Origin of the sequence: Dysgonomonas sp. UBA7710, from assembly GCF_002482385.1 — a bacterium.
Lineage (GTDB): Bacteria > Bacteroidota > Bacteroidia > Bacteroidales > Dysgonomonadaceae > Dysgonomonas.
Genome location: NZ_DLFW01000041.1, coordinates 1 through 57,671 on the forward strand (window position 1 = coordinate 1; position 57,671 = coordinate 57,671).

General features: G+C 37.8%; 44 protein-coding genes, 1 tRNA gene and 2 riboswitches (1 of these 47 running past the window's edge). Of the genes, 12 read left to right on the forward strand and 33 right to left on the reverse strand.

The annotated features are described in order from the left end of the window. A partial coding sequence (locus tag B3317_RS12580; RefSeq protein WP_291112083.1) for a hypothetical protein occupies nucleotides 1-515 on the reverse strand: 515 nt, incomplete at its 3' end. Nucleotides 516-742: 227 nt separating this feature from the next. Between B3317_RS12580 and B3317_RS12585 the strand changes: the two genes are divergently transcribed. From B3317_RS12585 to B3317_RS12595, 3 genes are read left to right on the forward strand one after another with little or no spacing between them, the layout of a single operon-like run. After that, nucleotides 743-1,288, forward strand: coding sequence for a hypothetical protein (locus B3317_RS12585; RefSeq protein ID WP_291112085.1), 546 nt, complete (start codon nucleotides 743-745; stop codon nucleotides 1,286-1,288). Further along, nucleotides 1,288-1,758 (forward strand): hypothetical protein, encoded by a 471-nt coding sequence (locus tag B3317_RS12590; protein WP_291112088.1) that lies wholly within the window; start codon nucleotides 1,288-1,290, stop codon nucleotides 1,756-1,758. Before B3317_RS12585 ends, B3317_RS12590 begins: the two co-directional genes overlap by 1 nt. A gap of 21 nt (nucleotides 1,759-1,779) precedes the next feature. Next, nucleotides 1,780-3,402, forward strand: a complete 1,623-nt coding sequence (locus B3317_RS12595) for a hypothetical protein (protein ID WP_291112091.1) — start codon at nucleotides 1,780-1,782, stop codon at nucleotides 3,400-3,402. Nucleotides 3,403-3,687: 285 nt separating this feature from the next. Here B3317_RS12595 and B3317_RS12600 read toward each other — a convergent pair whose 3' ends face one another. Next, the gene (locus B3317_RS12600) at nucleotides 3,688-5,277 is read right to left on the reverse strand and encodes an ABC-F family ATP-binding cassette domain-containing protein (protein WP_291112094.1); all 1,590 of its coding nucleotides are present in this window, start codon (nucleotides 5,275-5,277) and stop codon (nucleotides 3,688-3,690) included. A 420-nt stretch (nucleotides 5,278-5,697) separates the two neighbouring features. Here B3317_RS12600 and B3317_RS12605 point away from each other — a divergent pair. Beyond that, nucleotides 5,698-5,771, forward strand: a tRNA-Arg gene (locus tag B3317_RS12605). A 266-nt stretch (nucleotides 5,772-6,037) separates the two neighbouring features. Here B3317_RS12605 and B3317_RS12610 read toward each other — a convergent pair. The 3 genes from B3317_RS12610 to B3317_RS12620 are packed head-to-tail and all read right to left on the reverse strand — an operon-like array spanning nucleotide 6,038 to nucleotide 11,507. Next, nucleotides 6,038-7,324: a TolC family protein gene (locus B3317_RS12610; protein WP_291112096.1), complete on the reverse strand. Its 1,287-nt coding sequence runs from the start codon at nucleotides 7,322-7,324 to the stop codon at nucleotides 6,038-6,040. After that, nucleotides 7,321-10,440, reverse strand: coding sequence for an efflux RND transporter permease subunit (locus B3317_RS12615; protein ID WP_291112098.1), 3,120 nt, complete (start codon nucleotides 10,438-10,440; stop codon nucleotides 7,321-7,323). The genes B3317_RS12610 and B3317_RS12615 overlap by 4 nt, the downstream gene beginning before the upstream one ends. A gap of 14 nt (nucleotides 10,441-10,454) precedes the next feature. Further along, complete coding sequence (locus B3317_RS12620; RefSeq protein WP_291112101.1) at nucleotides 10,455-11,507, reverse strand: efflux RND transporter periplasmic adaptor subunit; 1,053 nt, start codon at nucleotides 11,505-11,507, stop codon at nucleotides 10,455-10,457. Between the two features lie 165 nt (nucleotides 11,508-11,672). Between B3317_RS12620 and B3317_RS12625 the strand changes: the two genes are divergently transcribed. After that, nucleotides 11,673-12,578 carry a helix-turn-helix domain-containing protein gene (locus tag B3317_RS12625; protein ID WP_291112103.1) on the forward strand — a complete coding sequence of 302 codons (906 nt, stop codon included), beginning with the start codon at nucleotides 11,673-11,675 and terminating at the stop codon, nucleotides 12,576-12,578. A gap of 658 nt (nucleotides 12,579-13,236) precedes the next feature. On the opposite strand, the gene B3317_RS12630 is transcribed toward B3317_RS12625, so the two are convergent. The 6 genes from B3317_RS12630 to B3317_RS12655 all read right to left on the reverse strand — a co-directional run bounded on the left by B3317_RS12630 (nucleotide 13,237) and on the right by B3317_RS12655 (nucleotide 18,086). After that, nucleotides 13,237-13,893 carry a succinate dehydrogenase cytochrome b subunit gene (locus B3317_RS12630; RefSeq protein WP_291112106.1) on the reverse strand — a complete coding sequence of 219 codons (657 nt, stop codon included), beginning with the start codon at nucleotides 13,891-13,893 and terminating at the stop codon, nucleotides 13,237-13,239. Between the two features lie 4 nt (nucleotides 13,894-13,897). Further along, nucleotides 13,898-14,314 (reverse strand): flavodoxin family protein, encoded by a 417-nt coding sequence (locus B3317_RS12635; RefSeq protein WP_291112109.1) that lies wholly within the window; start codon nucleotides 14,312-14,314, stop codon nucleotides 13,898-13,900. A 61-nt stretch (nucleotides 14,315-14,375) separates the two neighbouring features. Beyond that, nucleotides 14,376-14,858 carry a glutathione peroxidase gene (locus B3317_RS12640; RefSeq protein ID WP_291112111.1) on the reverse strand — a complete coding sequence of 161 codons (483 nt, stop codon included), beginning with the start codon at nucleotides 14,856-14,858 and terminating at the stop codon, nucleotides 14,376-14,378. Between the two features lie 277 nt (nucleotides 14,859-15,135). Next, nucleotides 15,136-16,215, reverse strand: coding sequence for a sensor histidine kinase (locus B3317_RS12645; RefSeq protein ID WP_291112114.1), 1,080 nt, complete (start codon nucleotides 16,213-16,215; stop codon nucleotides 15,136-15,138). 3 nt (nucleotides 16,216-16,218) lie between these two features. Next, on the reverse strand, nucleotides 16,219-16,881 hold the full coding sequence (locus tag B3317_RS12650) for a response regulator transcription factor (RefSeq protein ID WP_291112116.1): 663 nt from the start codon (nucleotides 16,879-16,881) through the stop codon (nucleotides 16,219-16,221). Between the two features lie 308 nt (nucleotides 16,882-17,189). Continuing rightward, on the reverse strand, nucleotides 17,190-18,086 hold the full coding sequence (locus tag B3317_RS12655; RefSeq protein ID WP_291112119.1) for an AraC family transcriptional regulator: 897 nt from the start codon (nucleotides 18,084-18,086) through the stop codon (nucleotides 17,190-17,192). Nucleotides 18,087-18,593: 507 nt separating this feature from the next. Here B3317_RS12655 and B3317_RS12660 point away from each other — a divergent pair. From B3317_RS12660 to B3317_RS12685, 6 genes are all read left to right on the forward strand, one after another. Further along, a complete protein-coding gene (locus B3317_RS12660) occupies nucleotides 18,594-20,990 on the forward strand; it encodes a TonB-dependent receptor (protein ID WP_291112122.1) in 2,397 nt (798 codons plus the stop codon). Nucleotides 20,991-21,015: 25 nt separating this feature from the next. Continuing rightward, complete coding sequence (locus B3317_RS12665) at nucleotides 21,016-22,227, forward strand: DUF4374 domain-containing protein (RefSeq protein ID WP_291112125.1); 1,212 nt, start codon at nucleotides 21,016-21,018, stop codon at nucleotides 22,225-22,227. An 81-nt stretch (nucleotides 22,228-22,308) separates the two neighbouring features. After that, a complete protein-coding gene (locus tag B3317_RS12670) occupies nucleotides 22,309-23,874 on the forward strand; it encodes an ankyrin repeat domain-containing protein (protein ID WP_291112127.1) in 1,566 nt (521 codons plus the stop codon). A 4-nt stretch (nucleotides 23,875-23,878) separates the two neighbouring features. After that, on the forward strand, nucleotides 23,879-24,364 hold the full coding sequence (locus B3317_RS12675; RefSeq protein ID WP_291112130.1) for a DUF2271 domain-containing protein: 486 nt from the start codon (nucleotides 23,879-23,881) through the stop codon (nucleotides 24,362-24,364). Nucleotides 24,365-24,371: 7 nt separating this feature from the next. Beyond that, nucleotides 24,372-25,826: a PepSY-associated TM helix domain-containing protein gene (locus B3317_RS12680; RefSeq protein ID WP_291112132.1), complete on the forward strand. Its 1,455-nt coding sequence runs from the start codon at nucleotides 24,372-24,374 to the stop codon at nucleotides 25,824-25,826. Continuing rightward, the gene (locus B3317_RS12685) at nucleotides 25,827-26,861 is read left to right on the forward strand and encodes an FAD:protein FMN transferase (RefSeq protein WP_291112135.1); all 1,035 of its coding nucleotides are present in this window, start codon (nucleotides 25,827-25,829) and stop codon (nucleotides 26,859-26,861) included. A gap of 431 nt (nucleotides 26,862-27,292) precedes the next feature. Here B3317_RS12685 and B3317_RS12690 read toward each other — a convergent pair whose 3' ends face one another. From B3317_RS12690 to B3317_RS12745, 12 genes are all read right to left on the reverse strand, one after another. Continuing rightward, on the reverse strand, nucleotides 27,293-28,570 hold the full coding sequence (locus tag B3317_RS12690) for a DUF5074 domain-containing protein (RefSeq protein ID WP_291112137.1): 1,278 nt from the start codon (nucleotides 28,568-28,570) through the stop codon (nucleotides 27,293-27,295). A gap of 102 nt (nucleotides 28,571-28,672) precedes the next feature. Then, nucleotides 28,673-29,965 (reverse strand): hypothetical protein, encoded by a 1,293-nt coding sequence (locus tag B3317_RS12695; protein ID WP_291112140.1) that lies wholly within the window; start codon nucleotides 29,963-29,965, stop codon nucleotides 28,673-28,675. 151 nt (nucleotides 29,966-30,116) lie between these two features. Next, on the reverse strand, nucleotides 30,117-31,661 hold the full coding sequence (locus B3317_RS12700) for a PKD-like domain-containing protein (RefSeq protein WP_291112143.1): 1,545 nt from the start codon (nucleotides 31,659-31,661) through the stop codon (nucleotides 30,117-30,119). A gap of 88 nt (nucleotides 31,662-31,749) precedes the next feature. Next, the gene (locus tag B3317_RS12705) at nucleotides 31,750-32,973 is read right to left on the reverse strand and encodes a cell surface protein (protein WP_291112146.1); all 1,224 of its coding nucleotides are present in this window, start codon (nucleotides 32,971-32,973) and stop codon (nucleotides 31,750-31,752) included. Next, the gene (locus B3317_RS12710) at nucleotides 32,973-34,142 is read right to left on the reverse strand and encodes a YncE family protein (protein ID WP_291112149.1); all 1,170 of its coding nucleotides are present in this window, start codon (nucleotides 34,140-34,142) and stop codon (nucleotides 32,973-32,975) included. Before B3317_RS12710 ends, B3317_RS12705 begins: the two co-directional genes overlap by 1 nt. A 4-nt stretch (nucleotides 34,143-34,146) precedes the next feature. After that, nucleotides 34,147-36,246 carry a TonB-dependent receptor plug domain-containing protein gene (locus tag B3317_RS12715; protein ID WP_291112152.1) on the reverse strand — a complete coding sequence of 700 codons (2,100 nt, stop codon included), beginning with the start codon at nucleotides 36,244-36,246 and terminating at the stop codon, nucleotides 34,147-34,149. Nucleotides 36,247-36,399: 153 nt separating this feature from the next. Then, nucleotides 36,400-36,604: riboswitch (cobalamin riboswitch) on the reverse strand. Between the two features lie 142 nt (nucleotides 36,605-36,746). Next, a complete protein-coding gene (gene nrdF / locus B3317_RS12720; RefSeq protein ID WP_291112153.1) occupies nucleotides 36,747-37,751 on the reverse strand; it encodes a class 1b ribonucleoside-diphosphate reductase subunit beta in 1,005 nt (334 codons plus the stop codon). 18 nt (nucleotides 37,752-37,769) lie between these two features. Beyond that, a complete protein-coding gene (gene nrdE / locus B3317_RS12725; protein WP_291112155.1) occupies nucleotides 37,770-39,860 on the reverse strand; it encodes a class 1b ribonucleoside-diphosphate reductase subunit alpha in 2,091 nt (696 codons plus the stop codon). Continuing rightward, complete coding sequence (nrdI, locus tag B3317_RS12730; protein ID WP_291112157.1) at nucleotides 39,826-40,218, reverse strand: class Ib ribonucleoside-diphosphate reductase assembly flavoprotein NrdI; 393 nt, start codon at nucleotides 40,216-40,218, stop codon at nucleotides 39,826-39,828. Before nrdI ends, nrdE begins: the two co-directional genes overlap by 35 nt. 2 nt (nucleotides 40,219-40,220) lie before the next feature. After that, entirely contained in the window at nucleotides 40,221-40,460 is a 240-nt protein-coding gene (locus B3317_RS12735; protein WP_291112159.1) for a thioredoxin family protein, read from the reverse strand. Between the two features lie 116 nt (nucleotides 40,461-40,576). Beyond that, nucleotides 40,577-40,777, reverse strand: a riboswitch (cobalamin riboswitch). 418 nt (nucleotides 40,778-41,195) lie between these two features. Next, entirely contained in the window at nucleotides 41,196-41,969 is a 774-nt protein-coding gene (locus B3317_RS12740; RefSeq protein WP_291112160.1) for a class I SAM-dependent methyltransferase, read from the reverse strand. 4 nt (nucleotides 41,970-41,973) lie between these two features. Beyond that, a complete protein-coding gene (locus B3317_RS12745; protein ID WP_291112390.1) occupies nucleotides 41,974-42,300 on the reverse strand; it encodes a cupin domain-containing protein in 327 nt (108 codons plus the stop codon). Between the two features lie 529 nt (nucleotides 42,301-42,829). Between B3317_RS12745 and B3317_RS12750 the strand changes: the two genes are divergently transcribed. Then, on the forward strand, nucleotides 42,830-45,151 hold the full coding sequence (locus tag B3317_RS12750) for a cation:proton antiporter (protein WP_291112162.1): 2,322 nt from the start codon (nucleotides 42,830-42,832) through the stop codon (nucleotides 45,149-45,151). Between the two features lie 307 nt (nucleotides 45,152-45,458). On the opposite strand, the gene B3317_RS12755 is transcribed toward B3317_RS12750, so the two are convergent. The 10 genes from B3317_RS12755 to B3317_RS12800 all read right to left on the reverse strand — a co-directional run. After that, nucleotides 45,459-46,457, reverse strand: coding sequence for a metallophosphoesterase family protein (locus B3317_RS12755; RefSeq protein WP_291112164.1), 999 nt, complete (start codon nucleotides 46,455-46,457; stop codon nucleotides 45,459-45,461). A gap of 11 nt (nucleotides 46,458-46,468) precedes the next feature. Next, a complete protein-coding gene (locus B3317_RS12760) occupies nucleotides 46,469-47,947 on the reverse strand; it encodes a SusD/RagB family nutrient-binding outer membrane lipoprotein (RefSeq protein WP_291112165.1) in 1,479 nt (492 codons plus the stop codon). Between the two features lie 34 nt (nucleotides 47,948-47,981). Further along, complete coding sequence (locus tag B3317_RS12765) at nucleotides 47,982-51,125, reverse strand: SusC/RagA family TonB-linked outer membrane protein (protein WP_291112167.1); 3,144 nt, start codon at nucleotides 51,123-51,125, stop codon at nucleotides 47,982-47,984. 31 nt (nucleotides 51,126-51,156) lie between these two features. After that, nucleotides 51,157-51,735, reverse strand: coding sequence for a hypothetical protein (locus B3317_RS12770; RefSeq protein ID WP_291112168.1), 579 nt, complete (start codon nucleotides 51,733-51,735; stop codon nucleotides 51,157-51,159). A gap of 405 nt (nucleotides 51,736-52,140) precedes the next feature. Next, complete coding sequence (locus B3317_RS12775; RefSeq protein WP_291112170.1) at nucleotides 52,141-52,920, reverse strand: glycosyltransferase family 2 protein; 780 nt, start codon at nucleotides 52,918-52,920, stop codon at nucleotides 52,141-52,143. 73 nt (nucleotides 52,921-52,993) lie between these two features. Further along, a complete protein-coding gene (locus B3317_RS12780; protein ID WP_291112172.1) occupies nucleotides 52,994-53,902 on the reverse strand; it encodes a glycosyltransferase family 2 protein in 909 nt (302 codons plus the stop codon). Next, nucleotides 53,895-54,455 (reverse strand): putative colanic acid biosynthesis acetyltransferase, encoded by a 561-nt coding sequence (locus B3317_RS12785; RefSeq protein ID WP_291112174.1) that lies wholly within the window; start codon nucleotides 54,453-54,455, stop codon nucleotides 53,895-53,897. Before B3317_RS12785 ends, B3317_RS12780 begins: the two co-directional genes overlap by 8 nt. Beyond that, a complete protein-coding gene (locus B3317_RS12790; RefSeq protein ID WP_291112176.1) occupies nucleotides 54,448-55,581 on the reverse strand; it encodes a glycosyltransferase in 1,134 nt (377 codons plus the stop codon). The genes B3317_RS12785 and B3317_RS12790 overlap by 8 nt, the downstream gene beginning before the upstream one ends. A gap of 12 nt (nucleotides 55,582-55,593) precedes the next feature. Continuing rightward, a complete protein-coding gene (locus tag B3317_RS12795) occupies nucleotides 55,594-56,682 on the reverse strand; it encodes a glycosyltransferase (protein WP_291112177.1) in 1,089 nt (362 codons plus the stop codon). Continuing rightward, nucleotides 56,679-57,671 carry the 3' portion of an O-antigen ligase family protein gene (locus B3317_RS12800; protein WP_291112178.1) on the reverse strand. It continues 207 nt past the right edge of the window, so only the last 993 of its 1,200 coding nucleotides appear in the window; the start codon falls outside the window, past its right edge; the stop codon is at nucleotides 56,679-56,681. The genes B3317_RS12795 and B3317_RS12800 overlap by 4 nt, the downstream gene beginning before the upstream one ends.

Genomic DNA, 57,671 nt, shown 5'->3' on the forward strand with positions numbered 1-57,671 from the left:
GTTGCATTTTTGAGATATGCATGGTAATTTCCATCCTCATAGCCGTATTCGAAATCTATTTTATAAATATTCATTGTTGTTTCTCCCTCTCCCCCTCTCACAAACACCCCATCCCTATTAAACACAATATCCCCGTCAGCTTTTTCTCCGGCACGGATATAATCGCCATCGATATTAAAGACCACATCGCCCGATTTTTTCTCGCCTGCACGTATCAGTTTGCCGTCGATATTAAATACAACGTCACCCGTAGCCTTTTCCCCCGCACGGATATAATTGCCGTCGATATTGAATACCGCATCGCCCGCAGTCGTCTTTCCTGCACGGATAAGGTTGCCGTCAAGGTTAAAGACGATATTTTCCTTTTCCGCAGGCGGGGTTACCGGTGGTTCGGGTTCGGGAATGTAAGGGTTGTTCTTGTCGCCGCAGCCCGCAAATAATAAACAACAGACCAAAAATAAGCCCCCCAGTCCCCGTAGGGGGAGTATAGAGGATATGTGGGCGGGTAGTTTCATATGATTAGCGTTTAGCTGATAGCCGTTAGCTATTAGCATTTTTGTAATACAACTGTTTTTTTAGCCAAAAGCTATTGGCTAAAGGCTAACAGCTTCCTCTTACAAATATAGACTGAATAATTTAACAAAAGTTTAAAACTCTCAAGGGAATTTTTCTTGTGAAGAGTTATTATCAATTTTCAAAAACTTTATCTATATCATAAAACATCTCTAACAACAAAGAAGATATGATAAACAGCATTCTACAAATCTTTCGCCAACAGGCGCAGCAACACAAGACCATCAGGGCCTTTTATTACAATCGCAACTACGAACTCGGCAGCGGTAAGGAAACCCATCCCCTGTTCTGGCTCGAAGACCCGCTGACGGGACGCAATCAGGACAATGTATTCACCAATTCCGTAAACTTCTCCATCCTGTTTCTCCCAACAACCGAGGAGTCGGTGCATCACCTGCAAAACCTGGCTTTCTCTATCGGGCTGAATATTATTGAACGGATAAAGAAAAATCCGGATTATGGTATCAGTATCCGTCCCGACTGGACATACACCACCCTGCGCGACTATTACGACAACAATGCCTGCGGCTGCCGTTTTTCGGTCAATTTCACCCAGATAAATATGCAGAATCTTTGCCTGATAGACGAACAGTTCGGTGCGGACAACCAGTTTGAGGACAAATCTCTTTTACCGGATCTCGATATGTTTCCGGCAAACAATTGTGAAGTATTTGTACAAAAGCTGCCCGATTTCGACATCAAAACCCGTAAATAATGGATACAGCGATTACAAAAGCCATGGAGGCCATCGCGGCCGATGTGTTAAAGCTGTCGCAAACAATACTGTCGGACAGGAATATAGGCACAAATACGAAAACAGGAAAGAACACTCTAAAAAACAGCGCATTGGAAGATAGTGTCAGAGTAGAAATCCGCAAGATGGGCGAATCGGTAGTGATAGAAACCCTGTTCGATAATTATATAAGCTACATCGAACAGGGACGGAAACCCCGTACAGGCAAACAACCTCCGATCGACGCTTTGCGCGACTGGGCTTTATCGCGGGGCATACCCACCGACAACAGTACATTGTTCCTTATCGGCAGGGCTATCTGGCGCGACGGTTACGAAGGACGTCCGGTGCTGGCAACGCTGGAGGAGGAAATAGAAAAGCAATGGGACGACAAATGGGCGGACATGCTTTTTGATACGATAATGGATGAGTTAAATAAATATTTTGAGTAAAACAGTAAAAAACGGTAGAAAATGGAATATACAATAAATGAAACAGCAAAGATAGAGGGGCCGGAAATAGTTTCTTTAGCCGGGAATCCCAATTTTGTAGTATTCGAAAGTGTGATAGGGAAAGATACATCATTAAACAATAAAATTGATTTCAACTTACAGGTTTTGAAAGTAAATGATATAAAGGAAAGTGAAACAGGCTTTGAGTTTATCGATACATTATCCGGGACCACCCACAAATTCACAGGTACAGACGATAAGAATAAAGTCAACAATACGACATTTCATATAAACAGGGAAAGCGCTGCCATTACAACGGAAAACATAAGGAAATGCCTGTTTTCCGATTCTTTCTTCAAAGGGAATTTCCATATATCGATACCACCTATCGTCAATGAAAACGGGATTATAAACGGGACAACGATCAATATAGCAGCGAAAGGTTCCGGTAGGGCGTACACTTTAAAATCGTTTAAACCTGAAAACAGTAAATTTATAAGCATCAATGGAAATTATACCCAATCATACTATACCGATTCCATCCTCAGAGACGATGAAAATTGCGAAATACAGCTCGACATCTACAAAGACATAGATATACTGCCGGGCATAAAGGATCATTCCAGAATGGGAACTTATGCCACTACCCTTTCCAAGTCTTACTTCGGGGAGCCTCTGTGGTTCGATATGAATACGGCGTGGGCTAATACAAATATATATTCAGACAAATTTCTGGAAGGAAATGGCTGGTACAATACAGGTACAATAACCGATTTCCGTTTTGTTGCCAAGCGTTTCAATGGTGTCGACACCGAAACATTCTATTATTCCAACGTACTGTTTGCCCTTACGGGATACGACCGCAATCTCGAAAAAAATAATTTATCGGAATATGTTTATGACCTCAGCCGAAATAATGAGATAGAGCCGTTGACCCGGCAACCCGTGCTTACTCATATCAGGGGGCAAAAACAATATTTCAACTTTATCCTCTCCGATTCCGCTCCCGAAAGCAACGACACACAGTGCAGACTGGGGATACTATACAAAGTCTACACACAAGCCGGCAGTTATCTGGGCTACGAAATTTCAGATGTACAAAACAAAGATAAGTACAACGCCATAAATACCGCATGCCTCGATATAGACAAAGTAGTATCGGACAAATACACAAAAGCAGGCATTGTAAAGGTGTATCTTTGCCGCGATGGGAAGACTGTGAGTAAGCCCATTACCTTTAGAATACTGCCCGGCTGCCTTTATAATGTAAATGATTTTGCATTTCTGAATTCGCTGGGTGGATGGTCTTCTTTCAATTTCGGCGGTACGGAACAGACGGATTTTAAATCGGAAACCACAACTATTCATCGTACCCAGACACCGGGCTATACAACCAGCAGCCGGATAGAATCGGTCTTCAATAAGGATGTAACCGAACAGTTCACTGTACAGACCTTGCCTGTAAGCAGGGAAGTGACCGAATGGCTGAAGGAAATCAGTTCGTCGATAGCTGTTTATGAACTGTCTACAAAGCGGTATGTAGTCGTAGATGAACTGAATGTGAAGCACAATAGTAAAGACGATTTATTTACCTTACAGATGAAATACCATTACTCGGACTCATATAATGCGAGGATAAAATAGGGAGATAAATAATGATGTAATGGGTAGTTGTAAGTTTATGTTCCATTGTTTTACAGATAGCTGCCATCCTTTTTTATTACTTAAAGTTACGGCTCATATCAGCCGCGCCCTCCCGGGCTTGTCCTCACTTTTGGCATTACCCAAAAGTAAGCAAAAGGGACGCAAGCAATCTGTGATTGTGTGTAGTAGAAAACAATTGAACAATTTTATACTACAATAATCGCTTCAACTACTGATTGGTATAAGACATAAACTTATAACTACCGGTTAACATTATTATTCAATTCATTGAAGCTCTATCTCATAATCGATATTCATCCGGTGGATAAAATACGTGTCATGCGAAACGAGTAATACAGTTCCTCCAAAGTCCCTGACTGTCGAGGTAAGTATCTCAACATTGCGAATATCGATATTGTTTGTCGGCTCATCCAGAATAAATACATCGGGCGTATTAGAGGATACCATCAGGCAACTGAGGGCAAGTTTCATTTTTTCACCGCCACTGAGTAAACCGCATTCTTTATCCCACGACCGGTAAGAAAAAAGAAAACGGTTGAGTATCGTCTTTATTTCATGTTCGTGTAACCCTGAACTAAATTGCAGTATTTGTTCATAAACCGTCAGTCCGTTATTAATGATAGAATATTCCTGGTCGAGGTACACATAAGTGAAATCAGCCAGATCCAACATACCCTGTTGAGGTAGCAATTGCCCTGTTATCAGCTTCAGCAAAGTGGTTTTACCCGATCCGTTACTACCTCGAAGCAATATCCGCTCGCCACTCTTTATCTGGAAATTCAAAGAATCCTTCCATAAAGGGTTAGCATCGTAGCTAAAATTTATATCTTTTGCCGAAACCAGTATTTTTCCGGCATGCAGGCCAGATTCACCGAAATCTGTCTTCATCGCTTTTGTATCGGGAAGGGATTTTCGTATTTTACCTATATTTTCTACCAGCGAATCCAGTTTCTGCTCATGCGTCTCTTTCAGTTTAGCAGAGCTGTTCTCTGCCTTGTTTTTAAGCAGATTTATCATAATACGGGGTATTCCTTTATCAGCAGTACCTTTATTATTACGCACATCGCGTTTCTGTTTGCGTTCGGCAGCTTCCCTTGCAGTTTTCCGGGCCAGACGCAACTCTTTTTCCTGTTGTTCCAGCCTCGCCTGTAATGAAACAATTTCCTGCTCTTTTTGGATTTTATAGAATTCGTAATTTCCTGCATAATAAGTAATTCCTTCTTTTTTCAACTCATAGGTTTCCGGTAATAAATTCAGGAGTGCCCTATCGTGGCTGATAATAACCATAGTTTTACGGGATGAGGATATGAAATCATACAATTTAGCCCTATAGTGATAGTCGAGATGGTTTGTTGGTTCATCGAACAGGATCAGTCCCGGTTCATGAACCTCGATACCTGCAAGGAACAGCTTCGTTTTTTCACCTCCGCTGAGGTCATCCAGAGGCGTAGTAAGGGCGATATGCCCCATTCCCCAGTGAGATAATGCAGCCTGGGAGCGCTCTTCTATTGCCCAGTCATCGTTAAGTAAAGAAAAGTTTTGAGGAGAAGTATCATTGTTGAGAATTGCATGCAATGCTTTTAATTTACTATCTATTCGTAACGCCTGGGACACTGTCATCCGGTTGTACTGACCAAAATGCTGTGGTATATAGTATGGGTCTGATGAACAGATTATTTCACCCGAAGAAGGCTTTAAATCACCGTTCAGCAAATGCATCAAAGTCGATTTACCAGAGCCGTTGTCCCCTATCAGAGCTATTTTCTGTCCTTTAGCTACCGAAAAACTGATATCCTGAAAAAGAACTTCTTTATCAGGATGTGTATATGTTAATTGTTGTACCGAAATACACATAATAAATCTAATTTTAAAATATTAAAAACCTGGATACCCCAAGACAGCATAATTACCGTCATAGCAGGGTGCCGGAAATGATATCCGCTTTACAAGCCGGATAGAAGCATTGTATTTGCTTGTTGCTGATTTAAGAATTACATGCTGGTGCAAAAAAATGACTAAAAGACAGATATTAAAATATACTGCATAGTCAATTAAACAATTGAGAAATAAACCTGTATATGGTAAAAGTTTTTTTACATTCTCATCGGAGTGGTTTTATTGTTCGGGGTAAAAGTAGTAAATGTTATCGAGACAGGCAAGATATTTATAATCTTTGTATCAACCGATCACATTCGATTGTGAAAACTTTTCGCTAAAAGTCTTTTGTTTTAACCAAAATATACTATCTTTGCACTCGCTAAAAGCAAAGAGGATGGTCCGGTAGCTCAGCTGGATAGAGCAACAGCCTTCTAAGCTGTGGGTCGTGGGTTCGAATCCCGCTCGGATCACTTTTAGGTCGGAAAGTTGGAGACAATAAACTGACATAAAAGACAAAGACTTCTAAATAATACATTTAGAGGTCTTTTTTATTCCTTCCCCATGACAACGATAGCCATTAAAAAGTAACCTGATGCCAGCAAATCGCTATCTAAAATAACATTCTATAAACCGGTAGTGATTTATTTAGCCGATAGGAAGAACTAAACTATCTGGTGTATAGGTATGAAAGTGGTCTGCTTAGTTCTCCTTCGGCCTAGGGATATATGAAAAAAGTTTAACGTCCTGTTACTTGCAAGTATTCAATCCGTTTCTTTTGGTAATCGGTATAGGATTCAACATACTTATCGCGGTTTTGCTGTAATAAGGTCTGGGCATCCAATACATCGGTGAGTGTTACTGTTCCTACTTTATAGTAGTTAGTATTCAACCTTAGGTTTTCTGTCGATTGTTCGACACCGTCTTTTGCCAGTAAGATCTGTTTATAGGCATTATCCAGTTCATTTTTTACATTCTGCATTTGTAATAGTAACTGCTCTTCTGTATCAATTTTATTGTTTAATGCGATCTGTTCCTGTATCCTCTGTCGTTTGATAGCGTGTGAGCCACCCCACCACCCAGATAAGGGAATACTTACCGAAGCGAAGACAATACCATTACTTCTCCATTTATCAACAATATTTTCGCCGTAGTAAGATGCTCCAAAGGCTACAGTAGGTAAATAATCTCCCCGTTTCATTTTTGTCTGTAATTTAGTAACTTCTATATTCTTGTCGAGTAGCTTACTTTCCATTCTGTCGGCTAAAACGGATTTATGGTCTACATAATAATTCATAGGTGATTCCACATTCTCTATATCCGGTATATTAATCTTAAATTGATCCGCCTCAGCCAAATCTATACCCATTTGCTGACATAAAGACATTTTTACTAATTTGATTCCATTTTCTAAATTAATACGGGCACTTTTCACCTCATTTTTCTTTAATTTCACTTTAAGTACATCATTATGTGTTATCAGCCCTGCTTTATAAGATAATTCCACATCCCTCAGTAAAGTGTCAAGTTGAGTATCTACAATATCCAGAGTATGTTCTTTCTCATATAAAGACAACAGCTGCCAATATAAACTTTCGGTATTTAATAAAACTTCATTTTCTGAAAGTTTAGCCTGAAAACGACTGACCTCTGTACCTAAATCAGCCAGTTTATTTCCGGTTATGATTTTTCCTCCTGCAAAAATGGGCTGTGTCACTGTTATCCCTGTCTGAAAGCCCTTGTCGAGTACGCCTAACGACATTCCGGCAAGGCTCATTGAAACTAACGGATCTTTTGGTAGTATCCCGGTTCCGGATGCACTAATGGATGGAAAATAGTTGGTAAAGGCCTCCTTTTCTAACTGCTGTGCAGCTTGAATTTCGAGTCGGCTGTTTTTTAATTTGCGGTTATTCTCTATCGCAATTCTTTTACAATCTTCCAGTCCATATTGGTCTTGAGCTTTTACCTGTAAAGAGGCGATACATAGTAAAAGCATTATAGTCGTTTGTATATAATATTTTATCATAATTTATCTGTCTGTGGTTTAAGTTGATTATCTGCACTTCTGTAACTGTACCAGTATATCAGAGGTAGCATTGTTAGTATAAGAATCATAGATATCATCGTTCCGAAGCAAATAACCGTACCCATCGGACACCAAAGGGGACTTTTGCTGATAATCATTGGAATAACCCCCATTGATGCAGCGGCAGAAGTTAAAAAGATCGGGCGCATACGGCGCTTTCCGGCTTCTATACAAGCATCCAATACCGAATATCCTTCTTTATACCTTAATTCTTCGATGTAGTCGTACATAATTATGCCATTACGGACAATTATTCCTATCAGGCTGATAACTCCCAGTACTGCTGTTATGCTAAAATCCAGTCCCATAACTTTTAGTCCAAATACAGCGCCGAATATGCTGAGAGAAGTAGAGCCTAATACCAGAACAGCCAATTTTATTTTTCTGAAATGAAATACCAGTATGAAGAAAATAATGAAGACCGATCCCAGTAATCCTTTTGCTATCTTAGGAATAGTCTCGTCGTGGAAATCTTTCACTCCTCCGTAAGATATGCTGATGTTATTGGATAGAGTTTTGTCGGCTTGCATATTACTCACCAATTCCTCAACTTCTGATTGGACTTCACTGACTTTTTCTCCCCGTTTAAGATCTACATAAACCGACAGTGTCCTGATTCCATTACGGTGGGCTATCTGTCCCTCATTCCAATCAGTGGAGACCGTTGCAATCTGGCGTAAGGGTACTGCCGGGGAAACCAATCCGGATACGTATTCATTAGCAACATCTTCTGCCATCGGGTCTTTCTTTTCCCATGCAGATTTAAGAACTACCGGGAGGGAATAATCTCCTTCCCAGACTGTTGTAATAGGCATCCCTCCGAAGCGGGAAGCCAGCCCCAAGCCTAAAATTGTTTCATTTATACCCAATCTGTTGGCCTCAACCGGATCGAGTGAAATATTAATCCCAGGTAACATTTCTTCAAAGTTGGTATATACACGTAGCGGTTCATCCATTTTTTTTAGCGCTATCGTTAGGCTGTCCGCAAAACGTTTCAGATCGCGGATACTATCGCCCGATATTCTCACTTCAATGTCTGCATCGACTCCTAATTGGTAATCCAACTGCTTAAATTTTACGAAGGCATTCGGGTAATGGTAAGCATATTTTGAAGCATACTCATTCAATATATCTTCAGTCTCACTGTTCGATTTAGTGTTCACAATAAATTGAGCAAAATTGGTACCTCCCAGTTTGGGCGCGTATACCGTATGAAAACGGGGTGATCCCATTCCGATAAATGTGGTTACAGAAAGAATCCTGTCATCTTTATGAAGGATTGTTTCCATATCTTTGGCTACAGCTTCCGTTTGCTCCAGAGAGCTGCCTTGTGGTAAATATATTTCAACAGCAAACTGGTTCCGCTCTGCAACAGGCATTAGTTTCAATGGCAAAGTGAAAGCGAATATAATTCCACCCACAACAGAAGCAATTCCTATACAGAGTGTCAGCTTCGGGTACCTGAATACTCTTTCTATGAAGCGGTTATAGCCTGATTGTATTTTGCCTAACAAAGACTTCTTATGGGGCTTATCCGTATTTTGGGCCGTGTCGCTTTTCAATCCTTTTTTGATAAAGAAGTAGAGCAAATATGGAATTAATGTAATCGCAATAAGAAGCGATACTCCTAATGTTATAAAAACTGTCCATGGAAAAGTAATCACAAAGTCGTATAATTGCCCGGTAAAGGTCACCAGGAACGGAAAAAAGGTGATACTGATCGCCAGCGTTGCCGAAAAAATTGCTTTAGCATACCCTTTGGCACTGGATATGGCTGCCTCCTTACGGGAAACACCATGATCCAGATTTTCCAAATAACTATCAACAATCACAATAGAATTATCTACAATCATACCTAAGACGACGACCAGAGCTGCTAAAGTAACCGTATTCAACTCTATACCGAAGGCAAACATTAAGCCTAAAGAGATAAAAATTGTTATTGGTATAGAGGATGCAGCGACTCCGGCTACCCGTAACGGAAGAAGGGTCATTGTAACGAGAATGACGGCAATAATGGCAATTAATAATTCTTTCAGAAAAGTATTTGTTGAAGCATCCACTACTTGTGGCTGATCGGCAATCCTGTTAATATGGATATCATCAGGGATTGTCTTCTCAAAATCCGCGATAACAGCATCCACATCTTTTCCGTATTGAACAATATTATATCCGTTACGCATTTCTGTTGATAAGATCAGACAGTTTTTACCATTATTAGTGGTATAGCTTTCCGGCGATGGGTACTCCCTAACAACGTGTGCTACATCTTTTAAACGGATATGATTACCTTGTATGTCAGAGTAAACAATTTGTTCCTCTATATCTGTTTCCGATTGATAAGGACGGGTAATGTGTATGGGTACCACTATTTCATTATTGTCTACCTTCCCGGAAGCCGTAATGAATCCTTTAGTCAGCAATGTCTGATATAGGCTCAATATATTAATCCCGTAGCTGGCTATTTTCTCTTTTTCTATATAGATACTTAACTGCTCCTTTTGCATACCGTAATGCCGTAGATTGGATACTGATTCTACAGAACGTAATTTGTCTTCCAGGTTCTCCATATAAACTTGAAGTTGTCTGTGATTTTTTGTCTCAGATTCCATTGTTATCAACAAGGCGGAGGTATCGCCAAAATCATCATTTGCAATCAAAGCCATAACTCCAGCCGGTAATTGCATTTTATAAAGTGATAAGCCATGCTTTATCTTCGACCACACCTCATCCTTATTGTTAACATTATCATTAAGCTCCACAAAAACATAGGCTATCCCGTCTTTGGAATAAGAGTAAGTTTTCGACTTTTTTACTTCTTTGAAGGTAAACAGGTAACGTTCCAGCGGTTTGGTCAGTTGTTCTTCTACCTCTGCCGAGGTTGCTCCCGGATATACTCCTACGACAACTCCCTGGCGTATTGTAAATATAGGGAATTCTTGTTTGGGCATTATTTTCAGAGCCACAATGCCGAATACAACCAGTATGCTGATTATTAATATAACGATTTTATTATATTTCATAGCCCAGGCTATGATTCCTTTTTCTTCTTTCATAATCTTTTTCCCTATTATTTTGAGGCTACAATAACTGTAGAGTTAGGACTTATATTCTGATAGCCTTCAGTAATCAAAATATCTCCTTTTTGCAGCCCTTGCTCAATGACTATCGCGTTATTGATTAATTTACCTAAAACAACTTCTCTATATATGGCTTTGTTTTGTGCATCTTTTAACCAGACAAAGTGTTTTCCGGATGCATCTATCTGAACCGATTTTAAAGGGACAATGATCTGTCCTCCACTATTTTCAATCGATTCTTTATTGGATAAGTAGGCTTTGCATACCATCCCCGGCATAATACTAAAATCTTTATTTATGATCTGTACCTTAATGTCATAAGTATGGGATACCGGATGTGCGGATATTCCTTTTTCTACAATCTTCCCTTGAAATACCAGATCATTCAGAGCCGATATTTTAACCGTACATATTTGCCCAAGACTTATGTCTGATATTTCCTTTTCAGGTATTGCAATCTTTATCTTTACTGTATTTATTGTTACAATATTATAAACAGGAGCTCCGGGAAGTACATTTGCCCCGGCATCGGAATACCGTTTTGCAATAACTCCTGAGAATGGAGCATAAAGGTTACAGTCCGAAAGACTTTTTCGGGCAATCCGTTCAGATGATTGAGCCTGCTCTAATGCGGTTTTAACCTCTATATATTTAATCTCTGGTAAACTGTTATTTTCATGTAATACCGTAAGCCTATTGTATGCATCCTGTGCTTGATTTAGGGTGGCTTTTGCAGCATCATACATACTTTGCAAAGATGTGGTATTTAAACGCGCTAAAAGCTGCCCTTTTTGTACAGGCTGTCCTTCTTGAAAGTATACCTGTTCAATATTACCTGCTGTTTGAAAACTAACGTCTACTACATTTTCACCTTCCACAGAACCAATATACTCTTGTTTATAATTACTATTCTCCGAACTTATCTCCTGCACTTTTACAGGTATTCTGCGTTCTTCGTTTTTATTCTCTTTATTCGCTGAACAAGATATCACTCCGATCAGGAGTAATCCATAGAGACATTGTCTTAAAACCTGTCTTTTCATACCTTACCAATTTGATTCTAACTATTTTTATTATTATATTAAATTCAAGGGCAAAGTTCTGTTTATTCCGATGAAAAGTTTTTATCAAAATTGGGGAAAACATGTTCAAAATCTTGCTTTTTAGATTATCTTCGTATCTCTATTAAGAAATATATTCTAATTCGGATGGCTGTGGATGAAAAGAGATACGCAAAGATATCTTTGGAGGATATTGTAAATCAGAACTCGATACCGGGTATTCAGAATTTCATTATATCGGAAGAGAAAGCGTATATAAAGAATTCTTCCGTCAATTTTCAGAATTCATTTTTCGACCTGAAATATCCGCATGTTTGTGAAGGAATAGGTTTTGCCATTTGTACAAAAGGTAAGGCTAGAATCAGAATTAATCTTCGCGAATATCAATTAGAGTCTAGCTCTATTATTGCATTGCTTCCAAATTATATTATTCAAATACTAGAACAGGATGAGAATCTTGAAATTGAATTTTTAATGTTCTCCTTCGATTTTGTTTCTGATACCAAAATGATTACCGACTCTGATTTTATCGAGAAAATACAACAGGCTCCTTTTCTGAAAATTGATGAAGAAACAGTTATGGACTTATTAGAATTTCATGCTTTCATTGTAAAACAGTATAAAAAAACGAACTATGATGAAGTAATCATGAAAAACTTATTGGTTGCTCTTATCAATAAAGTTCTACTTATTCATCAGGAATCAGAAAAAGGAGCAAATACAGAGTCTTTAACACATAAGGAAAAGATATTTCAACGTTTCTTAGCATTGTTATTCAGATATTATAAAAAAGAGCGAACAATAAAATTTTACGCAGAAAAACTGTTACTGACACCTAGTCATCTTACTAAGGTTATCAGAGAAGCAAGTCAGAAATCCGTTTCGCAATGGATTGATGAAATGGTTATTATGTCAGCTAAAGCTATGCTCAAGAGTTCTGATATGACTGTATCGCAAATAGCAGAGGAACTGAATTTTGCAAATCCTTCTTTTTTCAGCACATATTTCAAAAAAAGAACAGGAGTGACACCTTTGCAATATAAAGAAAGTTAAGGTCGAAATAAATTTTAGATAATAAGGAGAGAATAATTATTCTACATTAAGGTTAAATATTTTTCATATTCAATCTCCTATCATTTTATATATGAAACTTGTATTTATAATTGTATGTCATTCTTATTTTTAATCAAGGATGGGAAAAATTACCTTAGATATTCGTTGATTCTGATATTTTCGCGAATGAAGGACTCAATGGATTAAAGATTGAAGCTATAGCGTGTAAAGTAAAAATCAATAAATCATCATCTTGTAAATATTGATATTTATATGGAATATCTTTTAGATTATTATGAGACTCAAATAAAAAAATGGTTGAAAAGGATAAAGTATGTTCTTTAATTAATCCAGACCGGATTATACTTTCAGATATGATCTTTTTGTTCATTTCCTTTATATTTATTTGATTTTAAAAGAAACCTACTTCCTATAATCTGACCAATCACAGCCAAACCGATAAAAAAAGGAATGGTTATTTTGGGGATGTTGAGACAGATTCGCAAAGGAATTATCACAGGTATCGAAGCATGAATAATCAGCCACCACTTTATGGTCATTTTGCGAAAGCGCATTCTGTATTTTCCGAGAAAAATATTTAAACCGAGGGCTATTATTGCTACTATTAATATATTCACTATTATTAAGGATGGAGTTATTATTTATCGCCAAAGCCAAGATAAAAATATACGGGGATAAGTATATATCCAACCATTATAGAATGGGAATATATCACTGCTATTTTTTGTAAACGAGGAATCCATTTGCCGTTAGTAACTCCCATCGACTGAAACATGCTCCAGAAACCATGTGTTATATGATAGCACAAAGCGACAATCCATATAATATACATGGCTACATACCAGCCGTTAGAGAAAAGTGTTTTTACCAAATCGTAAGGATTCTCCCCCTCATTACCGAGGAAATGCTGTAATTGCATTTTGGCCCAGAAATGGGATAAATGCATAATTAACAGCCCTAGCACGATTAAACCCAGTGCCAACATGTTTTTAGACGCCCATGATATCTGTGTTTTGTTTTTTACTGTATAGTTTATCGGCCTTGCTTTCCTGTTTTGTATAGTCAGTACAATTCCCATTATAATATGTATAACAAATCCAAGAGCTAAAACAGGTACCATAATCTGGATAAAGATATTCTCATCCATAAATCGACAGGCGGCTTCGTAGGTTTCTCTCGAAATTAAAGATGTGAGATTGATAAATAAATGAAGAGTTAAAAACATAATAAGAAACATGCCGCTTATGCTCATCATCAGTTTTCTCCCTATAGATGAGGATTTTATTTTAACCATAGATTTATATATTTGTATCCATTATTCTTTCTACAAAAAGTCTTAAGTCATTCAAGTCTTTATCATTTGGCCGACCTCTATGCAGAAGAGTAAATTGTCCTTTGCAATGAAATTCCCTTTCATCCACCGGTATATTTTGTTTGCTTAGGAGTTCCCTGACCTGAGCGTAAGATGATGGTAATATTGCCGCAGAACTGAAACAGACCACATTTTTCGTCTTAGTATCCAAGGAACGAATAAACTCCTTTACCTTATCATCAATTCCGGTCATATAAACAGCACTTCCTAAAAATAAAATATCAGTATCTTCCGTAATAGGCATATCCAGTGTTTCTGCTTTCGCTCCTGTAGCATCGGAAACTGCCAAAGCCATTTTCTCCATATGCCCTGTCCTTGAAAAATATCTTATTGCTATTTTCATATATTAATGGGATTATTCAGATATGCATCTAACGATTGCTTCTCTGACATAATTATGATAATTATTTATTCAACATTTTTTCAATGTATTTTTCCAGGGACTTCGGATTCTTTATCGGACTGAATCTTTTAATAGTTTGTCCATCCCTGGATATAAGGAACTTCGTGAAATTCCACTTGATTCTTGATCCGAAAAGACCGCCCGCCTTACTCTTCAGGTATTTAAAGATCGGAGAAGCATTTTTCCCATTAACTTCAATCTTTTCCATTATGGGAAATGACACACCATAGTTCATTTCACAAAATGACGCTATTTCTTCATTGCTACCAGGCTCCTGATGTCCAAACTGATCACAGGGAAATCCAATAACAGCCAGACCTTGATCCTTATATTTTTTATATAATTCTTCAAGTCCTTTATACTGGGGCGTAAATCCGCATTTACTGGCCGTGTTTATTATTAAAAGGACTTTACCTTTGAATTGAGTAAAATCCATATCTTTACCTTTGTTGTTTTTTGCCGTGAAATCGTAAATTGTTTTCATTTTGTTTTATATAGACAGTATCCACCCTATTTTCCAATATGCATATAAAGCCGGGAAGCACCTTCCGATGATTTTTCCTAATTTATACTTCGCCTTTTTTAATAGCATACTTCTCATACCAGAGTAAATTCTTATTATTCTTTAACTATGATACAAAGGTAAAAAGTAAAAATTCTGAAATGCTTAAGATTAACTTAGGATCATCTTAAAATTATCTTAAAGGTATGAAAATAAGAAAAGCTCTTATACTATCAGATCAGTTTCTTTGTATAAACGATTATTGTAAAGGTATGGTTAGTCTGGCGATCGTATATCTGTTTATTTCACTATCTATTGTGATCTTTATATTTAGTAGGTTGCAAAAACGTTTCACTATTGGAAGCCCCAGTCCGAAGCCTTTAATTTTAGTTTCCTCAAAAGCATAAGAACGGTAAAACTTATCAAATATGAAGTCCAGCTCTTTTGTCGGGATACCATATCCAGTATTTTTTATCTCAACAATAAGATAACCTTCCTGTTGAAATGTTTGTATGTCGATTTTCCCTGTATTATTGCTGTATTTTACCGCATTTGATATCAGGTTATTAAGTATTGTGGAAAAAGAATATTCGTCTGTATATAATCTTGTTCCCTGCGGCTGAATATTTGTCGTTACTTCTAATTTTTTATTCAGTATGATATCAGTAAAAATACATATACTGTCATTTATCAAATCTTCTATCAGGCAATAATTATAATTTAACGAACTCTTTCCTTCTTCATATCTTGTTAAGATAAGAAGCTGATCAACCATATCATTCATTTTTTCCACCTCCTTGGCACAGGCTTTGATCTTTTCTTTATATTCTTCATCACTCCGGGGTTTACGTAGAAGAACCTCCATTGTTCCTTTTAGTACAGCAAGAGGTGTACGGAATTCGTGTGATGCATAAGAAGTAAAAGACTTTTCTCTTTCTACTGCATATTCAATTCTATCCAGCAGATTATTTATCGTTTCAGAGAGTTCATACAACTCGTCCCGTCTTGTCGGCAAAGGTATTCTTGCACTCAGATTATTATGAGTGATAGAATTAGCTGTATTTATAATATCACGGATCGGTTTTGTTCCGTCCCGCGCGATTCTTCTGGATAGTGTAAACAGAAAAAGAAATACAAAAAAGCAGCCAATAGTACATACCCTCAACAAAATAGTGAATAAATATTTTACATCTTCGATTGTAATCTCTGTACTGGCGCTTAATTTTTGGGAATAGACCTTGAATGTAATGAGGATGACAGTGCATAACACCATTATAAGAAATGCGGTACTTATGATGACATTAAATGCGATACGGTTTTGTAAGGATAACTTTTTCATCTTTCAGTCATTGGCAATGTATCCGATGCCCCGGACGGTCTTAATATTTCCTTTTTCTTTATCTATATTCAATTTCTTTCGTAGAGAGTTCATGAAAACATCTATAACTCCTGTGTCATATTCAAAATTGATATTCCACACTTTTTCTATAATCTCATCCCGTGTACAGGCCCTTCCTTTGTTGCTGATAAGAAACTCAAGCAATGCAAATTCACGTTGTGTAAGCGATATTTCTCTTTCGTGACAGAATACCTGATGAGAGGATTTATTGAGCGATATATTTCCCAGAAGCAGGATCTCGTCTTCATGTCTGTTTCTGAAATGTATTTTAATACGTTCAAGGAGTTCTTCAAACGAAAAGGGTTTCTTTATATAATCATTCGCACCGGATCTCAATCCTTCGATTGTTTCCTTTATGGTATCTTTCGCTGTAAGAAATAGGATCGGGAGTTCTTTATTGTATTTCCGTATTTCTTTACACACATCGATGCCTGACATACCAGGAAGCATCCAATCCAGCAATATTAAATCGGGCTTTGATTGATGGTACCTCTCAATCCCTTTTATGCCATCTGTGGCTGTTTCGATAGTATAGCCCTCTTCTTCAAGACCTTCTTCCAAAAAATTATATATACCGGGCTCGTCTTCTATAATTAATATTTTCATTCATTACTTTTTATATCCAATCTTCTGTATAACAAATTATAAGTGGAGACTTTTATCCATATACAATTTCTGGGGTAAAAATAGGTCATCTAAGATTAGATCTACTTAAGATTGTCTTAATTTTTTAACTTATATAACTCTTCTCAGAACTAAAGGCTTATGAAATAAGATTTAGCCTGAGAAAAGGTGACTATTTTTATATTATTTATTTGTAACTGAACAATTACAAAAATTAATATTGCATAAATATTATTCCATAGTGAATGGGATTTTAATTATATTACAGAACAGAAAATTGAATTTATCCTTTATAGAGAATTTTCTTTATTTTTTATTTTTTGTCGATATTCTGATGGGGACATATTTGTACTTTCTTTGAATCGTCTATTAAAATACGGCATACTATTAAAACCCGATTTGTTAGCTATTTCAGAAACTGTTAAATCAGAATATAATAATAATTTACAAACATTTTCTATTCTTATTTTATTCAGGAATTGAAAAATAGTCATTCGTGTTTTACTTTTAAATGTACGGCATAATGCTGCTGGATTTATATTTGCATATTTCGAAATCTCTTCTAATGTTATTTCATTCTTCATATTGCGATATAAATAATCATACGTTCTTTGTAATGGTCCAGAACCATCACAGAATGTATTTTGAGTGCTGAATTGAACTTCTGAGACTAAATGGCTATATTTGGACCTACCCAATTTATCCAGAATCCGAAGAAGGAGAAGAATTTTTTCGATTCCTTCAACCTTTTGCATATCATCTATTATCTTCTTTATTTTCGTCCCTAACGAAGTATTATTAAAGACGATCCCATACTGGCTTTTGTTGAGAAGATCATTAATGTGTATATAATCAGGAAGTTCATTTATTTTACGGGGAAATATGTCGGGATGAAACTGTAATATATCACTCTCCACAATATTTCCTTCACCGGGCTCTAATTCAAATAACGAAGAACAATGGGGTACATTTTGCCCGACAAAAAGAATGTCCCCTTTCTCAAACTCTACAATATTATCTCCAATCATGCAAAGCCCCTCTCCTTTTGTTATTAAACGGAGTTGATAATCTTCATGTTTATGCTGAACATAAATATAATCTTTATTGCGACCATCCGTCCTTATATATTTTATACTGGTATTTAATCCATATAAGACTTTATTTTTTCGAACAGATCTTTTCTTCATAATACTTCAAGGAATACAAAATAAGTTTTCACTTTGCAAATATAGGCAGTATTATTTATTGTAAAATGAGATTTTAGTACAAAAAATGTCTTATTAAAATAGGAAAAAGTACATATAAAACGATCGGATGGAGCCTATATCTCGAAAATCTATATTGAATCAGATATCCATGAGAGATAAAACATGGAAAAGATGATAAAATAAATGTCAATATAAGATGCTATTTTGCAAATATAGGTAATATTTTGCATTATGTTGTAATGTATCTTTGTAACACATACTAATAAGTATTAACCTTCATACCATTTTTAATTATTTCAAATTCTTTCCTGTTAGCTAAAATGAGCAAACAGTACATTTTCTATTTCATATAAATTACTAACAATCAACATTTTATGGTATTTTAAATTATAAAAATACCTAGTAATTGCGATTGATGTACCGCAACTTTTTATGGTACTTTGCCATCAAATTTTATTTCAAAAAAATATGATGCAATTTTATAGAATGAAAGGAATAATATTACTGGCAATAGTGTATTATTTAGCAGGTTTTCTTTATGCTCAAAATAGCAGTGAGGCTATTATAAAGGGAACTGTAAAGGCCGGTAACACTCCGCTTGAATATTCAACAATATATTTAAACAAAACCAATATAAGTACAAGTTCAAATAAGAAAGGTGAATTTGTATTAAGAGTTCCGCTTGGACAACATCTATTAGGAGTCCGGTATGTAGGATATAAAACTTATGAAAAACGAATAGATGTTGGAGCTGGAAAGGTATTAGTTCTGGACATCAACCTGCAAGAAGAAAACCGATCTTTGGATGAGGTCGTGGTTGAAGCTAAATCGCCAATTCAAATTGTAAAGGAAACTCCTTTTAATGTAGTGGCATTAGATGCTAAATCTTTTTATAATACCACTTTGGATCTGGGGCAGCTTCTGGATAAGGTTTCCGGAATAAAAATCCGGGAAACCGGAGGTGTTGGCTCTAACCTGAACATTACACTGAACGGATTTACCGGAAATAATGTAAAGGTCTTTATGGATGGTGTACCAATGCAGGGATTTGGCTCTGCATTCCAATTAAATAATATACCGGTTGGTTTAGCTGATCGTATTGAAGTTTATAAAGGAGTGGTCCCAATTGAATTTGGATCTGATGCCATGGGCGGCGTCATCAATATTGTGACTAATCAAAACCGCAATTCCTATCTGGACTTTTCCACTTCTTACGGTTCGTTCAATACGCTTAAAACAAACCTTAATTTAGGTTATACGGCAAAATCCGGATTTACAGTGCAAGTTAATGCATATCAGAATTCATCCGACAATGATTATAAAGTTAAAACAGAAGTAAAAAATCTGCAAACAGGAGTGACTCCCTTAGGAGAATACCACTGGGTAAGGCGTTTCAATGATGCTTATCATAATGAAGCCATCGTCGGTAAAATTGGGTTTGTAAAGACAAAATGGGCAGATCGTTTCTTAGTGGGTGCCACTTTTGGGCACGAATATGCAGAAGTGCAACAGGGTTACAGAATGACAACTGTCTTTGGAGAAAAGAAAAAGACAGCCAGCTCCAACCTGTACTCTTTAAACTATGAGAAACGCAACCTCTTACTCAAAGGCCTGAATGTAAAGCTTAATGCCAATTATAATATTTCCAACAATCATAATACCGATACTATCAACAGAAGCTACAATTGGTTTGGAGAATACATTACAAAAAATTCCAAAGGAGAATATGGCAGCCCGACACTGAGTAGATTTAAGAACAAAAATCAATCGGTAACAGCAAACATAGGCTATCGGATTACCCAACAACACTCCCTGATGTTGAACAATGTTTACACCAACTTTAAGCGGTCGAACAAGAATGCGGCGGCAATTGTAGATCCCGACAATCCCCCGGAGCCGGATATCGCACGCAGGAGCAAAAAAAACACGCTGGGACTTTCTTACCGCTATATATCACCAAACGAAAGATGGACGACCAACCTTTTCGGAAAACAATATAATATGGATGTTACTGGTCCTGTAAACACAGGAGATACTTCCCATCCTAATTACATAGAAGAAAACAGTGATTATAGCATTATGGGGTATGGTATAGCTACCACCTATAACTTTAAATATTTGCAACTGAAAGCTTCTTTTGAAAAAGCCTACAGGCTACCGACCGACACTGAACTATTTGGGGACGAAGTCCTGGAATCCGGTAGTGCATCCATTAAGGCTGAAGAATCCTATAATTACAACCTTGGGGCAACATTTAATAAAAATATATCGAAGAACAGCGTTCTGTCCGTAGACGCAAGTATATTTTACAGAGATACCCATGATTTTATCAGAAGATTGGTCGATCAACGTGAAGGAGGAGCAATGAGTGAAAACTGGGGGCACGTAAGGAATATTGGTGTTGATGCTGAAGTACGTTATTCCTATAGAAATAAATTTACAATCGGAGCCAATGCAACCTATCAGGATATGCGGAATTATGAACGATACAGCAGAAGTAACAGCGAGCAACTTTCGGTAACGTATAAAGACCGTATGCCTAATATACCATATTTTTTCGGAAATGCAGATGCGACTTACTACTTCCATGACCTATGGGGTAAAGGGAATACACTTTCCTTAGGTTATACATTCAACTTTATGTATCAGGTCTACCAGAATTGGCCTAGTCTTGGCGACAAAAGCACAAAAGATCAGATACCTACACAACTGTGGAACGACTTTAATGTGACTTATGCTATCCAAAACGGAAGATATAACATTTCGTTTGAAGCAATGGATATCAATAACGAATTGCTGTATGATGTATTTTATAATCAGAAACCGGGAAGAAGATTCTTTGTGAAATTCAGGTATTTTCTTACAAGTAAGAAGAGAAATTAATTATTAATATTTAAATTATAAACAAATGAAATTATTTAAAACAACAATCAAGTGCCTACTTGCAGGAAGTATATTACTAACTGTAAGCAGTTGTAGTGACGATAACAACGACGAACCTACTCCAGATCCGGGAACGGTAACTAAATTTTTTATTGCGGCAACCCAGGATGCTGCAACATATTTTCTTACAACCGACAACTTAGAATCCGGCACAATCACTGTCGTTGGAACAGGTATAGAAGTAACCAACTCGTTTACCCATCTTGTAAACGGTACTAATAATGCTATTACCGCTTTGGCATACAGACAGGGAGATCCGGGTGTTGGTATTTCTTTTAAACTGGACGAAAATGGTAAACTCGTTAAGCTTTCCAATGAATTTTCCCTTAATGATGGATACAACACTGTGGGAGTCTTTGAAAACTATATAGTAGCAGGAAGAAATGCGACCTTGGAAAGTACTGGTGCAACCGGAGCTAACTTCTATTTTGTAGACCAGGCTACAGGTAATGTTGGAGAAAAAGAATTTGACTCCCGGACTCTTAGTCCTGTGACAGCTCCTGTTTTTGCTGGTATTGTAGATCGAGGAGACGGAGAATGGTTTTCTGCTTACACGAAGGAGGCTACTAATGTGGATAGTGTATGGATAGCTGCTTTCGATAAAGATTTCAACCTGAAAAGAGTTTATAAGGATGACCGTATAAGCTATTCAGAAGGACGCTGGAAATCTGCAAGATATCCCCAATTTGCGAATGATGGCAGCGGAAATACTTATGTATTCTCGGGGTCTTATGAGCCCACTTCTACAAAACCCGCCGGTGTCATTCGTATAAACAAGGGAGCTACAACTTTCGATGCTTCATATTATTTTAACATTGAAGAAAAGTCAGAGGGCTACCGTTTCCGAAAAGTATGGCATGCCGGAGAAGATAACTTCTTGTTGGAAATGTACAATACCAGTGGAATCGTAGCTAATGGTTCAGCTGCAACACAGTATGCAATTGTAAACGTGGTAAATAAGTCATTTAACTGGGTTAGAACCGGTTTCCCAACAAAAGATGAAATTACTGCTACCGGATGGCCATTACCATATAACGGAAAAGTGTATTTTCCTGTTGTATCTACAGCAAATCAATACCCCGTTATATATTCTATTGATCCTGCAACCGGATCAGCAAAAGCAGGTGCGGTTATTCAGGCAGCTGGTGTATTAGGAATCGGAATATTACAAAAATAATTTTTATCAACACACACCTTTAATAAATTCTAAGACTGTATAGAACAGTCTTAGAATTTTATCATAAAACAATATTCAAAAATGAAGAAATTTATATTTTCCATCATGCTTTGTGCTACATTAATATCCAATGCACAAGAAAAAAGTCTTCTTACCGACCAGAACTTCTGGAAATCGAATCCTACCCTTACCGAAGTAAAGGCAGAAGTCTCTAAAGGTTTTGATTTCGAAAACGTTGAAGGATCAAATGATCCGGTATTTCAGGCAATCAATAATAATGCAAGCCTTGATGTTATAAAATATCTGATAGACCAACCGGGCGTTAATCTTTCACGAACCATTCACGAAGGTAGAATATACCTGCACACTTCTGTGAGCAAAGGCCTTCCGGAAATAACAGATTATCTTATAAAAAAAGGCTCAGACATCAATTTCATAGATGCAAACGGACATACTGCCGCTACATTTTCCGGATTTAACGGGACTTTGAAAGTAGATGTTCTTGATGTATTGATAAAAAACGGATTAGACCCGCTTAAAGAATACGAAACCAAAGACAATGCCGATTTATTGCTTTTATCTATAGGGTATGATAAAGATTTTCAAATCACAGATTATTTGTTGAAGAACGGAGCTTCTCTTTCTTCCACAGATAAAAATGGCAATGGTATATTCTTTTATGCATCGAGAATAGGGAATGTAGATATCCTTAAAGAACTCGTTAAAAGAGGAGTAAAATATGACGACACCGCACTTATTGCAGCAGCCCAAGGAACATATCGTTCAGCAAATAAAGCGGATACTTATCAATATCTGGTAGACGGACTGAAGCTAAACCCGAAAGCAACAACTCCGCAAGGACAAACATTATTACATTTGGTAACTAAAAAAAATCAAAATCAGGATGAAGTTATAGCTTATCTCTTATCTAAAGGTGTTGACGCTTCAATAGTAGATAAAGAAGGAAATACAGCATTCATTAATGCAGCCGGAGGAAAAAGTATAGAAGCCGTAAAAGTCCTGTTCCCATTTGTAAAAGACATTAATGCCAAAAACAACGATGATGAAACGGCATTGCTCAATGCTGTAAAAAGCTCTACCGGAGAGGTTGTGGAATTTCTTATCCGGAACGGTGCTGACATATATGCAACTGATAAAGACGGAAATGGAGCAGTATATTTATTGGTAGATTCTTATCGTGCGCCACGGGGAAGAGGTGGTTTCGGAGGCGCTCCACAAGCAGGAAATACTCAAGGCCGGGCACCGCAAGGACAGGCAAATCCCGCAGTGCAACAACAGGATGATTTCGCTATAAAATTGAATGCTTTACAAGCAAAAGGTTTAGATTTTACGAAAACATTTAAAGACGGGAAAACCGTTTTCCATGTTGCCGCCGATAAAGGAGATGTGAATATTCTAAAAAAGCTTGCCGGTGTTAAAGCTGACATAAATGCTCAAGACAAAGATGGAAATACCGCTCTGCACAAAGCAGCCCTTGTTGCAAAAAATGATGAGGCTCTTAAATACCTGGTTTCTTTGGGGGCGGACAAATCTATCAGGACAGAATTCGGTGAAACGGCTTACGATCTTGCAAAAGAAAATGAAATCCTAGCAAAAAATAATGTCTCAATAGAGTTTTTAAAATAAGAATATGAAGATTTTAAAGAATAGTTTATTACTTATTGCAGCTATTGCGTTCTGCTCTCTTCAAGTGAGTGCACAGAGCAGCAAATACAAGCTAATGCTTCAGATGACTAATTACCAAGGTGAAAAAGCATATCTTGTAGTCTCGCTTATCAATGCTAAAGGAGAATATGAAAAAACTTTAAGCGTACTCGGACCAGATAAAAAATGGTATAATAGTTTGGAAGAATGGCATAAGGCTCAGACTAAGAAAGCCGAACAGTTAAGCGCAATTACCGGAGCATCCATTGCAGGAGGAGAACGAAGTATCACAACAATTACCCTTGATGATTCGAAATTCGATAAAGGATATAAAATCCGTATTGAATCTTCTGTTGAAAACCAGAAATATTATATGGAAGATGCCGTGATTCCTTTAACTAAAGGCGGATTCTCTGAAAGAGTAGAAGGTAAGGGATATGTCCGGTATGTAAAACTCAATAAAACCCAATAATTTATTTATGGTTTCATCCGTTTTTCGGATATCGCATCTTATATTGGCGGCTATTTCGTCCATCTTTCTTCTGATAGCAGCAGCTACAGGAGTAATCCTTGCAATAGATGTAGCTACAGAAAAAGCAACGTATCCATATAAGGTTCAAAACTTTGACGATATTACTCTTGCGCAATCCCTTTCGGTGTTGCGCAAGGTTTATCCTGAAATTACCGGAATCAGTAGTGACAAAAACCAATTCGTAACGTTGGAAGGCTTCGATGAAGAAGGTAATAGCATGAAAGCCATCATTGACCCCAACAATGGGGAAATATTAGGAGAGCCTTTTCAGAAGAGTGAATTTATCAATCAGGTTACGACGCTGCATCGTTCACTTTTTCTCCATGATGCGGGGCGTTTTATGGTCGGTATTGTTTCATTCTTATTTCTGTTGATTACTGTTTCAGGGATCATTCTTATCATCAAAAGACAAAAAGGTATCCGCCATTTTTTCTCAAAGATTAATAAAGATTATCTTCCTCAATATTTGCATGTAGTTCTTGGACGCTTGTTACTGATTCCGGTTCTATTGATCTCACTTACCGGAAGCTATCTGTTTATGAAACGCTTCAAGCTCATTCCCGAACAGAAGAACATTGAAACATCTTATCAGATTCAAGCCCCGGAAGAAAAGAAAGATATTGAGGAATTTCCGGTATTTAAAAATATACTGTTAAGCAATATCGAAAGAATAGAATTTCCTTTTGATACTAATGACTCTCAAGATGTTTTTATACTCAGGCTTAAAGACAGGGAATTAGAGATCAATCAGTTCTCGGGAGAAATTACGAAGGAGGTTCGTTATCCGTATTCCGTTTTACTGGCAAATCTGAGCTTGGATCTTCATACCGGGCGGGCAAATATCTGGTTGGCTTTGATATTAGGTATCACCTCATTCGGTATTATAATATTTATATATACGGGATTTAAAATAACATTCAGACGAGTTTTTACTAAAAGCAGCAATAAATATAAAGTAAGCGAAGCCGAATATATCCTTTTGGTCGGTTCGGAGAATGGGACAACTATGACCTTTGCCAATAAAATACAAAAGCAGTTAATCGCTAACAAAAAGAAAGTATTTGTAGCTTATCTTAACCAATATCAGGAGTTTCCGAAAGCAAAGCATCTTTTGATCTTCACGTCTACCTATGGTCAGGGAGATACTCCTGCAAATGCACAGAAGTTCGAATTTCTTTTAAATAAATACCCGCAAAAGCAAAATATTCAGTTTTCAGTCGTTGGGTTTGGCTCTAAAAAATATAAAAAATTTTGCGGTTTTGCGGAAAAAGTCGATACACTCTTGGGATCACAACCACAGTTTTTTCGTTTTGTTGATATTTTTATGATAAATAATCGCTCTGTTGAAGAATTCGGGAAATGGGAGAAAAGTTGGAGTGAAAAAACCGGAATTACTATATAAATGAAATCTTCCTTAAATAAAATTTTCAGTTTTGTAAGTTTCCTTCTTTTGGCAGCAAATATGCTTTGCGCTCAAATCCAGATGCACAAAGATACGTTATTGATGGGAAGCCGTTTCGACATTACCATTGTAGATAAAGACTCTGCTTCTGCAGAAAAAAACATCGAAAAAGTAATTTCCGAAATTTCAAGAATTGAAAATCTTATTTCTGAATGGCGGCCGGATACACAAATTTCCGAAGTCAATAGGAACGCAGGAATCCGTCCTGTAAAAGTAGATAAAGAGGTCTTTGAACTTACTAAAAGAGCTCTTTATTTTTCTAAAATGACTGACGGTGCTTTTGACATCAGTATTGCAGCAATGGACAGAATCTGGAAGTTTGACGGCTCTATGGAAGAAATGCCTTCAGTAGAAGCCATCAAAAAATCCATAGAAAAAGTCGGTTATCAGAATATTGAACTGGATAGTATTCATTCTACTATTTTTCTTAAACTTCCGGGTATGAAAATTGGTTTCGGTGCCACAGGAAAAGGATATGCCGCAGAAAAAGGTAAACAGTTGATGTTATCTCTTGGTATTAATTCGGGAATTGTAAATGCATCGGGAGACATGGCGGTATGGGGAACCCAATCGGATGGTAAACCATGGAAAATAGGGATTGCAAGTCCGTTTAAATCGGGAGAAATACTCAAAGTTTTATCCTCAAAAGATAGTACATCGGTTGTAACTTCGGGTGATTATCAAAGATTTGTGGAATTTGACGGAAAGTATTACTCCCATATCATCAACCCCAAAACAGGATTCCCCGCAAATGGCCTCAGGAGTGTTACCGTCATTGGTCCCAATGCCGAAACAGCCAATGGAATCAGTACCTCTATTATGGTTTTGGGAAAAGAAAAAGGTTTGAAGTTTATCAAAAAGTTTCCGGATTACTCGTGTCTTCTCATCACTGATAAAGACAACGTGATATGTACCGATATTCAGAATATCTTAAAACATAAAAACAGACATAAAAAGACAAAAACTTCTAAATAATACATTTAGAGGTCTTTTTAATTCCTTTCCTATGACAAATAGAAAGTGACACAATCAAATAAATCTAAAAATGCATCTTTGATTTTATTTTCAGTTAAGGTAGATCTTTTATTCTCTCCCACGGACATAACTCACCATTGAAATTAATTATTTTAATGCCAGATAAAAAGGACTGCCGGATTGTCTCTAGCAGTCCTTTTCAACCTATATACATTGACACTTGATACTCCATCTGTAATTTGAGGGAGTAATTTTGTCCGGATAAATGAAATAAGAAAGTTTCGCAACGGCCTTATTTCTTTGCTATGTCAATTAGCTTGATAAGATTAGTAAATTACTAATCTTTTAAAGTCTAAAAGCTGTAGGACTTAAATTATTTATTCAGTTTCCATGTATTATTTAAATGTTTTACAGCTTATAATTTCCTGATTTTACATATCAAATTCACGGGTAAAATAAATTCCGGCAGTAAAACGGGTATCAATCTGACTTGTACCTGTAGCACTCGCTTTATATTCCTGTATAGATGAAGGGTTGCCTCCTCTTAAACGGCCTACTCCGTTTACTGTAGCATAAACACCCCAATTACCAACATATCCGAAATAGACATCACCTGTTCTTTGGTCTACAGCTAAGTCTCCATAAATAATCTGGGCGTTCGGATCAATTCCGCCAGGCACTGTGTAAAGGGTACTTAGTGTACCTGCTGTAGTTGATGTTATTGCATACTTAAATATTTGTGTCGGGTTCCAGCCATTACTTCTAAAGTAAATGACATCCTGTGTTCCTCCAGCATAGCAACTCAATCCGACAGATGGAATAAGCAAACCTGAGTTGAAAGACGAGTTGATTGTATATGATGCATCTATAGTAGTTCCTGATATTTTATATAAAATAGCCTGACTGTTTGAAACGATGCTCAATGCATATATATACTGATCGGCATTGCTATTACGCCGTACAGCGACCAATCCCGCAACTTTTCCCGAAACGCTTATGCTTGACACCGCATTTGTAGAGGTATTGATTCTGTATACAGTACCTTGCTCCGAACCTACATATAAATATTTCACGCCATTGTTTTTCACCATTGCCATACGTATGCGTGAAGGTTTTGTTATTCCACTTATAGAAGTTGGTGTTGTGGACGTAGTAGTTTCGTTAGCGATAACGACACCACTATTGGTCCTTATATAAATAGAATTTCCATTTACAGCCAGATGGGTAGGTGTTGCCCCACTTCCAGACCAGCTGGTTGGGAAATAATTACCCGGATTAAAACTGTCTATCTTCGTTAACTCATTATTTAGTCTCAAAATATGTGTGGTTTCTCCCGGCTTGAATGAATCACCATTCTGAGAAACAATATACATTTTATTATTGGCTATAAATAAATCCTGAGATACATTACCCATAGCACCTGAGGCAGGGCTTCCATAGACCCAGTTCTGAGATGGATAAGTAGAAGAGGAGCCAGAAGCGTCAATATAAGAAAGCGTTCCGTTCTCAGTTGTCATATTGCCTTCCGACAGCACAAAAACACCATTTGTATTTGCCAGATAGTCATATCCGGCAACAGCACTTTTTAAATTACCTGTATTTACTCCATTTTCACCTGGCAGAGAGAATTCTTCATCTTGCTGACAACCTGTAAACAAAATCACAGACAGTGTAAATAACCAACCGATTTTTCTAAATAAATGTTTCATAATGTAATTTTTTTAATGTTATATATAAGCTGTAAAACACTTTTCTTATATCTCCGGCTTTATACATCGAAATATCAACCTGCTCTATTAAATCTTTTGACCTCATTTAATATCTGTTTTCTCTTCAAGGCGTCGTATGCATCGTATATTAAACCCTTTTCCCCTATTGTCTAAAATAACAACAGGATACTCTCCCATTATTCGTGACATGTAGCTTCTTTCATCCCAACTGAGATGAAAGGCGGTGGCAGTCCAAAGTGATGCCGAACGCTCATGCTTCCATAATTCTCCATCTACAATACATCCCGTCTCAGGGAAGAACCCAAGTGCAGGAGATTCACAATCCAGACTATTTTGGGGATTAGTACGTACAAATTGATTCTCCGGTTCTATTACGTACCAAGGGGAAAATTCAACCCGCCATCCGGGAGCCTCTTCTTGCTCCTTTGACATCGCTGGAATCCTCCAACCCTCCGGACAGGGGTCGTAGATGGATTTCTTATTGCTTATAGAACCCCATAAGTCGTGGTTATGTATACCTTCATTATAACTATACCATTCTCCTCCGCTACGCCCTCTTTGATTGATATATTCATCTGGAAACTCGATGGAATAGGCCAAATTATTTTCACGGTATTCAGCCGGAAGGTCGAATAGCGTTTCCGGGAAATAATTGGGTGGAGCAAACCCCGGCATCGGGTCCTTTTTCCCCCATTGATAATACATGCCATGAGTTTCTTTACCTTTGGTTTTGTCGGCACTGTTGGCTCCCAGATTGCGATCCATAAAGATATTGTCTCCGGTATTGTTTTTATACCGGTATAGCTTACCTCCGTCTACTATATTAGGGCCCGTTTTAAGGTTGTTGGATTGCAAATCTTTATCCGGATTGTAATCCGTAACCCAGAGATGCCAGCTCCAGCGTATTTCGCCATCTACTGTGAGAGCAATTACTGCATTCCCCTTTGATCCCGGTTTTGATTTTACATTGATTGCCGCTCTATTTATGTCTTCGTAACCGGTAATCTCCAGATATTCGCTGTCAATCAAGTCATTTGGTATAGCCCATATTAAAATTGTACCCAGGTCACCATTTGGAGAAAATTTTTTCCCGAAAAGTGTTTGGTTTTGCTCCCATACGGCAAAAGCCTTTGCAACGGGTATGGAAGTAGTTTCTCCCGGTTTTATCATTATACAGTTAGCCGTGGCTAGTGCTGCCTCAGGGTCTGAAACGACACGGATATAATCACTATTATTGTTATCATTATCATCTTTTCCTTCCTGACTCTCTTTTATCTCCAGATCTTCACGCAAAGAATCGTCCCGGCAGGAAACTGTCAAGAGCAGGACGCTTATAGAAAGCAGGAATAATAGCTGTCGTAAGAATCGGTTCATTGGCTTTATATTATAAGAAGATATCCATTTTTCATAGATGAATATATACCGAAGGATGTTTAAAAAGACAGGTACTCCACGATTGAGCATCTGTTTATACTCTCATCTTATGATTTTATTTTCAATAAAGAAAAAGAACTATTCAATAATCTTATCTGACCGACTGAGCTTCTGATGTTGTAATCTCCACAGTTTGTAAATGTAAGTCTTCGATCGACGTCACTTGGTAACGGTATTCTCCCATCATCGGCCTCATACCCTGAATAGCATTAACAACCTTTATAAAATCGACACCCGGCAAATGTACCTTGTTTCCCTTTGCATCTATAGCCCAGTCAATGTCAATAGCCGCCTGTTTACTGCCGTTCGGTTGGTTAGCAGCATAACCCCAGGCAAACGGTAAGGCCGGTTTAAAATCGTTGTCTTCGTCTATATTCGGCTTCAATTGTCTACCGGTAAGAGTATATGTTGGCCCGGTAATCCAGAAAGGAACCTCAACTTCAGCCATTAAGCTACCCCAAAAGTATGAATCGGTCACATATCCGGTTTTACCATCCTGTGTAGTCCAGGCATAGCCATCTTCAGTCTTCGTAGTTTGATAAGTATAAGACTGTATTCCAAGGTCATTCACACCTCCATATTCACTTCCTTCGATCTCATACCATTCATCATCATCCGGCATCCCGTTTTTGTTTGCATCATATGCCACCCAGATAACAGAAGGAGAAATGTTGCTACCTCCATACTTAGTGGTAAAGTCACAAAATCCCGCTTTGTTCATAATAGTATGGTCGAAACCCACAACCATATATCCGCCAAACGCACCCATATACACATTACCGCTACCAGTCTTAATCTGTTCATAAACAGCTGTGAGGGCTTTTTCCTTAGTATCACCAAGTACCTTGATTGTTTGTCCGGGAGCAGGAACAAAATCAAAGACCCTATTAGGAAAAGCAACAAAGGCTTTTTCCGGTTCAATTACTGTAATCACAGTGCTCACTTCCAGCGTTTTATCATTTGGTAAAGTAGCTTTTAAACTCAGCTTATATTCACCTGCGGCAAGTGTAATGAAGTCATAATTTACTTCTGTCGAAATTACAGTCTTTTCGCCACCAAATTCCTGAGTCCATTCGAATGTTGCACCGTCCAAATCTATCACTTCCGGACGCAATTCTAATACCTTACTTATTGATACATCAAATCCGGAAGCCAGCCCCAGAAATGTATTCTCAGCCGGAATAGCCTTGTCCAAGATATACAAGGTACTGTTTCCTACGGTTATATGTGTTCCTATAGGTGTATTATTCAGAGAAACAATCCCTTCGGCAGTTTTCACAATAAGTTCAGTTCCGTTTAGGCTTTTTACTTTTCCTGCTTCTGTAAGAGCTGAAGGGGTATAAGCTTTTTCCAAAATATGCCTTTTTAAGATATCAGCAGTTATGCCTCCTTCTTCTGCATTATTCTTTATAGCAAGGACCGTGAAATTTGTAGCCGCAGAGGAAGATAGGTCTATAGACCGGAAAGCTTCTGTGAATTGTGATAATTCCGGATCAGACTCTAAAGCCGCTAAAATTAATTTCTGTTGGTTTTCAGCAGGTGTAGGTTCTTCTTTATCAGAATCGGAACAAGCCCCCAGACCGACAATCAGCAGGGATACTATTAATGTTTTTAAAATCAGGTTTATTCTTTTCATAGCTTTTTAAAATAAATTATTTAGTGATTACAATCTTCCAACATTTCTTTTTCCTAGCCTCGTTTTATTCGAGGAGGATATGATGACGTCAATATTTCCTCCCTACGTGTAAGCTTTTTGCGCCATATATTTCGGTAGAGGTTTCTCCAAGCCAACCGCAATATTGATTGACTCCTGTATACACCCTGATAAAATCGACTCCGGGAAGCCTCACTTTATTCCCTTTCTTGTCCACAGCCCAATCAATATCGAACGAACACAGCTTGTTTCCATTCTTATCTTCTGCCGAATTAGGATGATTATCCACATAACCCCAATCATAGGCTTGCTGAATGTATTGAGTCGATGATCCACCTTCTATTACATAATAGTTATCAGCTAGTTTAGTCCCTTTAAACGTAATTGTTTTGTTTTCTACCCATAAAGGCCAGTAGCTTTGGTCGTGATAGATATTTTTGCTTACATAGCCATAATCTTTTTGGCTACTTTCCCATCTGATATATGTTGTATCATTTAGATATACATATTCATTGTCCGGTGTTGGAATTTTATCCGGATCGGGTTTGAAGTAAGCGATTTCATACTCCTTGATTGTTTCTTTCTTATAATACTCACTGCCTGCCAGTTCGTACCAATCATCGTCGGGAATCCCATTCATATTGGCATCGAACGAAACCATAACGATTCCCGGCTCGTTACTTCCTCCTTTAGCCTCTCCCGAAGAATAAAATGAATTGCCGTAAACTTCAAAATCCCGCTGCCCTTTTATGTTCATTACGGTATGATCGAATCCAAAAGTTATGTAACCTCCATAAGCGCCAAGACTGACTCCTATCGTACTTACAGCAGAGAGGTTTTCCTCTGCTTTCCTGCGCATTGTTTCTTCTGTATCGCCAGGTTCATACTCAGGCATTTTATTCACAAATTGTCCGGGAGCAGGGACGTATTCATACACTTTAGTAATTCCTTGCCTGTATTCTACTTGTTCCTCAATGACTACAAATGTTATTTCCTCCCTCATATAATTTAGAGGATCAATGATTTCGAACCGCATTTTATATGTGCCCGGTTTTTCTTTCAAAAAAATGTAATCTTTCTCTGTTGAAACCAATGAATCTCTTCCATCGGGCAATACTTCTACCCATTTGTAGCCCTGGCCGGTAAATGCCGGAATAAGCTTTTCTTTTTGCATCCGGGGAAGAATATACATATCCTGAATTCCCAGACTCATGGTCGGATCTTCTGTCTGACAAGCTGAAAACATAATTGTGAAAAACACAATTGCTGTATACCGTATTTTGTATCTTTTCATTATTCGGATTCTTCTGTTACGTTATAAAATGCCATATGAGCCGGTATATCTCCCGTCCGCACACTCCATCTTTTTTTCCCATCGGGGCTATAACAGTGCAAAACCCCGCTGGATACATAGTTTTTAGCATCGGTTACAAATATCTCACTGGTTACCGGATGAATAGCTATACCATATGGAACTGTGATTTCATTCTCGGTACCATCGGTAATAAAGTTGCTGCTAACCAGTTCCTTTTTATTTACATCAATGATACCATATGTTACAGTATTCTTCTGTGTTTCGAAATTGAATTCAACACTGTACACATATAGTGAATCTCCTTTAAGAGCCATATTTGTACATGGGATGTTCATTGTTTTCTCCACCTCGTAAGACCATGGACTCTTGTCCGTTTTTTTCAGTACATACAGGTTAGAACCTATCGACTTATAGTCGCCACGGGAAGACACCCATATTTTACCATTCTTATCGATTTTCAACCGGTGCAGATTTATTGCGACTGGTATCTGTGCTACTTGCTTATATCGATTGATATCTATTATGGATATGGTATTGTCATAGTTAGGTGCGCGGTATCCACCTGAATTAGCGACAAATATCAATCCGTCGCGGATTTCCAGTTCTTCCGGCTGGAAACCGACTACCGCTTTTGAAACAATCCGGTTTGTCCGTAAGTCGATGCGATAAACAGCACCCTGAGGCGCAGCCGGATCTATCAGTACCGGAGCCACATATGATGTTACATAAGCGTAATTTCCATAAAAGCGAATATATCTGCAATTGGGAATTTCAAATTGCATAATTCTTACTCCTGTAGCAGCATCCATGACTTCTACTTTATGAGAGCAGTTTATCACAGCATATAAGCGTCCGCGATATACCTGGATATCGTTGCCTACATCGCCTAATTCCTTAACGACTGTAGGGTTTTTCTCCGGATAGATATTCCGGTTATAGATTCCCGTTCTGAAATCTACAACATCTATACTGGCTTTGTTGCTTCCCATATTACCTTCATTGAGCAGGTACATACGCGCCGGATTTGCTTCCATATTTTCCGGAATCGGCAACAAGTCATACTCTGTTGGGAGTACCAACTCATCTTCCCTGCAACCGGAAAGAGGCAATAGCAGAATAAAGCATATTATGTAAACAAAGTGTCTCATCTTCCTATAATTCTATACTCACCGATAAACGGTAATTCCTTAGAGGCATCGGATAATTCAGTATTACATCATAATTCTGATTCATGACATTATTTACCTCACACGAAACTTTCATCAGATTTTTTTTCAACATGAATACTCTGGCCAGTGATAAATCATGCGTGTACCATGGTTGGGTATAATTATATCTGATATTTTCCTGTTGATTATACCTTTCACCCACATAAATGAAACTGTAATTGAAAGACCAGCCACGCCAATCTGCTCCGGCAATAAACGAACCGCTATGCCAGGGAATATATGGGATCTGATCTCCGTAATAAGTATCAGCCGGATTGGTAAAGTCCTGTGCTTTCTGGTAGGTATATTGTAGCTTTGAATTTATCTGTACCTGCTCTATTTGAAAACTATTGATTGCAGAGACATCTATCCCTTTAATTTCAACCTTTCCCAGATTTAGCATTGTCCAGCGAAACTGTTGCCCTTTAGGATAAGCTATTATCTTATCTGTTATCTCATTATAATAAGCATCTACCTGGATGTTGAGACGACGGTAAATCCCGCGATTAAATTCTTTTGTATAATTTATCCCAAGATTATACTGGGTTGCATATTCCGGTTTCAGATTGGCATTGCCCATATCTGTATAGTAGAGGTCGTTAAATGTAGGCATACGGAATATCTTTTTGTAAAATGCCTGAAGCCAAAGAGATTCGTTTCTTAGTATTTTATATGCAGCAAACACAGCAGGGGTAGCCTCGTTCTTATCCGGTGCTTTAGAATATCGTTCTACTGATTCGTGAACAAATGTACCCAGAATACTGGCTTGAATCTTGAATCGGTCACTATTATATGATGTAGCCAAAGAGCCCCAATGAGTATAGCGTGTCGGGAATGGAAAATCTTTAAGGTCTGCATCAAGTATATTCCACTGGAAGTCATAAGATGCCGAGATATCCAAGTTTTTCATCAGGTTATAGACGTTTGCGGATGAAAAATAAATCTCTTTTTGTTTATATATATTATCAATAGTAACCAGCCTATAGTCATTATTTACATAATGGGTCTTGTCTACTGCATATTTAGCATTAATACGGGTTCTGTAACGTTTTGTCACATCCATTTCCAAAGAACCTTGCAGGAAAGAATTTACATCCCAAAGCCGTTCACCGTTGCGCCATACATTGTTTACGATTGCCCCGGGAACGCCTCTCTCCGAGTTATAATTATAAGCATGTATTTTCCATTTCCCGTTTTGCTTCCGTAATTTCCCGTCAAGACTAGCCTCTAAACGTGTAGCATTTATATCTCCGTTCTTGCGAACAGCTGTTGTGTCATATGCAACTTCACCCAAGGGGTTCAGACGCCGGTAACGAAACTTATATTTGCCTGAAGCGTTGGTCCATTCTCCATTAAATGATACACTGAGATCTTCATTGATTTTTTGTTCCATCAATATAGCCGGATTGAGTAATCCAAATGATCCGGCACGGAGAGACGCTCGGAAATTACTTGTTTTGCCCTCTTCGAACCTTGGAGTGCGGGTTTGCAGATATATTGTACCGGCGGAACCAAAATCCCGTGCCGATTGGAATACATTACTCTTCTGTCCATTATATAGCGAAATCTCTTCTATATTCTCAAGTGAGAACTTGCCCAAATCTACTTGTCCGTTTTGCGCATTACCCAGCTGTATCCCATTATAAAATACGCCCATATGGTTTGTCCCCATACTGCGGATGTTTATGGTTTTCAACCCGCCTACACCACCATAATCTTTCAGCTGGACTCCTGAAAAATAGCGTATTGCATCTGCAACCGAAAGAGCATTGAGCCGTTCAATATCCTTAATAGTCATTACCTGGGCAGGAATAACCTCTTTGTTTATTATCTTTCCTACAACAATGATATCCTTTAACTGATATACAGAATCTGTAATGCTTTTTCCCCGGGTTATAAGAGAATCAGTTTTATTGATTACAATATTTTTAGGTTTTAATTCCTGTGCCTGAATGGAGCAAGAGAAAATGATGCATACCCCCACCATGAAGGATATAAAAACTGATTGTCCGGAGTTTCTCAAAGTACGAGTACAATAATACATCTTTTAGCTGATTGAAAAATTATCCAATAGCTCACAGAAAATAAAACAATTGAAGATTAATTGATAAAAAATCTAAATGTCCGAAACACCAGGCAAATTTTCAAAACTGATTGATTTCTCATCGGCGTCTTCAGCTCCACTTCCCGAAAGCTTTAAAACTAATCAATCTTGGCAGGTTTTCTGACTTGCTCCATCTTTGAATCGTCCTTCCCATTCTTATTCGAACAGTGGATTTAAGTATTGTTCAAAGATTTCTGGCGGAGCTTACAGCAGCGGGTACTGTTCAGGATTTACACCTGATTCCCTTTTTCATTTTTCCGTGGATCGGAAGCATGACACCAAAATCCAGACAAAGGTATTAATCTTTTTTAATAAAAGATCAAGTTTCCAATAAGTTATTTAAGAATATTTTAATCTGATATATATTATTGTTCAGCATCCATCCGATGATGGGTGCTGAACATGGTACATAACAACAATGAAGTAAAACGTTCTTCATACTATACTTCAAATCTTAATTCTTCATCCATATCAAAATCATCATCATGTAAATGTACGACTTCCAATGTCTTTTCATAATTAGTCGATTTCTTGGAAAAGAAATCATGTTGGGTAGTCTCTACGTTCAAACCATTGAGGACAATCGGATTAACTTCGCCGACTTCATAGCGCGGTTCGAACCCTAAGTTCATCAGCGCTTTATTTCCATTATAACGAATATACTCTTTTACATCACCTGTAAGTCCAACGTCCCCATAAACATGATCTGTATATTTTAACTCATTCTCGTAGAGTTTATCCATCAATTCGAATAGATTCTCTTTTACCTTGCTTTTCTGTTTCTCACTGAAAGTTGCAAAGAACTCCTGAGCCAACAATCCAACAAAAACTCCGTGTATCGATTCATCAGCTACGATTTTCTTAATTATATCGCAACTGGCGACCATCTGACCTTGCCCGGCTAACCACAATGGAAGGAAGAAACCGCTGTAAAACAGGAATGTTTCGAGCATTACGGATGAGGCCAGAGCCATATAAATCTCTTCAGTGGTTACATTTGTTTTATCTAATTTCCGGTAATTAGCATCGATTGTTTTCGCTTTAAATTGTAATTGTTCATTATTGGATGCCCAATCGAATATTGCGTCTATCTCGGCCGTAGTGGCTACCGTTGTGAAAATGGTAGAATATGATTTTGCATGTATAGCCTCCATCATACACATATAAGATAATACCGACTTGTTTTGCAGCCCTTCTATATGATCTATTACTTTTGGCATACCTGTATGACTTTGCAGCGTATCCAATAGGGTCAATCCCCCCAATGCCTTCTTATAAGCCTCACGCATTTCGGGGGAAAGAGATTTCCACGAATCGATGTCTTTTGAAGGGATATACTCGGTATCTATCCAGAACTGTTTGAGATTTTGTTCCCAAAACATTTCAACATAATCATTATCGGGAGTATTCCAGTTTACCGCCCTGAATTTCTTTATTTCGCTCATTTTCTTTTCTTTTTTAGTTTATACAGAACATGAAACACACTCGTCTATTGTCGCTTTTCGTGTGCGTGTATAATACAATGATTTTAAACCGATCTTATGTGCATAGATGTAATATTTCGCCAGATCACGGGTGGTATCACTGCTTTTGGTATGTAAAATAGTGGATATGCCTTGATCTACATGCCGCTGGATAACTGCGATTAATTTCATCACCTTTTTCTGATCCATATCATATGCCGACTTATAGAAGAAGAAATTGTCATTCGTCAAATATGGCATTGGGTAGAATGTGGTACTGTCTCCATATTCACGTACCTCTATTGTATCCACAATAGGCATAACGGATGCTGTCGAAGTCATGATATATGATGTAGACTGATTAGGCGCTATTGCCAGACGATAGGCATGATATACGCCATGTTGCATCACCTGCTCTTTCAATGTTTGCCAATCCTCTATATCCGGGATATGTATGCCTTCAAACAAAGACTTTACCTTTTCTGTCTTTGGATGGTATTCGGTATTTATATATTTATCAAAATATGTTCCTTTAGCATATTCTGATTTGTTGCAATCTTTAAATGTGATACCTCTATCACGCGCGATTTCCATTGAACGTTCCAGAGAATAGTAATTCATCATCATAAAAAATACATTACAGAAATCGAGGGCTTCTATGCTTTCATATGCAATAAAGTTTTTTGCGAAGAAGCCATGAAGATTCATCGCACCTAATCCAACACTATGTAGTTCTTCGTTGGCTTTCTTGATAGAAGGTACTACGTCAATATTTGAAATATCTGTAACGACAGTCAAAGCATCGATGGCAACAGCCACAGCTTCTTTCACCCGCTTATTTTCCATAACGGTAGCAATATTCAACGATCCCAGGTTGCAGGAAATACCGCGACGGATATTATCTTCCTCATAATAATCGTTTATCTCGGAAACTTCGGATAATTGCATAATCTCGGTACAAAGGTTGCTGAATTTAACTTCGCCTATATCTTTAAGGGCATGTTCTCTATTGGCATTATCTTTAAAGAACAGGTACGGATAACCACTTTCTTTCTGAGTCTGAGCAATCTTTACAAGTAAAACACGGGCGCTTAACCGTTTCTTTCTCACTTTAGGATTATCTACCAGCTGCTGATACATTTCATCCATGTCCATATCATCCAGATATTGTCCGTAGTTTCTGAATACTGAATGTGGATAGAAAACATAGAATGGTTCATCTTTTTCCGCCAGCTCCATAAATTTGTCCGGAATAATCACTCCTATCGAAAGAGACTTGATACGGACTTTTTCATCTACATTTATTTTTTTACAATCCAGAAACTCTTCTATATCGGAATGGAATATATTCAGGTAAGCTGCACCCGCTCCCGGCCTTTGCCCCAACTGATTGGCATAAGAAAAAACATCTTCCAGTAATTTCATGATTGGTAGTACTCCGCTGGCTCTTCCCTCAACTCCTTTTATAGCTTCCGAGCGTCCACGTAGTTTAGAGAGATTAAGAGAAACGCCTCCCCCGATAGAAGATAACTTCATTGACGAGTTGATTGCATAACCTATAGAATTGAGGCTGTCGCCTATTTCGTCAAGGAAGCAAGATACCAATTCTCCCGATCTGCGTTTTCCTCCGTTCAGAAATGTCGGTGTAGCCGGCTGATACTCCTGATTAACTAATAATTCAGCGTATTTTATAGCCTGATTCACATCTCCCTGTGCTAGGTAGAGTGCTATGCAGGCAACACGGTCTTCGTACCTTTCAAGAAATTTTTCGCCGCTATCGTCTCTTAATGCATAGTTCTGGAAGAACTTGAAAGCACTCATGAACGAAGGAAAACGGAACTTACGCTCATAGATGAGGGCATAAACCCTCATTATATCTTCAAAAGAATACTGCTCATAGAGGTTTTCATAGTAATTGTTCTCTATCAGGTAGTCGATTTTCTCTTTTAGCGTATAGAAAAAGACTGTGTTTTTGTTGACGTAATCCAGAAAGTAGGAGCGAACCGCTTCCTTATCTTTTTCAAGTTGGAAATCGTCATCTTTTTTAATCATTACCTCATTGTTGAGGAGTATCCATTTTTTTATTTGCATATTCTTTTACTTTTTGAATAAAATTGTTTACATCCCGAGCCAAACCGGATAATTCAAACCTGACAAAAACAGGTATGTTATATTTTTCTGAAACTCTATCAGCAGCACGGGCGAAGTTGTCGCCCCAATTCATATTTCCACTGGAGGAGACAGATAGAACAAACTCACGATTCTCTTTGATAAATGCAGATGTTGAGTCAGGAATAGAGCCTATCCTGGTGGTATATGTCACAAGATGTCCAAAATCAGAGACTGACGTAGTGGAAGTAATCTTTATACACGTCCAATTTGTAATTGCACTTACTTTGGCAATAAAACGTTCCACATTACCTGTTTTGCTGTCATAATAGATAACCATTTCTATAAGGAATCTATCATCGACTTCAATTCATTCGGCTGATATCCGATAACACGCATCAGCACCTCTTCATTCTCGATCAAAAGAGTTGTTGGTACAGAGCGGATTTTATATTTCATTGCAGCTTCCGGATTGTTAAATGGATTTACCGCATCGAATGGTATACTGTTAGTCTTAAAATATTCAGAAACCATTATGCAAGGATTACAATCTTCCTTTTCAAATTTTATTATTTTCTTCATACTATTGCTTGGGTAATAATTAATAATGGCAGCATTAAAAAAATACTACATTTTACTTCTACTATTTTTTAAAATTATCTTTTTTAGCAAACTTTTCTTTAAACCCGAAAGAAAAATTTATCATTTTTGTTTTGGCAGGTCTTCTGACTTACTCTTTTGTTCTACGGCCTTCCCTTTAATCAAAAGTGGCAATGAGTATTGTAAAACAAACATCAAAGAGTTTACAGCAGCGGGTCTGCTCAGGACTTACACCTGATTCCCTTTTCATTACATCCTCGAGGCAGCGAGTCTGTAACACCAAAACCGGATATAAAGATGAAACAATTTTTCGGAATAAAAGTTTTCAAAATCATATTTTATCATCTATGATCCATCAGTAATATTTATATAAATAGATATTTTTATAAAAAAATAATTACAAATATTTTCCAAAAAGAAAAACAGATCTTAAAAAAATAAGAAATCCCTTTTTATTATGGAAATACATTTGAGGTAAATGCAGGCATCCAGAATATTTTTAATTCGTATCAGGTAGATTTAGACAAGGGCGGAATAGAAATATCCAGTTACATTTATAGGCCGTCCATACCCCGATACTATTTTATCGGAGGTAAATTAAGTTTTTTGTTGAACTATAAAAAGAGACGGCCACTTTTACAATAATCGTAAAAGTAGCCGTTTCATATAATCACACCTATAAGAAAATCCTTAGTTTTAGTTTATGGCAGTATTAGCTCAGATTTTTTCGGCAATTATAGCGACAGCACTTAAATTTGCTTCATATTTACGAAATATGCTCCGCATTTTGCGTATTCTTCTCGCCGCGGCGGGATGAGTAAAAATATTAAAGAAAATCCGTATTGCCCTGAAGAAACCCTCGTCATCAAAGATCCGTTTTGGCTCGACCAAATGCATTGGGCTAAAATAGATATCCTTCACATTGAAACCCTCAGCTGATAATATATCTTTCCAGGCATCTACAGATAGTGGCCTGGCATTTGTTTTGATTGCATCAGCCATATCCTGATATATAGCGTTGATATTATCTCTACTAAGATCTCCCACCAGAGCTATTTCATGTATCCCATACAGCCCCCCGGGCTTTAATATGCGATATGCTTCTTTGACTATTTCCGATTTTTGCTTTTCCGACTGCATTGTTAGCATAGCTTCACCATAAACTTTGCTTGCAACGGCATCTGCCAGTCCGGTTTCTTTTGCATTAGCGTTAATAATACGGTAATCCGGACTATATATTACTTTTTGTAAATAAGAAAAAGCTTCTTTATTTAATTCAACAGCTATATAAGTTTTCGGTTTCTTCTTGAGTGTAATAGATGCAGTAAATCCCAGTCCGGGAGCAAATTCAACAACGTCATCCAAAGAGTCGATATTCAGGCTATCTATTAATTTCAAAGTCAACTCTTTTCCTCCGGGACGCAAGACACGCTTGCCCATTTTGGCCAGAAGCCAGTGTCCCTGGGCTTTATCTTCATTAAGCTTTTTCATATCCTTATCCTCTTATCATAGTTAATAACATTTTGAAAGACTCGATAGCCTGCAATGCATGAGAGATATTTGCGGGCATGATAATCCATTCTCCGGCTTTCACCAGATTAGGAACGCCTCCTATAAAAATCCGGGCCTCTCCTTCGAGCACTTGGACTATTGCATCGAAAGGGGCGGTATGTTCGCTCAAACCCTGTCCTTTATCGAAAGAGAACAAGGTAACATTTCCCGAAGGATTTTTTAAAACCTGCTTGCTGATAATCCCTCCTGACGAATATTCAACCATACATGTAAGGTTGAGCACTTCTCCTTTATTAAATAATTCCTGCATATTAGTATTTTTAGATTGGACGATGAACGGATAAACTATCTCTTCTACAGAAAGATTAATCATTTCCTTATTTATTATGTTTTGTAAAGATATCCAAAGGGCCAGAGTATATCAATACCTAATTATTAGGGTTTTATAATGGGATTCTAATTACTTATAGCTATATGTATACAGCTGTATTTCAGCTATATAATAAAATAAATTAAAAAAAATGCAACAAATGTTACAGTATGGGATTTTTATCTTTTATTCACACATCCGATATTTGATGCAGAGGATGATTTAATTATGGTTAATAAATTAAAACTGACATGTAATTATCAAAGAAGGTAACTTAAAGCAATACTCAAAAGAATAAAATGCTTTTTTTGATATGAATAAACCTCTCCTTAACCAATATAATTTTTGTATTACTTTTATTTTTATATTTTTGCCTTATAGATTCTATTTATTTACTAATTGTTTATCACAAGGACACAAGTTTTGTTGTTGTGATATCCAATACGTATTACTATAATTAACAGTAATTATGACACACCTACCTTCCATTATTACAGATCTGGCGTTTCTAATCGGAGTAGCGGCTATTGTTTCTATTATCTTTAAAAAACTGAAACAACCAGTCGTTCTGGGTTATATCGTTGCAGGTTTTTTAGCTGGTCCATATACAAACTTTTTCCCGACTATAGGAGATGGCGAAAATATAAATGTATGGGGAGAAATCGGAGTAATATTCCTACTATTTGCCATGGGTTTAGAATTCAGTTTTAAAAAGCTTATAAGCAATGGTAAAACAGGTTTTATCACTCTTTTATTTATCATCTTAGGACTCGGTGTCTCCGGTTATTTCTTAGGATATTCGTTAGGATGGGGAAAGTGGAATAGTATTATTTTAGGATGTATGCTATGTCTATCTTCGACAACAATAATTGTTAAAGCGTTTGATGATCCCCAATATAAAGGCAAAGGTTTTACTGAAGTCGTTTTCGGAATATTGATATTCGATGACCTGTTTGCTATTTTACTGATGGTCTTTATGGGTACACTGGCCTTAAATAATCATTTCGAAGGAACAGAAATATTCATGAGTATAGGTAAAATGCTTTTCTTTATTGTTGTATGGGTCGTTTGCGGTATCTTCCTTATCCCTACCCTTCTGAAAAAACTAAAGGATATTCTGAATGATGAAACATTATTGTTAGTAGCCATCGCGTTATGTATGGGTATGGTCGTTTTTGCCACGGAGGTTGGGCTATCGGCCGAACTCGGGGCGTTTATAATGGGAGCGGTATTAGCCGAAACATCAGCTCTTGAAAAAATTGAAAAAGTAACTAAACCCATCAAGGATTTTTTTGGAGCCATCTTTTTTGTTTCGGTTGGAATGCTGATGAACCCCCAGATTATTACTGAACATTATGTAAGCATACTACTTATCACATTGCTTGTTCTTTTTGGGAAAGTAATATTTACTGCTATCGGAGCAAGGTTGTCCGGAGAATCGATGCTTATTTCTGTGCAATCCGGTTTCAGTATGGCGCAGGTTGGGGAGTTCTCTTTCATCGTGGCAGGTACTGCGATAAGCTATCAGTTGGCGGACAATTTTATTTATCCCATTATTATTGCCGTTTCTATACTAACTACCTTTACCACACCTTATCTGATGAAAGTCAGTAATGGAGCCTATAATCTGATGATGCAAAAAATTCCGGAATCATGGCGCGAAAGTATACTCGAAACTGATAAAAAATTATCAACACCCACTCCTACAACGACATGGGCCGCATTCTTCAAAAACTATATCTTCAATATAATCGTTTTTGTGTCTTTATGTATTGCAGTAATTGCATTGTCGATAAATTTTTTAAGTCCAATAATACAAGAATACATAAAGGGTATAGAAGGCAACATCATTACTTTGGTAATTACATCTTTGATTATGGCCCCTCTATTAAAAGGCTTAGTCTACAGAGGGGGCGAACAGCCCTACTTGATCCTTAAACTCTGGCAGATTAGTGTAGGCAACAGATTAATCCTATCGGGATTTATTATGATCCGGTATCTTATTGCTTTCGGTTTGGTATATTTCTTATTCTGGAAACTTCTTGTTATACCATTTTGGGTATCTGCTTTGGTAGCGATAATAATAATCCTTATTGTATTCCGGTCGAGGCGTCTTTTGGATATCTACTGGAAAATGGAATACCGGTTTGTACTTAATTTTAATCAGCGTATAATTCATGAACGAAGGAGAAAGTCGAATGAAAAAGGTATGTCACTGGCTTTTACATCTGATAATGAAAGTTGGATTGAAAAAAATCTTTATGTTGGAAAATTTAAGCTGAACAAGGGTTCGGGCTATGAGGACACCGCCCTCAAGGATACTGACTTCAGGAAAAGATATGATCTCCTGATAATTGCCGTATTCCGTAACGAGAAGGAATTGTATTTCCCTAACGGCTCCTTTACATTATTGCCTGACGATATTATTACTGTAGCCGGAAATATACTCCAGATAGATAAGTTGACAAATGAAAAAAACAATATAGAATTGGACCGTACTACTCTAAAGACTATACATCAATATGCGAAAAAACAGGACGAGGATTCTGATTCTAAAATAAAATGTCTGTCTCTCGTTATTGACCAAAGTTCGGGATTATATGGAAAAAGCTTACTACAATCGGAAATTGGAAAGAGAGGGTCTTGTTGTGTTGTAGGGATAGAACGTAATAGCGGCTATTGGATTAATCCTCCGGCTTCTGAGATTTTCAAAGGCGGGGATATTGTATGGCTTGTCGGTAATAAGGAGAGCATATTTAAACTGGTGAACGAAAACTTATATTTCGAATGAATCCATACATATAGAATATCAGGTAAATAACGATAAGAATATTTCCAGCTGAATAATGAATTGCACAAGGCATTTATATCAATAAAATATGGAAGGGATGCAGTACGGGAAATATTTAGTGAGCAAGAAATAAGTTATAAGAAAATAAACAAGGGGAAAGATTGTAAATCCTTCTCCCTGCTTATTCTGCTTATTATAATAGGTACCTCCCTGTTGAAAAATCAGGAGAACAAATAAAAATACTCTACTAAAGAATTAACCTTTTCGCTCTCCTATATTTTTTTAAGACCGGACCGTCCAATAGCCTCTATTTCATTACAAATGAATCCGGATATTTCACATTATATAGAATAGTGTTATCACTGGAGTGTATCCAGGTATCAAATATCCGCTCATTGTCTGTAAGTTCAATAGCTCTTGCCCCGTAACCCAAGCTGGTATAGGTGGTCTTACTTCCTGAAAAACGGCCGTATGCAAGGCAAATCCCATTCAAGTATCCAATGTAATCGTTGTCATGATCGTGTCCTGTAAATGTACCCATTACATCTCCACCTTCAACCATTGCCGCAAACATTCCGGTATTTATAATTCCGGGGCACTCTTTCTCTGTTCTATTGCCAAATACAGGAGCATTCTTTACATAGTTCTTGGTTGTATCAGGCAATAGCGTATATTCCTGTAAGGGAATATGGAAAAATGCAAGAGCCGGATATGGTTTGCCACTATTTTCTCTCGTAAAGAAGGCACTGTTCTTCCTATACCAGTCTACCTGATCAAAGCCGAACCAGTTATATCCCTTTTGTTCACCTACTTTATTATACGCATTTGAATCCATAAAATAAAGTATTGCACCAGTTTTTTCCCGGGCATTCTTTACCTCAAGAACATAGTTTCCCACACCTGTTAAATATGCAGGCCCTATCTGTGCATAGCAATATGGTTTACTAATCACATAATCCATTATTTGCCGGCGAGTCCAGTCATGCTCATCGTCATGATTTCCCAATACGATCGCATATGGGATTTTTTGACTGATAACGGGAGCCAGAACCTCATCCCAACCGTTCTTTGCAGGAGTATCTGTAACAATATCACCTGTAAATGCTACAAGATCAGGCTTCTCATTATCAAGCACCTCTTTCATCATTCTGATAGACTTTGCAGATTCTTCAGATCCGCATTTATAATGTATATCAGTGAACTGTACAATTTTGAATTTTCCACTTTCATTAAAATGCAGCTTCTCCTGAGCATAAGCATTCGTAATGCATATAAGCATTAGCAATATTGACACTATTTTTTTCATTAATTCAATATTTATTTTAACCACCAGGTTTTTTGATTTATTTTATCATTGCCGTTTCCAAATTGTCTTGTTATAGCTGCTGATACGTTGTCTGCATTATAGTTATATTCCGATTGCGGATATATCCAGCGATAAGGAATTTCCACACCTTTTATGCGGTGAAATTCAGGGTAACCAGTCCGTAAGTTTTCATAGAAAGGAGTCCATCCTCCCTGAAAGAAACTTTGAAAGTACTTTTGCAATACAATAGCTTCTATTTTCTCATCATTTGTCAATTTTGTAGAAAAATTATTCGTCGGATTAGTCAGGTAGCTGTTTACTATATCTTCGCTAACATAGGCACTTAACCCTTTGGCATACGATTCATAAAACTTAAATGATGATTTTATACCATTATTGTAATATGTAGCCGCATCACCGGATATCCAGCCTCTGACACAAGCCTCTGATAAGATAAACTGTAATTCTGCATACCCTAACAAGATCGAAGGCTCATTGGTCGGGTCCTGATAGAAGCGTTCCAACACTTTCGAAACTTTTCCTTTTGTCGCTTTCTCATTCACTGTACCATATGGAGCTGCCGGATCTCCGCCTTCATAAGCAGTAAAATCATCAATGGCTTTTCCGGCCTCTTTTGCCTCTTTCGTTTGAGTACAAAATAAGAATAAGCGAGGATCTTTATGATCCTGAAGCCGTTTGATAAAAGTAGAGTCAATATACATTCCTGAACCGAAAGAACTTGAATTGAATTCTGGATAACGGTTGTCTGCCTGATCTAAATACACTAATTGCCCGTTATCCTGATTGCCGCTCATTAGTGGTTCACTTTGAACGATTGAAGCAAATTTGCTTTTGACATTCAGGTCTGTATCGCTTTCCTTATGAGATAAGGATAATAATACTTTCAGGCGGAACGAGTTTATAAGACGCTGCCATTTGTCTGTATCTCCATTATAGATTATATCTCCTTTAATTGCAGCCTTCTCATTTTCAATAATGGTATTGGCCTCCTCCAGTTCGTTGAGGATACCTATTATCACATCCTTCTGGTTATCATATACAGGTGCAAATATATTATCTGATTCGCCCTTTAATGCTTCCGAATATGGTATGTCTCCAAACCGGAGAGTCATGTTGTAGAAATAATATGCCCTAAAGAATTTTCCCAAAGCAACATAACTGTTTTCGTTTATCTTTTGGGCTTCCTCCATCATTTTACTGATATCTTTCATCTTTGTATATGAATAATCACCCCTGTTCCATTTATAATATTGATAGCTATTCTCACCATCTGTCTGTACCAGCATTTTATTTGCATAAAGAGGTGATGTTCCCAAAAACTCCCTGAAAGCAGTCCATTGTATCTGGGTAAGCAAAAGCTGAGGATGGGTTTCTGTCGGATTGTTCGGGTCTTTGTTTAGTTCTTCCAGGTCATTGCATGAAGTCACACAAACCAGAATGATAAAAATAAAAAATATAATCTTTTTCATAAATACGTTCTTATTTACAGGATAAATATTTCGATTAAAATTTCATTGTTGCAGAAAATCCGATATATCTTGACGAAGGATCCTGCAGATTGTCATCATTACCATAATCAGGATCTACATAAGGGATCTTTTTCCACATCAACAGATTGTAACCATACAATGAGACATCTAATGATTTGATTTGTCCCAGATCAACAATTTTTTTCAGATCGTAACCAATAGACAACCTTCTCAATTTGAAATAAGAGCGATCAAATACATTTGCAAATGTTTTATCATCAGAATCAAGTACCTGAGCCTGATAAGGATAAATCTGGCTCCATGTCTGCCAACTCACAACCGTAGTATTAGGTGCATAGGTACGAGTGTCAGACACAACCACACCATTCACATCCCGTGTAAGCTCGCCTCCGGTAACATTGACTCCCTTAGGTACATATATAGCATGCCCGGCTTCGTATTCTGCATCTCTGTATGTGGTTGATTCCGGATGCTTTCCTCCCCACCACATCTTTTCGATAGTAACTGATCTGAGCAGGCCTCCCCAGGCTCCATCTATATCAATCTCAACTTTGAAGTCTTTTATATTAAATTTATTCTGAAAACCTAAACGCCATGAGGGATCGAGGTGTCCAAGTTTTTTCTGATATGCATCTTTTATCGGCAATCCGCTATTTGTATCAATAATTAGTTGTCCGTCAGCCGAAGTTTGCCATACAGTAGCATAATATGCATCTGCCCTGTCACCTTTGCTTAATGCATTATACTTACTTTGTCCGCCATAAATATCGGTGAGACGTCTGACATACCGGCTCCAGTTTACGGCTACATCCCAAGAGAAATCTTTTGTAACAACAGGTTTCGCACCCAGGATTATCTCCACTCCATTTGTATTATATACATTCCCGTTTACCTTTCTGGAGGTAAATCCGGATGCTTCCGACACATTCAGATTGATGATCTGATTCTCATCTTTGATATGATAATAAGTAGCATCTAATGTTATCCTGTTTTTAATAAAAGCTGTTGATAATCCGAACTCATAGGATGTTGACTTTTCGGGTTTTATATTTGGATTGACCAGACTGCCGGGATATGTTACGGATGGAGTTGAACCATAAGTCACACCTTTTTGATATATCGCATATATACTGTACGGATCGAGGTCGCTGGATACCTGTGCCCATGATCCGTAAAGCTTTAAGTAATCTATTGCTTTAGGCATTTTCACATACTGCGATACAAGGGTACTAAGAGAGACTGAAGGATAAAAATATGAATTTTCCGAAGATGGTAAGGTCGAAGACCAGTCATTGCGGGCTGTAAAGTTTAAGAATACAGCATCATAAAAGTCTATATTGGCAGAGCCGTATATACTATGTACTTCTCTTTTGCGAACAATATTTGTTGCATTTGTCGGCCCTTGCGAATTACCCATGTTGTATAATCCGGGAACAATAAGTCCGTCTGTGGATTGATATTCTTCCTGATAGTTGGTATTTAATATTGAAGCTCCGACATTTGCGGTCAAATTGATTTTACTTGTTACAGGTTGAAAATAAGAAGCTAAAACATCAGCATCGATATTCCGTTGATTTCGATTCCATATCTTTAAATCACCAACTCGTGAATCTCCATAATTCATATAAGACTTTGGAGTTTGAAGGTCTTCATATGTCCCTATTTGGTGCATCGCGGCACGTCCCTGTATTCCTAAATTAGGAAGTATCTGCCAGTTGAGTCTCAACTTACCATCCAGTATGTCCTGGTCTCTCTTTTGTTGCAGTTCTTCTGTTGCAAAGTATGGATTATTATACCAGGCATAGTTGTAATTAGCTTGTCTATAACCTTCCAGTCCGGGAACCCATTGGTGTTTCTGAAGTTCTTTTCCATTCACATCGTTACCCATCCAAAGCAATATTGTGTACATGTGATTTTTAGGTCCATATCCATATCTCGGATAATTAGGAGAATATACTTTATTATAGGCTAATGAGGCATCAAGTTGGATATTGTTGCTAATATCGAATGATGAGTTGAAACTTAATCCGGTTGTTTGGAGCGAAGTGTTAGGCACCTGCCCTTTTTGATAGGCATATTTCCCCGATGCATAATAGCGGGCTTTAGCCCCTTTGTATGATACAGAGAAGTTATTATTTGTAACGACACCTGTACCTAAAAAATCTTCAAGATTATCGTGTGATACCCAATCAATCGGGACACGTTCATACAACGATTTATCATCATAAATTGTACCGGAAACATTCCCGTACCATTCAATGACCTCGCCTGTTTGTTTATTCCGGATCGGGCTGTTCCACTGGGCGATCTTCTGTCCTGTGTTCAATTTTGGCCCCCAGGTCATATCTCCGTCCGAAATACCGCCATCGGCTCCGTCCCAAAATTCGTATTTACCATTAGAACCGCTACCATACGTTTTCTGGGATTCGGGATATACTGTAAAACCGGCAGTAATCATATTGCTTGTGCTGACAGTGATTTCCAGTCCGTCCTTTTTTGCTGATTTACTCGTGATAAGTATAGCTCCGTTCTTACCCCGGGAACCGTACAAAGCGGAAGCCGTCGGACCTTTCAATACGTTCACACTTTCTATATTCTCACTCCCAATATCAAAAAAATCCGTTTCAACAGGAATACCGTCTAATACGATTAACGGATTTTTCCCTCTAAGAGAAAATGACGGAGCCTGAAACAGTCCGGTCGGGTTAGTCACCGTAAGTCCGGCAATTTGTCCCGACAAGGCACTACCCACATTCATAGTCTGGGACTCGCTGAGTGCCTCATTATTTATCTGCTGAGTCGTGTATCCAATCTTTTTCTTCTGTTGTTTAATCCCGATAGCCGTCACAACAACTTCATCCAGATTTTGCGACTCTTCGGACATTATGATGTCTATAATAGTTCTGTTATCTACTTTCACCTCTTGAGAAACAAACCCCATATAAGAAAAAATCAGGGTTTCGTCGCCAGCAGCTTTTATTTCATAATTACCATCAAAATCGGTAACGACACCCCTTGTTGTATTTTTAATACTAATATTAACCCCAATGAGTGTTTCTCCTTTCTTATCTTTTACAGATCCTTTAACCGTTTGGGCATGTACCATCCCCGGGAGAAGTAAGAATACTACTCCTAATAGCGTTAGTAATGTTTTCATTTATTGGTTTTTAAGTCAGATTATTTGATACTTAGTAGATATTATTTATTTTCACCTGATTGAATACACTGATTTGATCTTCGATGCTTTTCTTATTTTGGTCGAGGGCTCCTTCGAAAGCTTCGGTATCAGCTTCGCTTATGATAGTAAGGCTGACTTCCAAGATGTGAGTAAAATCATTAGCCGCTTTTTCCAAAGCGATATTTCCTTTCTTCACTTCTTTTTTCAGGTGCTTTTCTATTTTGCGAGTCGTATTATAAATATTGGGCTTCTTTATTATTGTCCGTCTCATCGGATCGCCGGGTACAACCTCCTCCTGAGTGACATAATATTCTTCCATCAGAACTTTGAGGCATGCGACTTTAGATCCGAATTCGTGCTCTTCGGCTTTCTGAATAGTATTGTTATCAAATGTTGATGGTACAGATGAATCGAACTCCCAGACATATCTTTTATTTTTCGCATCATCATCGTTTGTTGTTTTAGTAGTAATTATATCTGCTTTATTTTCAGCACCACGATGATTACTCGCATAATAGTTCTGAGCTGAAATATTAAGGATTATTCCGAGCATTAAAATAAATAGAGATAACCGATTAATTGTTTTCATACATTTTATGCTATTTTAAATTTATTGCACAAATGTAGAATGTCAATATTTCGCACTAATTAATACGATGTGACATTGCGGTTAATTAACTATTCAATAAAATACCAAATAAAAGATTATAATACTAATAGTCAAAAAAGTAGAATCTAACTTAAATATAAGGATTTAATATTAATGAAGCGGACGCTTCGAAAAAGGAGAAGTAAAATACTGTTTTGTAATAGATATGCCTTTAATGAGATATGATTGAAGTACAAATAAACAGATATATATGAAATTGTGGAAAAAGTCGTCTGCGAGGAAAAGAATATATAAAAATTTAAAGGAGTAAATTATGCAAATATGGGTTCTGGTGAATTTCTATAGAAAACGTGACCGATATTTATTTCAATAATATATGGGAAGTCATTTAAAATCTCTCTTCAATTTATTAAACAGTATTTGTAAAAATTTCTCTACATAACGCAGACTTTCAAGTATGTGATTTGAATAGACATCATTCTTTTTATATGCCAGCATATGATCCCTGAATATTTGTATATGGCTTGACATGCCTAATGTGGAGACTCCTCCGGTACGCATTGTCACACAATCTACCGGTACATATCTTATCTGTATTTTATTCACAAAAATCAGCCGCAGGAGATTTTCAAAGTCTGCACCGATTTTAAAGGCGCAGTCAAAAGTTCCATATTTATCATACACCGGTTTTCTACAATAGAATGATGGATGAGCAGGCATCCACCCCATCCGCATTTTCCATCTGCGGAAGCTTGCGGAAGAATAGTAGCGCACACATTTACCCACATTATTATGCTTCACATAATGAATGTCTCCATACACTGCATCTGCACCCGATAATCTGAGTTCTCTGACAAGAATTTCGAGAACCCCGTCAGATGTGTAGAAATCATCACTATTAAGGATGCCTACCACATCGCCTGTAGCCATCGCTATACCTTTGTTCATTGCATCATATATACCATTATCACATTCGCTTATCCAACGCATTCTGCCTGCAAACTGAGGCTCGTATTCTCTGACGATACTCATAGTGCTGTCCTTTGATGCTCCGTCAATAACAATATATTCAATGTCCTTGTAAGTCTGGCATAAGACACTTTCAATAGTATTCCTTACTGTTGTTTCGCTATTGTAAGTTGCTGTTATTATTGAGATTAACATATTTAATTTATACCTTCAATAGTGAATATAAGATATAGCGGAACCTTTATTATAGAGAGTTCTACAATATCCATCATTTTTTTATGAAAATATGATATTTGTCCGCTAATAAATTGCAAATTTTCTCTTTGTCCGCTCCACATTCCATCTTTATTTCATAAATCTTAGTATCAACGAGTACCCGATACCACCACCCCTGAATAAAAGTGAAGATGAATCCCTCCTTGCCTTCCCGCCATGCTCCCCTGATAATATAGCGGTATAAAAAGTAAGCGAACGCTCGCCAAAACAGCGGTTGACGAGTATATTTGAGTTTCTTCTGTCTTTTTTCCAAGGCTTGCTCACTAAGTCCATTAGTTCTTCCTTCGATGGCGGAATCAGACAAATTATATTCCAGGTTAAGCATTTCGGCAGCCTCACGTATTGCATAATTCACATGCTTGCGGCAAAACCATGATATATCATTGAGATTATGATCGCAGAAATCATTCTCGTATTCATCTGTTCGTCCTTCTGTAATCCTGATATGTTCATCCATCAATCGTTGCTCGCATACCGCCTTCCCTTTGCGAAACATTCTGAGCATTTTTACCGGATAAATGCCTCGCTTCATCCATCGCCCCATGAAAATATGCCGGCGGTTGAACACAATACCGGTAACATCCTGTGTTGCAAGTGGAATTTTCTTTTGCAATTCTTCAATTAGTTCAGGCAAAAGATACTCATCGGCATCTAGCCGCAGAATCCACTCCGTGTCAATGGAAAGATGTTCCAATGCCCAGTTAAATTGTGCCGCCTGATTTCCCGGCCATTGATGTTCTATTACTTCTGCTCCTAGAGAGAAAGCTATTTTTTGTGTTGCATCTGTTGAAAAGCAATCAACTATATATACCTTCCGGGCTAATTGATTTACACACTCCAAGCACCGTTTGATGTGCAATTGTTCGTTTTTGGTAAGAATAATAACTGTCAGGTCAAGCATCTTGTATAACTCTTCTTTTTATGAATTTAGCGGGATTACCGCCGACTACCGTCCATGGTTCCACATCTCTGAATACGGCGGCACAAGCACCGACCACCGCTCCCTGCCTTACCGTAACTCCCATACCCACAAAAGCACCCGTAGCGACCCATGCCTGATCTTCTATAACGATAGGGGCTGTAATCAATGGATTGAGCGGATTAGTTATATCATGGCTTGCCGTACAGAGGTAAGCTCCTTGCGATATTGTTGAGTTTGCCCCAATTTTAACAAGGGCAACATTGTAGCAATTTACCTCCGAAGCCAAACAAGAATAATGTTCCATTATCAGATTTGCCGGATAGTAGATCCTTGCAGATGAGTAAATCACGGCGGTCGCATCTATCTTCGCTCCAAAAATCCGGAGTAAAAAACGTTTCCATCCGCTACCAAGGCTACGAGGTAGCCAACCGGCGAACAATACCCAAACAATCGACCATATAAAACGTATAGCCTGATGCTTACAGGATAAAATATTCCGGTACTTCGATAAATTAATCTTTGCTTCACTCATATACAAATTCTGGTTTTGAGGCCTGACCGAGAATCCACTGATATAAATGCTTCATTTTCCCGGCAAGAACTTCAACAGAGTAATTTTCACGCATTAGCTGTTTACCATTCATTCCCATATATATGCGTTCTTCTTCCGTCAGAGAAATAGCCTCTATCAATGTCTTAGTTATGCTTTCCTGATCGTTATCAATCCACCAGCCACAATGATGAGTTTCCAATTCTCTCCACGGCATTCCCCTGGAAGCTATCACCGGGACTCCTCTTACCAATGCTTCCGTAACAATATTACCAAAGTTTTCAAAATCGCTGGGAACAACAAGTAACGAGAGTTGCGTCATTATTTCATCCTTCTCTTTACCTGATAAGAATCCGGTAAACTTAACATTGGATAGATTCAGACGTTTAACTTCATTGTGCAGGAACCTTTCGTAAACATTATCTCCGGAACCGATAATGGCAAGGTGTAAATTGCTTGTTTTATCTCTTGAATCATTCATTGCGTAAATCAATTTTTCGATACGCTTACGCGGATGAATACGACCGAGATAACCAATTTTCATTTGCGGCTTATCAGGTATCGGACGATCAACAACATGGTTTATATCTATCGGATTGGGCAATACCGCCACGGGATTGCAAAACCCTAATGTGCGATAATGCTCCATTTCTTCAATACATGTAGCTTGAATGCAGGCCGCCTTTTGTAAATCTTTCCGTTGATACAGAATTAACGATGCTTTCTTAACCAAAGCCGAATGAGCCAGAGCTTGCGGATAAAGCATTCCCCGGAGGGTCATAATATACGGTTTCCCATGCCGGCGGGCATAAGATGTTACACCATGCCCCAGGTATTGCCACAATCCATGCACATGATATAGGTCATACACAGACAATTTATCCAACATTTCTTTCAGCCCTGGCATATACCCCAAGCGCACATTTCTCATCACAGCCGTATAATGAATGGTCATGTTATTGGCTATCAATTTGTCCTTTTCGCGCAAGGGGGACATTATGACTTCAGCCCTTTCCCCGGCATCATTCAGTCCTTTCACGGTTAAATAAAGACTCAAAGCCGGACCTCCCGATTGGATACCCAATGAGCCTGAATGCAATATTTTCATTTTATATAGGTATCAATCATTATTCAACCATGAGGGTATAATTCTTTTGTCCGGATCAGTAAGGACAGCATTGAAATAAGTGGCAGCATTATCTCCTGAAATATGATCGTAAGTCCAATTGATTATGTTTCTACGCTGTTTCTGCGTGATTGGACCTTTCTCTAGCCATTTCCGGAGTTGCATTTTCATATCGGAATTATACTCGTCGAAGCAAAAAACACCGCCTCTCTCATTATTATCCAGAAGGGCGGAGGCTCCGCAATTTTCGGAGCAAAGTACTCTTGTGCCACACATCAAAGCCTCATTGACCACCGCTCCCCAACCATCATATAAACTGGGGAGGATTAAAAGGTCGGATCGGGAAAGATAGTCTGTAATATTTTCATTTGGTATGGCTCCTACATATTTTATTTGCTGTTCTTCCTCTATTATTTTCAGAAGCCGGGATTCCAAACTTCCATTCCCAATAATATAAAAAGTGTTGAATAAGCATGTCTGAGTTTTTATCACTTTTACCAAGTTAAGAATATTCTTATTAACATCAAGCCGGCCAATAAAAATAATGTTAGGCTTAGTTTGTTCTATAATGCTCTTTGCATGAATGTGCCGGTGTTCGGTAAAATACCCCCACTGATATATTTTTTCTTTGGGGAAACCGCTCTTTATATAACATTCTTCCCCTTTGTATCCGGTAACAAAAAGAACATTGATATATTTTTCGTATCGGATACGAAGATACTTGTATTTTAATCTTCGTAATAATCCCGTAATTCCCAACCACTTATATGGTTCCAGCATTACTGCAATCCGGCAATGATTTTTGGCAGCCTGCTTAAACACGGCATACACCATAGGATTGGCATCAATACCCGAAAATATGTGATAAGATTCTTTATCAGCCAATAATTCAGAGATTTTGCTGTCGTCAGGTGCTATTATTATGCGGGCGTTACCCATTTGCGGCACCTTCCATCCTTCCTTCAAACGTGCCGCACTGCACTCCCGCTCTACAACAAGAGTTACCGGATTGATTGCTGAAAGAGACTTAATAAATGCAGACTGATGAATACTTATTACATTTTGCCAGAAAACTAAACTCATTCTGATTCTTGAGATTGCTTAAATTTGATATAACATGAAGCGGTACCCAGACACAGCCATAGATAGAAGAAAAAGAAACTCCCGGAGGAAATAACATAGCCTTCGGCCATCATGTGTATTCCCAAAAAGACTAAAGAGCTTATTAATAAAAGCGATGTCTGATCCCCTATTCTATTTAGTTCCCATATTGTCTTGCAATAAATCAGAACAAAGATAAAAAAAGAGAAAATACCTGTGCTTGAAAGTAGGAACAACCAACCATTGCCAGGCTCGACCGTTCCGGTGTACTTGCTTTCGACAACACTTGCTTTCGGTAATCTGACTGCCCCGTATCCATATCCGATGAAAGGGCTATACTTAAATTCCTCGATTCGAGATTCCCACCTTCCCGCACGACTGCTTATCATCGACCCTCTACTTTCGGAATATGCAACCTTCATTTGAATTGTTTCAGTATATTTCCACCAAAAAGGGGATGTAGCCGCTATTACAATAACAATTGCCGCAGCATAACGAATAAATTTCGACAGGTTGCGAAAATATAACCAAATCCACACTGTAAAAGCGCCGACAAACGACAATAAGGCAGCCCTCGATCCGGCAAGCAGGCAGGAAAAGAAACATATTATGACGGCAATCCATAGTACATATTTCTTTTTCTTCGATAATATTTCTTTCTTGAATAAACCATATTGAATACCGTACAATACAGCTAAGGCTGCTACAGGCCCCATAGTCATAGAATGAACTGTGATTCCTCCGAATAAATTTCCTCGCTCGGTAATTGTGACAGGACGGTATATGATATAAAGAATAAAGGATATTACTCCTATCCCCATAAACATCCATGAAATATAATTTAACGATAAGATTCGCACATTGCACAACCACTGATTTTGGAACAGCGGCCCTATGCAAAATATAATCAAAATAAGTCCTATGAATCTTTCCCATGGATGGAAAAATCCCGGGATATCATTGCCTAAAAT

Excerpts from the sequence above, each read along its gene's own strand:
- B3317_RS12590 (WP_291112088.1), top strand. The coding sequence starts at position 1,288 with ATGGATACAGCGATTACAAAAGCCATGGAGGCCATCGCGGCCGATGTG.
- B3317_RS12620 (WP_291112101.1), bottom strand. The coding sequence starts at position 11,507 with ATGAAAAGACAGGTTTTAAGACAATGTCTCTATGGATTACTCCTGATC.
- B3317_RS12755 (WP_291112164.1), bottom strand. The coding sequence starts at position 46,457 with ATGAAAAAAATAGTGTCAATATTGCTAATGCTTATATGCATTACGAAT.
- B3317_RS12790 (WP_291112176.1), bottom strand. The coding sequence starts at position 55,581 with ATGAAAATATTGCATTCAGGCTCATTGGGTATCCAATCGGGAGGTCCG.
- B3317_RS12610 (WP_291112096.1), bottom strand. The coding sequence starts at position 7,324 with ATGATAAAATATTATATACAAACGACTATAATGCTTTTACTATGTATC.
- B3317_RS12600 (WP_291112094.1), bottom strand. The coding sequence starts at position 5,277 with ATGTGTATTTCGGTACAACAATTAACATATACACATCCTGATAAAGAA.
- B3317_RS12630 (WP_291112106.1), bottom strand. The coding sequence starts at position 13,893 with ATGGTTAAAATAAAATCCTCATCTATAGGGAGAAAACTGATGATGAGC.
- B3317_RS12760 (WP_291112165.1), bottom strand. The coding sequence starts at position 47,947 with ATGAAAAAGATTATATTTTTTATTTTTATCATTCTGGTTTGTGTGACT.
- B3317_RS12655 (WP_291112119.1), bottom strand. The coding sequence starts at position 18,086 with ATGAAGAAAAGATCTGTTCGAAAAAATAAAGTCTTATATGGATTAAAT.
- B3317_RS12690 (WP_291112137.1), bottom strand. The coding sequence starts at position 28,570 with ATGAAACATTTATTTAGAAAAATCGGTTGGTTATTTACACTGTCTGTG.
- B3317_RS12675 (WP_291112130.1), top strand. The coding sequence starts at position 23,879 with ATGAAGATTTTAAAGAATAGTTTATTACTTATTGCAGCTATTGCGTTC.
- B3317_RS12695 (WP_291112140.1), bottom strand. The coding sequence starts at position 29,965 with ATGAACCGATTCTTACGACAGCTATTATTCCTGCTTTCTATAAGCGTC.
- B3317_RS12740 (WP_291112160.1), bottom strand. The coding sequence starts at position 41,969 with ATGAAAAAGCTTAATGAAGATAAAGCCCAGGGACACTGGCTTCTGGCC.
- B3317_RS12680 (WP_291112132.1), top strand. The coding sequence starts at position 24,372 with ATGGTTTCATCCGTTTTTCGGATATCGCATCTTATATTGGCGGCTATT.
- B3317_RS12685 (WP_291112135.1), top strand. The coding sequence starts at position 25,827 with ATGAAATCTTCCTTAAATAAAATTTTCAGTTTTGTAAGTTTCCTTCTT.
- B3317_RS12635 (WP_291112109.1), bottom strand. The coding sequence starts at position 14,314 with ATGAAAATAGCAATAAGATATTTTTCAAGGACAGGGCATATGGAGAAA.
- nrdI (WP_291112157.1), bottom strand. The coding sequence starts at position 40,218 with ATGGTTATCTATTATGACAGCAAAACAGGTAATGTGGAACGTTTTATT.
- B3317_RS12615 (WP_291112098.1), bottom strand. The coding sequence starts at position 10,440 with ATGAAAGAAGAAAAAGGAATCATAGCCTGGGCTATGAAATATAATAAA.
- B3317_RS12645 (WP_291112114.1), bottom strand. The coding sequence starts at position 16,215 with ATGAAAAAGTTATCCTTACAAAACCGTATCGCATTTAATGTCATCATA.
- B3317_RS12625 (WP_291112103.1), top strand. The coding sequence starts at position 11,673 with ATGGCTGTGGATGAAAAGAGATACGCAAAGATATCTTTGGAGGATATT.
- B3317_RS12775 (WP_291112170.1), bottom strand. The coding sequence starts at position 52,920 with ATGTTAATCTCAATAATAACAGCAACTTACAATAGCGAAACAACAGTA.
- B3317_RS12785 (WP_291112174.1), bottom strand. The coding sequence starts at position 54,455 with ATGAGTGAAGCAAAGATTAATTTATCGAAGTACCGGAATATTTTATCC.
- B3317_RS12780 (WP_291112172.1), bottom strand. The coding sequence starts at position 53,902 with ATGCTTGACCTGACAGTTATTATTCTTACCAAAAACGAACAATTGCAC.
- B3317_RS12660 (WP_291112122.1), top strand. The coding sequence starts at position 18,594 with ATGAAAGGAATAATATTACTGGCAATAGTGTATTATTTAGCAGGTTTT.
- B3317_RS12770 (WP_291112168.1), bottom strand. The coding sequence starts at position 51,735 with ATGAAAACAATTAATCGGTTATCTCTATTTATTTTAATGCTCGGAATA.
- B3317_RS12745 (WP_291112390.1), bottom strand. The coding sequence starts at position 42,300 with ATGCAGGAATTATTTAATAAAGGAGAAGTGCTCAACCTTACATGTATG.
- B3317_RS12670 (WP_291112127.1), top strand. The coding sequence starts at position 22,309 with ATGAAGAAATTTATATTTTCCATCATGCTTTGTGCTACATTAATATCC.
- B3317_RS12750 (WP_291112162.1), top strand. The coding sequence starts at position 42,830 with ATGACACACCTACCTTCCATTATTACAGATCTGGCGTTTCTAATCGGA.
- B3317_RS12585 (WP_291112085.1), top strand. The coding sequence starts at position 743 with ATGATAAACAGCATTCTACAAATCTTTCGCCAACAGGCGCAGCAACAC.
- B3317_RS12735 (WP_291112159.1), bottom strand. The coding sequence starts at position 40,460 with ATGAAGAAAATAATAAAATTTGAAAAGGAAGATTGTAATCCTTGCATA.
- B3317_RS12765 (WP_291112167.1), bottom strand. The coding sequence starts at position 51,125 with ATGAAAACATTACTAACGCTATTAGGAGTAGTATTCTTACTTCTCCCG.
- B3317_RS12595 (WP_291112091.1), top strand. The coding sequence starts at position 1,780 with ATGGAATATACAATAAATGAAACAGCAAAGATAGAGGGGCCGGAAATA.
- nrdE (WP_291112155.1), bottom strand. The coding sequence starts at position 39,860 with ATGCAAATAAAAAAATGGATACTCCTCAACAATGAGGTAATGATTAAA.
- B3317_RS12650 (WP_291112116.1), bottom strand. The coding sequence starts at position 16,881 with ATGAAAATATTAATTATAGAAGACGAGCCCGGTATATATAATTTTTTG.
- B3317_RS12710 (WP_291112149.1), bottom strand. The coding sequence starts at position 34,142 with ATGAGACACTTTGTTTACATAATATGCTTTATTCTGCTATTGCCTCTT.
- B3317_RS12640 (WP_291112111.1), bottom strand. The coding sequence starts at position 14,858 with ATGAAAACAATTTACGATTTCACGGCAAAAAACAACAAAGGTAAAGAT.
- nrdF (WP_291112153.1), bottom strand. The coding sequence starts at position 37,751 with ATGAGCGAAATAAAGAAATTCAGGGCGGTAAACTGGAATACTCCCGAT.
- B3317_RS12665 (WP_291112125.1), top strand. The coding sequence starts at position 21,016 with ATGAAATTATTTAAAACAACAATCAAGTGCCTACTTGCAGGAAGTATA.
- B3317_RS12700 (WP_291112143.1), bottom strand. The coding sequence starts at position 31,661 with ATGAAAAGAATAAACCTGATTTTAAAAACATTAATAGTATCCCTGCTG.
- B3317_RS12705 (WP_291112146.1), bottom strand. The coding sequence starts at position 32,973 with ATGAAAAGATACAAAATACGGTATACAGCAATTGTGTTTTTCACAATT.
- B3317_RS12795 (WP_291112177.1), bottom strand. The coding sequence starts at position 56,682 with ATGAGTTTAGTTTTCTGGCAAAATGTAATAAGTATTCATCAGTCTGCA.
- B3317_RS12715 (WP_291112152.1), bottom strand. The coding sequence starts at position 36,246 with ATGTATTATTGTACTCGTACTTTGAGAAACTCCGGACAATCAGTTTTT.